Annotated in this window: 49 protein-coding genes and 7 tRNA genes (1 of these 56 only partly in view); 35 read left to right on the top strand and 21 right to left on the bottom strand. The window is 67.1% G+C overall.

What is annotated here, in order from left to right; translation table 11 throughout:
* The first annotated feature begins 155 nt into the window (after positions 1–155).
* The 6 genes from ACM6JT_RS03040 (at position 156) to cyoD (ending at position 7,684) form a co-directional block, all read left to right on the top strand.
* Positions 156–1,544: a hypothetical protein gene (locus tag ACM6JT_RS03040; protein WP_414855956.1), complete on the top strand. Its 1,389-nt coding sequence runs from the start codon at positions 156–158 to the stop codon at positions 1,542–1,544.
* A 499-nt stretch (positions 1,545–2,043) separates the two neighbouring features.
* On the top strand, positions 2,044–3,573 hold the full coding sequence (locus tag ACM6JT_RS03035) for an NADH-quinone oxidoreductase subunit M (protein WP_034184694.1): 1,530 nt from the start codon (positions 2,044–2,046) through the stop codon (positions 3,571–3,573).
* A 272-nt stretch (positions 3,574–3,845) separates the two neighbouring features.
* Positions 3,846–4,733, top strand: a complete 888-nt coding sequence (gene cyoA / locus ACM6JT_RS03030) for a ubiquinol oxidase subunit II (protein WP_034184695.1) — start codon at positions 3,846–3,848, stop codon at positions 4,731–4,733.
* A 3-nt stretch (positions 4,734–4,736) separates the two neighbouring features.
* Positions 4,737–6,743 carry a cytochrome o ubiquinol oxidase subunit I gene (cyoB, locus tag ACM6JT_RS03025; RefSeq protein WP_034184696.1) on the top strand — a complete coding sequence of 669 codons (2,007 nt, stop codon included), beginning with the start codon at positions 4,737–4,739 and terminating at the stop codon, positions 6,741–6,743.
* Positions 6,743–7,351 carry a cytochrome o ubiquinol oxidase subunit III gene (gene cyoC, locus ACM6JT_RS03020; RefSeq protein ID WP_111016682.1) on the top strand — a complete coding sequence of 203 codons (609 nt, stop codon included), beginning with the start codon at positions 6,743–6,745 and terminating at the stop codon, positions 7,349–7,351. Before cyoB ends, cyoC begins: the two co-directional genes overlap by 1 nt.
* On the top strand, positions 7,352–7,684 hold the full coding sequence (cyoD, locus tag ACM6JT_RS03015; protein ID WP_217589387.1) for a cytochrome o ubiquinol oxidase subunit IV: 333 nt from the start codon (positions 7,352–7,354) through the stop codon (positions 7,682–7,684).
* 100 nt (positions 7,685–7,784) lie between these two features.
* On the opposite strand, the gene ACM6JT_RS03010 is transcribed toward cyoD, so the two are convergent.
* The gene (locus tag ACM6JT_RS03010) at positions 7,785–8,081 is read right to left on the bottom strand and encodes a DUF4148 domain-containing protein (protein ID WP_243564691.1); all 297 of its coding nucleotides are present in this window, start codon (positions 8,079–8,081) and stop codon (positions 7,785–7,787) included.
* 218 nt (positions 8,082–8,299) lie between these two features.
* Between ACM6JT_RS03010 and ACM6JT_RS03005 the strand changes: the two genes are divergently transcribed.
* Genes ACM6JT_RS03005 through ACM6JT_RS02995 form a run of 3 tightly spaced genes read left to right on the top strand, consistent with a single transcriptional unit; the run spans position 8,300 to position 11,062 of the window.
* Entirely contained in the window at positions 8,300–8,974 is a 675-nt protein-coding gene (locus tag ACM6JT_RS03005; protein WP_006483985.1) for a response regulator transcription factor, read from the top strand.
* Between the two features lie 11 nt (positions 8,975–8,985).
* A complete protein-coding gene (locus ACM6JT_RS03000; RefSeq protein ID WP_034184700.1) occupies positions 8,986–10,377 on the top strand; it encodes a sensor histidine kinase in 1,392 nt (463 codons plus the stop codon).
* Positions 10,378–10,396: 19 nt separating this feature from the next.
* Positions 10,397–11,062, top strand: coding sequence for a response regulator transcription factor (locus ACM6JT_RS02995; RefSeq protein WP_034184701.1), 666 nt, complete (start codon positions 10,397–10,399; stop codon positions 11,060–11,062).
* A 73-nt stretch (positions 11,063–11,135) separates the two neighbouring features.
* On the opposite strand, the gene ACM6JT_RS02990 is transcribed toward ACM6JT_RS02995, so the two are convergent.
* From ACM6JT_RS02990 to ACM6JT_RS02975, 4 genes are all read right to left on the bottom strand, one after another.
* Positions 11,136–11,378: a DUF4148 domain-containing protein gene (locus ACM6JT_RS02990; RefSeq protein WP_131947375.1), complete on the bottom strand. Its 243-nt coding sequence runs from the start codon at positions 11,376–11,378 to the stop codon at positions 11,136–11,138.
* A gap of 110 nt (positions 11,379–11,488) precedes the next feature.
* Positions 11,489–12,904: an efflux transporter outer membrane subunit gene (locus tag ACM6JT_RS02985; RefSeq protein ID WP_414855954.1), complete on the bottom strand. Its 1,416-nt coding sequence runs from the start codon at positions 12,902–12,904 to the stop codon at positions 11,489–11,491.
* On the bottom strand, positions 12,897–14,072 hold the full coding sequence (locus ACM6JT_RS02980; RefSeq protein WP_414855953.1) for an efflux RND transporter periplasmic adaptor subunit: 1,176 nt from the start codon (positions 14,070–14,072) through the stop codon (positions 12,897–12,899). The genes ACM6JT_RS02985 and ACM6JT_RS02980 overlap by 8 nt, the downstream gene beginning before the upstream one ends.
* A complete protein-coding gene (locus ACM6JT_RS02975) occupies positions 14,062–17,280 on the bottom strand; it encodes an efflux RND transporter permease subunit (RefSeq protein WP_034184705.1) in 3,219 nt (1,072 codons plus the stop codon). The genes ACM6JT_RS02980 and ACM6JT_RS02975 overlap by 11 nt, the downstream gene beginning before the upstream one ends.
* A 297-nt stretch (positions 17,281–17,577) precedes the next feature.
* On the opposite strand from ACM6JT_RS02975, the gene ACM6JT_RS02970 reads away from it, so the two are divergent.
* The 6 genes from ACM6JT_RS02970 to ACM6JT_RS02945 all read left to right on the top strand — a co-directional run bounded on the left by ACM6JT_RS02970 (position 17,578) and on the right by ACM6JT_RS02945 (position 24,626).
* On the top strand, positions 17,578–17,937 hold the full coding sequence (locus ACM6JT_RS02970) for a hypothetical protein (RefSeq protein WP_034184706.1): 360 nt from the start codon (positions 17,578–17,580) through the stop codon (positions 17,935–17,937).
* A gap of 141 nt (positions 17,938–18,078) precedes the next feature.
* Positions 18,079–19,962, top strand: a complete 1,884-nt coding sequence (locus ACM6JT_RS02965) for an extracellular solute-binding protein (protein ID WP_414855952.1) — start codon at positions 18,079–18,081, stop codon at positions 19,960–19,962.
* Positions 19,963–20,014: 52 nt separating this feature from the next.
* On the top strand, positions 20,015–21,058 hold the full coding sequence (locus tag ACM6JT_RS02960) for a microcin C ABC transporter permease YejB (RefSeq protein WP_105390439.1): 1,044 nt from the start codon (positions 20,015–20,017) through the stop codon (positions 21,056–21,058).
* 48 nt (positions 21,059–21,106) lie between these two features.
* Complete coding sequence (locus tag ACM6JT_RS02955) at positions 21,107–22,204, top strand: ABC transporter permease (protein ID WP_175749911.1); 1,098 nt, start codon at positions 21,107–21,109, stop codon at positions 22,202–22,204.
* Positions 22,201–23,823, top strand: a complete 1,623-nt coding sequence (locus ACM6JT_RS02950) for an ABC transporter ATP-binding protein (protein ID WP_105390440.1) — start codon at positions 22,201–22,203, stop codon at positions 23,821–23,823. The genes ACM6JT_RS02955 and ACM6JT_RS02950 overlap by 4 nt, the downstream gene beginning before the upstream one ends.
* A 128-nt stretch (positions 23,824–23,951) precedes the next feature.
* A complete protein-coding gene (locus tag ACM6JT_RS02945) occupies positions 23,952–24,626 on the top strand; it encodes a C40 family peptidase (RefSeq protein WP_034184711.1) in 675 nt (224 codons plus the stop codon).
* 161 nt (positions 24,627–24,787) lie between these two features.
* Here the strand turns inward: ACM6JT_RS02945 and ACM6JT_RS02940 are convergent, their stop codons facing one another.
* On the bottom strand, positions 24,788–25,714 hold the full coding sequence (locus tag ACM6JT_RS02940) for a patatin-like phospholipase family protein (RefSeq protein ID WP_034184712.1): 927 nt from the start codon (positions 25,712–25,714) through the stop codon (positions 24,788–24,790).
* A gap of 280 nt (positions 25,715–25,994) precedes the next feature.
* Between ACM6JT_RS02940 and gltX the strand changes: the two genes are divergently transcribed.
* From gltX to ACM6JT_RS02895, 9 genes are all read left to right on the top strand, one after another.
* A complete protein-coding gene (gene gltX / locus ACM6JT_RS02935) occupies positions 25,995–27,404 on the top strand; it encodes a glutamate--tRNA ligase (protein ID WP_034184713.1) in 1,410 nt (469 codons plus the stop codon).
* A 128-nt stretch (positions 27,405–27,532) separates the two neighbouring features.
* Positions 27,533–27,608, top strand: a tRNA-Ala gene (locus tag ACM6JT_RS02930).
* A gap of 140 nt (positions 27,609–27,748) precedes the next feature.
* Positions 27,749–27,824 (top strand) — tRNA-Glu (locus tag ACM6JT_RS02925).
* A gap of 78 nt (positions 27,825–27,902) precedes the next feature.
* Positions 27,903–27,979, top strand: a tRNA-Asp gene (locus ACM6JT_RS02920).
* 63 nt (positions 27,980–28,042) lie between these two features.
* Positions 28,043–28,118 (top strand) — tRNA-Glu (locus ACM6JT_RS02915).
* 79 nt (positions 28,119–28,197) lie between these two features.
* Positions 28,198–28,274 (top strand) — tRNA-Asp (locus tag ACM6JT_RS02910).
* Between the two features lie 65 nt (positions 28,275–28,339).
* A tRNA-Glu gene (locus ACM6JT_RS02905) sits at positions 28,340–28,415 on the top strand.
* 73 nt (positions 28,416–28,488) lie between these two features.
* Positions 28,489–28,565: transfer RNA gene (locus tag ACM6JT_RS02900), tRNA-Asp, on the top strand.
* A 227-nt stretch (positions 28,566–28,792) separates the two neighbouring features.
* Positions 28,793–29,257 carry a GNAT family N-acetyltransferase gene (locus tag ACM6JT_RS02895; protein WP_034184714.1) on the top strand — a complete coding sequence of 155 codons (465 nt, stop codon included), beginning with the start codon at positions 28,793–28,795 and terminating at the stop codon, positions 29,255–29,257.
* Positions 29,258–29,283: 26 nt separating this feature from the next.
* Here ACM6JT_RS02895 and ACM6JT_RS02890 read toward each other — a convergent pair whose 3' ends face one another.
* Complete coding sequence (locus tag ACM6JT_RS02890) at positions 29,284–30,162, bottom strand: AraC family transcriptional regulator (RefSeq protein ID WP_034184715.1); 879 nt, start codon at positions 30,160–30,162, stop codon at positions 29,284–29,286.
* Positions 30,163–30,420: 258 nt separating this feature from the next.
* On the opposite strand from ACM6JT_RS02890, the gene ACM6JT_RS02885 reads away from it, so the two are divergent.
* Positions 30,421–30,834, top strand: coding sequence for a gamma-glutamylcyclotransferase family protein (locus tag ACM6JT_RS02885; protein WP_414855951.1), 414 nt, complete (start codon positions 30,421–30,423; stop codon positions 30,832–30,834).
* A 125-nt stretch (positions 30,835–30,959) separates the two neighbouring features.
* Here the strand turns inward: ACM6JT_RS02885 and aceB are convergent, their stop codons facing one another.
* Together aceB and ACM6JT_RS02875 are read right to left on the bottom strand one after the other, a co-directional pair.
* Positions 30,960–32,552 carry a malate synthase A gene (gene aceB / locus ACM6JT_RS02880; protein ID WP_414855950.1) on the bottom strand — a complete coding sequence of 531 codons (1,593 nt, stop codon included), beginning with the start codon at positions 32,550–32,552 and terminating at the stop codon, positions 30,960–30,962.
* A gap of 65 nt (positions 32,553–32,617) precedes the next feature.
* Entirely contained in the window at positions 32,618–33,379 is a 762-nt protein-coding gene (locus ACM6JT_RS02875) for a haloacid dehalogenase type II (protein ID WP_414855949.1), read from the bottom strand.
* A 154-nt stretch (positions 33,380–33,533) separates the two neighbouring features.
* Between ACM6JT_RS02875 and ACM6JT_RS02870 the strand changes: the two genes are divergently transcribed.
* Together ACM6JT_RS02870 and ACM6JT_RS02865 are read left to right on the top strand one after the other, a co-directional pair.
* Positions 33,534–34,439 carry a LysR family transcriptional regulator gene (locus ACM6JT_RS02870; RefSeq protein ID WP_131947369.1) on the top strand — a complete coding sequence of 302 codons (906 nt, stop codon included), beginning with the start codon at positions 33,534–33,536 and terminating at the stop codon, positions 34,437–34,439.
* Positions 34,440–34,598: 159 nt separating this feature from the next.
* A complete protein-coding gene (locus tag ACM6JT_RS02865) occupies positions 34,599–35,033 on the top strand; it encodes a universal stress protein (protein WP_034184755.1) in 435 nt (144 codons plus the stop codon).
* Positions 35,034–35,225: 192 nt separating this feature from the next.
* Here the strand turns inward: ACM6JT_RS02865 and aceA are convergent, their stop codons facing one another.
* The 3 genes from aceA to ACM6JT_RS02850 form a co-directional block, all read right to left on the bottom strand.
* On the bottom strand, positions 35,226–36,533 hold the full coding sequence (gene aceA / locus ACM6JT_RS02860; RefSeq protein WP_034184719.1) for an isocitrate lyase: 1,308 nt from the start codon (positions 36,531–36,533) through the stop codon (positions 35,226–35,228).
* A 388-nt stretch (positions 36,534–36,921) separates the two neighbouring features.
* Positions 36,922–38,463, bottom strand: a complete 1,542-nt coding sequence (locus ACM6JT_RS02855) for a DEAD/DEAH box helicase (protein ID WP_105390448.1) — start codon at positions 38,461–38,463, stop codon at positions 36,922–36,924.
* Between the two features lie 359 nt (positions 38,464–38,822).
* Positions 38,823–39,092 (bottom strand): acyl-CoA-binding protein, encoded by a 270-nt coding sequence (locus tag ACM6JT_RS02850; RefSeq protein WP_011352486.1) that lies wholly within the window; start codon positions 39,090–39,092, stop codon positions 38,823–38,825.
* 147 nt (positions 39,093–39,239) lie between these two features.
* Between ACM6JT_RS02850 and tsaB the strand changes: the two genes are divergently transcribed.
* From tsaB to ACM6JT_RS02830, 4 genes are read left to right on the top strand one after another with little or no spacing between them, the layout of a single operon-like run.
* The gene (gene tsaB, locus ACM6JT_RS02845) at positions 39,240–40,007 is read left to right on the top strand and encodes a tRNA (adenosine(37)-N6)-threonylcarbamoyltransferase complex dimerization subunit type 1 TsaB (protein ID WP_414855948.1); all 768 of its coding nucleotides are present in this window, start codon (positions 39,240–39,242) and stop codon (positions 40,005–40,007) included.
* Positions 40,004–40,504 (top strand): ribosomal protein S18-alanine N-acetyltransferase, encoded by a 501-nt coding sequence (rimI, locus tag ACM6JT_RS02840; RefSeq protein ID WP_034184722.1) that lies wholly within the window; start codon positions 40,004–40,006, stop codon positions 40,502–40,504. The genes tsaB and rimI overlap by 4 nt, the downstream gene beginning before the upstream one ends.
* The gene (locus ACM6JT_RS02835; protein WP_414855947.1) at positions 40,491–41,639 is read left to right on the top strand and encodes a uracil-DNA glycosylase family protein; all 1,149 of its coding nucleotides are present in this window, start codon (positions 40,491–40,493) and stop codon (positions 41,637–41,639) included. The genes rimI and ACM6JT_RS02835 overlap by 14 nt, the downstream gene beginning before the upstream one ends.
* On the top strand, positions 41,636–42,601 hold the full coding sequence (locus ACM6JT_RS02830) for a DUF1853 family protein (RefSeq protein WP_414855946.1): 966 nt from the start codon (positions 41,636–41,638) through the stop codon (positions 42,599–42,601). Before ACM6JT_RS02835 ends, ACM6JT_RS02830 begins: the two co-directional genes overlap by 4 nt.
* Positions 42,602–42,619: 18 nt before the next feature.
* Here ACM6JT_RS02830 and thiD read toward each other — a convergent pair whose 3' ends face one another.
* Positions 42,620–43,429 carry a bifunctional hydroxymethylpyrimidine kinase/phosphomethylpyrimidine kinase gene (gene thiD, locus ACM6JT_RS02825; protein ID WP_414855945.1) on the bottom strand — a complete coding sequence of 270 codons (810 nt, stop codon included), beginning with the start codon at positions 43,427–43,429 and terminating at the stop codon, positions 42,620–42,622.
* 58 nt (positions 43,430–43,487) lie between these two features.
* Positions 43,488–44,795, bottom strand: coding sequence for a lysophospholipid transporter LplT (gene lplT / locus ACM6JT_RS02820; RefSeq protein WP_034184726.1), 1,308 nt, complete (start codon positions 44,793–44,795; stop codon positions 43,488–43,490).
* A 218-nt stretch (positions 44,796–45,013) separates the two neighbouring features.
* Between lplT and alr the strand changes: the two genes are divergently transcribed.
* From alr to ACM6JT_RS02805, 3 genes are all read left to right on the top strand, one after another.
* Complete coding sequence (alr, locus tag ACM6JT_RS02815; RefSeq protein ID WP_105390452.1) at positions 45,014–46,084, top strand: alanine racemase; 1,071 nt, start codon at positions 45,014–45,016, stop codon at positions 46,082–46,084.
* A gap of 11 nt (positions 46,085–46,095) precedes the next feature.
* The gene (gene radA, locus ACM6JT_RS02810; RefSeq protein ID WP_072437254.1) at positions 46,096–47,472 is read left to right on the top strand and encodes a DNA repair protein RadA; all 1,377 of its coding nucleotides are present in this window, start codon (positions 46,096–46,098) and stop codon (positions 47,470–47,472) included.
* A 146-nt stretch (positions 47,473–47,618) separates the two neighbouring features.
* The gene (locus tag ACM6JT_RS02805; protein ID WP_034184728.1) at positions 47,619–47,885 is read left to right on the top strand and encodes a DUF2866 domain-containing protein; all 267 of its coding nucleotides are present in this window, start codon (positions 47,619–47,621) and stop codon (positions 47,883–47,885) included.
* 166 nt (positions 47,886–48,051) lie between these two features.
* Here the strand turns inward: ACM6JT_RS02805 and ACM6JT_RS02800 are convergent, their stop codons facing one another.
* Positions 48,052–49,983 carry an ATP-binding cassette domain-containing protein gene (locus ACM6JT_RS02800; protein WP_414855944.1) on the bottom strand — a complete coding sequence of 644 codons (1,932 nt, stop codon included), beginning with the start codon at positions 49,981–49,983 and terminating at the stop codon, positions 48,052–48,054.
* A 136-nt stretch (positions 49,984–50,119) separates the two neighbouring features.
* Between ACM6JT_RS02800 and ACM6JT_RS02795 the strand changes: the two genes are divergently transcribed.
* Positions 50,120–50,599 carry a glutathione peroxidase gene (locus tag ACM6JT_RS02795; protein ID WP_414855943.1) on the top strand — a complete coding sequence of 160 codons (480 nt, stop codon included), beginning with the start codon at positions 50,120–50,122 and terminating at the stop codon, positions 50,597–50,599.
* A 63-nt stretch (positions 50,600–50,662) separates the two neighbouring features.
* Here the strand turns inward: ACM6JT_RS02795 and cls are convergent, their stop codons facing one another.
* From cls to dapC, 6 genes are all read right to left on the bottom strand, one after another.
* Complete coding sequence (cls, locus tag ACM6JT_RS02790) at positions 50,663–52,111, bottom strand: cardiolipin synthase (RefSeq protein WP_034184730.1); 1,449 nt, start codon at positions 52,109–52,111, stop codon at positions 50,663–50,665.
* 107 nt (positions 52,112–52,218) lie between these two features.
* Positions 52,219–53,127, bottom strand: a complete 909-nt coding sequence (gene prmB, locus ACM6JT_RS02785; RefSeq protein WP_111016713.1) for a 50S ribosomal protein L3 N(5)-glutamine methyltransferase — start codon at positions 53,125–53,127, stop codon at positions 52,219–52,221.
* Positions 53,128–53,138: 11 nt separating this feature from the next.
* Positions 53,139–54,278, bottom strand: a complete 1,140-nt coding sequence (dapE, locus tag ACM6JT_RS02780; RefSeq protein ID WP_034184732.1) for a succinyl-diaminopimelate desuccinylase — start codon at positions 54,276–54,278, stop codon at positions 53,139–53,141.
* 83 nt (positions 54,279–54,361) lie between these two features.
* Positions 54,362–54,730: an ArsC family reductase gene (locus tag ACM6JT_RS02775; protein ID WP_034184733.1), complete on the bottom strand. Its 369-nt coding sequence runs from the start codon at positions 54,728–54,730 to the stop codon at positions 54,362–54,364.
* Entirely contained in the window at positions 54,730–55,557 is an 828-nt protein-coding gene (gene dapD, locus ACM6JT_RS02770) for a 2,3,4,5-tetrahydropyridine-2,6-dicarboxylate N-succinyltransferase (protein ID WP_034184734.1), read from the bottom strand. Before dapD ends, ACM6JT_RS02775 begins: the two co-directional genes overlap by 1 nt.
* 44 nt (positions 55,558–55,601) lie before the next feature.
* Positions 55,602–56,267 carry the 3' portion of a succinyldiaminopimelate transaminase gene (gene dapC / locus ACM6JT_RS02765; RefSeq protein WP_217589398.1) on the bottom strand. The gene runs 567 nt beyond the window's last position, so only the last 666 of its 1,233 coding nucleotides appear in the window; the start codon falls outside the window, past its right edge — the gene reads right to left on this strand; it ends in the stop codon at positions 55,602–55,604.

The raw sequence follows: 56,267 nt of genomic DNA, 5'->3' as shown, positions 1-56,267 counted from the left end.
TCGGCTGCATCACGCCCTCACGCACGAAACATTCGATGCAGCCGGATCTCATCCTCAGGCGGAAGTGGCCGAGGTTACCAGTCAGGCAATGAGTGCTCGACTTGAGCGGCGGTAACGCACTACATATCGTGTATCGATTGGCGCGACTCAAGGTGATGCTCTTGGCCAGCCCGCATTCCGTTCTGACTGTCCTCTCTCATCGGCCTGTCGACGGACTTGTCGACAATCACGGGCGTTACGCGCGGCTGCACGGCTACCGGCATGCGACGGTCGACGGCATGCACGTGTATGGCGAGCGCCAGCAGGTCCTGCACAAGTACCACGCGATCATCGCGCAGCTCGTCGCGATGGAGCCGGATGCATTGCTGCTCGTGCTCGATCCGTTCTCCGTCGTGTTCGACCCGCACGCGCTGCCGGATGTCGCGCACGGTTACGATGCGATCGTCACGACGCAGACGTCGAAATCGGCGCTGCCCGCCGCAAGCGGCATGATCTTCCGCAACGTGCCCGACGTGCGGGAGCGGTTGCGCAAGCTGGCGGTCGAACTGGGCAAGTGGGCGATGCATCTTCCGGAGCGGCAGCACGCGTGCGAGGCGACGCTGCTTGCGGAGACCTTTCCGCCGCTGCCGTTCGACTTGCCGCTCGCGAACGGCCATTTCGCGTCGGCCCAGACGGTCTGGAGGGACGGGGTCGCGATCGATGCGATCGCCGGCGCCCGGCCGCTCGTGGCGCACCAGGCGCCCGAGTGGCGGCAGGTGGAGGGCGTCTGGGCGCCGACCGCCGACTACGACTTCCGCTATGTGGCGGCACTCGTCGACGATGCCGAACGGGTCCAGCGTGGTGATCACCCGCACGCAATGGACGACTGGCGTGCCGCGCAGCAACGAACGCGCGCCGCGGAGCGGCATGTGAATCCGCAGGCGCGTGTTGCGTTCGTGAGCCTGCATACATCGCATATCGCGGGCTACGGCGACCTGCACGAGGAGAACTTCGTTCGCTACTGCACGCGGCACGGCTATGCGTACCATGCGTATCGCGAGGCGCCCGCATTCCTGCCGGGCGGCATCGATGCGAACTGGGCGAAGCTGCATCTGATTCGCGAACATCTGCCGCATCATGCATTCGTGTTCTGGGTCGATGCGGACATCCTGGCGATCGATCAGAGTCAGTCCGTCGACAGTACGATCGACGGCCGCGACTTCGTGATCGGTACCGATCACACGGCCTGGGCGATCAACTCGTGCATGATCGGCGTGCGCAACGTGGCGCCGATGCGCGAACTGGTCGAGCGCATCTGCGCGCGCATCGAGGGTTTCGGCGATCGTTCGTCGGTCTACGCGAGCGGCGGCGACCAGCAGGCGATCTATGTGGAACTGCTGCAGTCCGGCATGATCGATGCGCGCCATATCGTCGATGCGATGACGCTCGCGTCATCGCCGGTCTATGCCACGCGCGACAGCCGCTTCGTTCATTTTCCCGCACAACACAACCACTATCGCGCGGTGACGATGCGCGTATGGGACCGTCTGAGTCATCAGCGCTAGCGGCCGGGAACATGAACGACGCGGTGCCTGCAGCGACGCCGGACGGTGGAGCGGCCATGCGCGCCCGACCTGCATCGAGCAACGCTGAATGAAATAAAAATGAAAGCAGTGATGTAAGGCTGGGAGCACCGCGCGATCGCGCTCCGGCACGGCGTCAACCATCGCGCTCCGGCCCTCCGAAATGATGCGTTGACGTCAAAATTGCGGCGCTGCGTCGATTTCCACGACATCCCTCATCGCGCAATACAAAAAATTACTCATAAAAATCAGTCTTCTGCGCCGACGCCGAAAATCGATGCGCTGCTGCGATGCAAAAAATAATCGATCGCCTTATGCTGGTTAACCCGATTGCGCTTGAGCGACATCAAGTTTTCGTGTGATGCCGCTTTACATTTTGCCAACATTGGCGATTCACGAAATCTATCTGTCGATCTGATTTCGTTCCTTTCGTTTCGCCTGTCCCCGATGCAGTGCGCGACCTCATCAAGGCCTTGTTGACATGCATGATTTTCCCTTCCTGAGCCTGGCCATCTGGGTTCCGATCCTGTTTGGCGCGTGCGTGCTGCGCGCCGGTTCCGACCATCATCCACGCCGGACACGACTGATTGCGCTCGCCGGTGCGCTGGCGGGGCTGGTCGCCGTCGTCCCGCTGGTCGCCGGTTTCGACGCGCATTCGGCCGCGATGCAGTTCGTCGAAAGCCGCAACTGGCTGGCGGCGTTCAATTCGGGATGGCGGGTCGGCATCGACGGCGCGTCGCTGTGGCTCGTCGTGCTGACCGCATTCACGACGCTCGTGGTGGTGATCGCGTCGTGGGAGTCGGTCACGGTGCGCGTCGCGCAGTACTACGCGTCGTTCCTGATCCTGTCGGGGTTGATGGTCGGCGTGTTCGCCGCACAGGACGGGCTGCTGTTCTTCATCTTCTTCGAGGCGACGCTGATCCCGCTTTACCTGTTGATCGGCACGTGGGGGCGCGAGCGCCGCGTGTATGCCGCCGTGAAGTTCTTCTTCATCTCGTTCGCCGGCTCGCTGCTGCTGCTGATGGCGATGCTGTACCTGTACGCGCAGTCGCATACGTTCGACCTGGCCGTGTGGCGCACGCTGCAGCTCGGTTTCGCGCCGCAGTTGCTGGTATTCCTCGGCTTCTTCGCCGCGTTCGCGGTCAAGGTGCCGATGTGGCCGGTTCATACGTGGCTGAGCGACGTGTACACGGACGGCCCGACGGGCGCCGCGCTGATGCTCGCGATGCTCAAGCTCGGCGGGTACGGGTTCCTGCGCTTCGCGCTGCCGATCACGCCCGACGCGAGCCATTTCTTCGCACCGGCCGTGATCGCGCTGTCGCTGTTCGCGATCGTCTATGCAAGCCTGATCGCGCTCGCGCAGACCGATCTCGGCAAGCTGCTCGCGTACTCGACGGTCGCGCACATGGGCATCGTCACGCTCGGGCTGTTCCTGTTCAACCGGATCGGCGTCGAAGGCGCGATCGTGCAGCTCGTGTCGTACGGCTTCGTCGCGGGCGCGATGCTGCTGTGCGTGAACGTGCTCGTCGATCGCACGAAGCAGCGCGAGATCGCCGCGTACGGCGGTGTGGCGGGCGTGATGCCGCGTTTCGCGACCTTCGCGCTGCTGTTCGCGATGGCCAACGTCGGCCTGCCGGGCACGTCGGGGTTCGTCGGCGAGTTCATGGTCATCATGGGCGCGATCCGTTTCAACTTCTGGATCGGTGCGATCGCGGCGCTGACACTGATCCTCAGCGCGTCGTACACGCTGTGGATGCTCAAGCGCGTCGTGTTCGGCAAGGTCGCGAGCCAGCGGATCGCGAAGCTCGCCGACCTGAACCGTCGCGAGATCGTGATGTTCGCGTCGCTCGCGCTGGTCGTGCTGGCGGTCGGCATCGATCCGAAACCGTTTACCGACGCGATCGATCCGACCGTCGGCAAGCTGATCGACGAGGCCAGCCGTTCGAAGGTGCCGGCAGCGGACGGCCCGGTGCGGGCGCAGCCGTCGTACATGGCATCGACGCACGGCTGATCGCGGCACGCCGCGAGGGCGGGGGCGCATCGCACGGCGATGCGGTCGTTGCGCACACATCGATCGCGGTCCGGCGCATGCGGTGCCGGGCCCGCTTCCGGCTGCGTGAAATTGCCCCGCGACAATGTGTCTCACGGCAGATTTTGCAATGATGATTTGTCGCACCCACCGGTTTTTCATCGCACCCGCGCGACGTATGATTCGGCCACTTTCGTGAATCGAATGCGCATCGGGCATACGCAAAACGGATTCAATGACCCTCGGGCTGTGTGATGAAAACAAGAGCTTCAAGAGGCTGGTCGGCGCTGATGTCAATCGGCGCGGCGCTGAGCCTGTCAGGCTGTAAGTTAGATGTACTAAATCCGAAAGGAAGCGTGGGCGCTGCCGAAAAGGCGCTGATCGCGACGTCCACCTGGGCGATGCTGATCGTCGTCGTGCCGGTGATCCTGCTTACGCTGTGGTTCGCATGGCGCTACCGCGCATCGAACCGCAACGCAACGTACGCGCCGAACTGGTCGCACTCGACCGCGATCGAAGTCGTGATCTGGACGGTGCCGACGCTGATCATCCTGTTCCTCGGCGTGCTCACGTGGAAGACCACGCACGAGCTCGACCCGTACAAGCCGCTCGAGTCGTCGGTGAAGCCGATCGACGTCGAGGTCGTCGCGCTCGACTGGAAGTGGCTGTTCATCTATCCGGAACTCGGCATCGCGTCGGTGAACCAGCTCGCGATTCCGGTGGGGACGCCGGTGAACTTCCGCATCACGTCGGATTCGGTGATGAACTCGTTCTTCATTCCGCAGCTCGGCGGCCAGGTCTACGCGATGGCCGGCATGCAGACGCGCCTGCACCTGATCGCCGACGAGCCTGGCAACTACGCAGGCACGTCCGCCAACTTCAGCGGCCGCGGGTTCTCCGACATGAAATTCCGCACGCTCGCCGAGCCGCGCGAACAGTTCGATGCATGGGTGCAGAAGGTGAAGGCATCGCCGGACCGGCTCGATGCGACCGTGTACGGCACCGTCGCGCAGCCGAGCGAGAAGGCGCCCGTGCGCTACTTCTCGTCGGTCGATCCGCGGCTCTTCCACAACATCATCGCGAAATACAACGATGGCCACGTCCTTGACCTGAAGGACGCCGCCTGCGGCACGAAGGGGTAACGCATGTTCGGCAAACTCACACTATCGGCGATCCCGTTCGATCAGCCCATCATCATGGTGGCCGGCGCCTTCATGGGGCTGGCCGTGCTGGGCATTCTCGCCGCGCTGACGATCACCGGCCGGTGGAAATGGCTGTGGACGGAATGGCTGACGACAGTCGACCACAAGAAACTCGGCGTGATGTACATCATCGTCGCGCTGATCATGCTGCTGCGCGGCTTCGCCGACGCGATCATGATGCGCATGCAGCTCGCGCTCGCGTACAACGCGCCCGGCTACCTGCCGCCGCACCACTATGACCAGATCTTCACGGCACACGGCGTGATCATGATCTTCTTCATGGCGATGGTGTTCATGGTCGGCCTGATGAACCTGATCGTGCCGCTGCAGATCGGCGCGCGCGACGTCGCATTTCCGTTCATCAACTCGCTGAGCTTCTGGATGACGGCGGTCAGCGCGATCCTGATCAACATCTCGCTCGTGATCGGCGAATTCGCGCAGACGGGCTGGCTCGCGTACCCGCCGCTGTCGGAGCTGCAGTTCAGCCCGGGGGTAGGTGTCGATTACTACCTGTGGGCGCTGCAGATCTCGGGCGTCGGCACGCTGCTGACCGGCGTGAACTTCTTCGTGACGATCATCAAGATGCGCGCGCCGGGCATGACGCTGCTGAAGATGCCGGTGTTCACGTGGACCGCGCTCTGCACCAACGTGCTGATCATGGCGTCGTTCCCGATCCTGACCGCGACGCTCGCGCTGCTCGGCCTCGACCGTTACCTCGGCATGCACTTCTTCACGAACGAAGCCGGCGGCAACGCGATGCTGTACCTGAACCTGATCTGGGCGTGGGGCCATCCGGAGGTGTACATCCTGATCCTGCCGGCGTTCGGCATCTTCTCGGAGGTCATCGCGACGTTCGCGAAGAAGCCGCTGTTCGGCTACAAGACGATGGTGTACGCGACCTGCGCGATCATGGTGCTGTCGTTCCTCGTGTGGCTGCATCACTTCTTCACGATGGGCTCGGGTGCGAACGTGAACGCGTTCTTCGGCATCATGACCATGATCATCGCGATCCCGACCGGCGTGAAGGTGTTCAACTGGCTGTTTACGATGTATCGCGGCCGGATCGAATTCACGACGCCGGTGCTGTGGACGATCGGCTTCATGGTCACGTTCACGCTCGGCGGCATGACCGGCGTGATGATGGCGATCCCCGGCGCGGACTTCGTGCTGCACAACAGCCTGTTCCTGATCGCGCACTTCCATAACGTGATCATCGGCGGCGTGCTGTTCGGCTATCTCGCGGGCTTCAACTACTGGTTCCCGAAGGCGTTCGGCTTCAAGCTGAACGAGAAGCTCGGCAAGGCCGCGTTCTGGTTCTGGCAGGTCGGCTTCTACGTCGCTTTCGTGCCGCTCTACGTGCTCGGCTTCATGGGCATGACGCGTCGCCTGAACCACTACGACAACCCGGCCTGGCATCCGTGGCTGCTGGTCGCCGCGTTCGGCGCCGTGCTGATCGCGATCGGCATTGCATGCCAGCTGCTGCAACTGGTGGTCAGCATCCGCAACCGCAACCTGCCTGAGTACCGCGACACGACGGGCGACCCGTGGGGCGGCCGCACGCTGGAGTGGGCGACCTCGTCGCCGCCGGCCGACTACAACTTCGCGGTGATCCCGCAGGTGCGCACGCTCGACGCGTACGCGGACCTGAAGGCGCGCGGCGAAGGCCGGCCGAACCCGGCGTCGATCCGCGATATCCACATGCCGTCGAATACCTGCGCGGGCCTCGTGGTCGCGATTTTCAGCCTGGTGCTCGGCTTCGCGCTGGTGTGGCACATCTGGTGGCTCGCGATCGCCGGGCTCGTCGGGATCGTCGCGACGCTGGTGATCTACAGCTCGCGCGATAACGACGGTTATTACATCCCCGCGTCGACGGTGCGGAAGATCGAAGACAAGCAGCCGACCAAGCGCGTGCCTGCGCGTGTCGACGACGTGGAACTGGAGGCCAACTGATGTTGCAGAAAACCTTGAGCGCAACCCTGCTCGAGCACGACGACCATCCGCCGTCGCATTCGGTGTTCGGTTTCTGGCTGTACCTGATGACCGACTGCGTGATCTTCGCGGCGCTGTTCGCGACGTTCGCGGTGCTCGGCCAACAGTATGCGGGCGGGCCGACCGCGAAAGACCTGTTCGACATTCCGGGCGTCGCGGTGGAAACCGCCGCGCTGCTGCTGTCGAGCATCACGTACGGTTTCGCGATGCTCGCTGCCTACAAGCAGCGGCGCGGCGCGCTGCTCGCGTGGCTCGCGGTGACGTTCGTGCTCGGCGCGGCGTTTCTCGCGATGGAGCTGCGCGAGTTCTCGCACCTGATCGCGGAAGGCGCCGGCCCGCAGCGCAGCGCGTTCCTGTCGGCGTTCTTCACGCTGGTCGGCACGCACGGGCTGCACGTGACGGCCGGCCTGCTGTGGATGCTCGTGCTCGCCGGGCAGATCGTGTTCCGCGGCGGCGACCTGACCGATCGCGACCTGCGGCGCCTGACGTGCCTGAGCCTCTTCTGGCACTTCCTCGACATCGTGTGGATCTGCGTGTTTTCCTTTGTCTATCTCGCGAGCGTGATCTAAATGGCCCATTCGCATTCGTCTCAACTCGAAGAAGGGCACGGCAGTGTCGGCGGCTACGTCGCCGGCTTCATCCTGTCGGTGCTGCTCACGGCCGCGTCGTTCGGCCTCGTGATGGGCGGCGTGCTGTCGCCGCATGCGTCGCTGATCGCGTTGGCCGTGCTGGCATTCGTGCAGATCGTCGTGCACCTCGTGTACTTCCTGCACATGAACAGCTCGTCGGGCCAGCGCTGGAACGTGATGGCATTCAGCTACACGGTGCTGACCGCGGCGATCCTGATCGTCGGCACGCTGTGGGTGATGCACAACGTCAGCATGAACATGATGTCGCGCTGAGCGGCGTCGCGGCGCAGCGGTCGATGTCCATGCGCGTTCATGAAACAAAGGCGGCACGCGAGTGCCGCCTTTTTTATTCCTGCTGCGCGGTGCGAGCCGGTCAGTGCGGGCCCGCGTCCGCCGTCAGCGCATGCGTGCAGTCCGTACGGTACTCGGCGGCGAGCCGATCCTTCGCGGCGTCGAGATCGTCAGGGTAGTAGGGGCTCGCGTGCGCCGGCTCGTAGCCGACCTGTTCGAGTTCGGTCAGCTCGCGCACGAGGTCCGAGTGGGTGACTTCGTGGCCCGTGTGAACGAACGGGTAGGCGTTGCATTCCTGCGGCGTCAGGTGCGGTGCCGCGAACGCGGCGGTGCTCGCGCATGCGAGCAGCATGCAGGCGACGGTGGTCGACAGTTTCATTCGGTGGCTCCTGTGTTCGCGGCCCGATGCCGCATGACGTCAGCGTAGGCGGAGCGCACGACCGGGTGGGCGACGCATGGATGAAACATGTTTCACGCGCGTTGGCCCCGGCGCCGGATGAAGCTATTTTCATCTGGCGCCGGACGGCGATCGCGTCGTCTACGATAGTCGCGGGCGCATGGCGTGCGCCCGTCATGAAGTTCATTGCGAGGACAGGCATGCGAGTACTGACGGTCGAGGACGATGCGGTGACTGCGAACGAAATCGTCGGCGAACTGACCGCACGCGGGTTCGAGGTCGACTGGATCGACAACGGCCGCGAAGGGATGATGCGCGCGATGAGCGCATCGTACGACGCGATCACGCTCGACCGGATGCTGCCGGGCGCAGACGGCCTCGCGATCCTGACCGCGATGCGCACGGTCGGCATCGATACGCCGGTGCTGATGCTGAGCGCGCTCGGCGATGTCGACGAGCGCATCCGCGGGCTGCGCGCGGGCGGCGACGATTACCTGACGAAGCCATTCGATTCCGGCGAACTGAGCGCACGCATCGAGGTGCTGCTGCGCCGCCGGCAGGCGTCGGGTGTGCCGCAGCAGACACTGTTGAAGGTCGGTGCGCTCGAGCTCGACCTGATTTCGCGCTGCGCGCGCCGCGGCGCCGACGAGATTCCGCTGCTGCCGACCGAGTTTCGCGTGCTCGAATTCATGATGCGCAACGCGGGCCAGACGATCACGCGCACGATGCTGTTCGAGGCCGTGTGGGGCTATCACTTCGACCCCGGCACCAACCTGATCGACGTCCACATGGGCCGGCTGCGCAAGAAGATCGACCCGCCCGGCGCGAACCCGATGATCCAGACGGTGCGCGGTTCGGGCTACATGCTCGCGTAACGGAGGCACGGATGGATGCGGCCCGCGCGGCGAACTTCACACGCCGCTGGCATACGACGACGTTTCGCTGGCTGTGCGCGTATGCGGCGATCTTCTCGGTTTCGCTGCTGCTGCTCGCGGGCGTAATCAGCGTCGCCGCGACACACACGATGACGCGCGACACCGACGAGGTGCTCGCGTGGCAATTGATCTATTTCGATTCGATTCCCGATGCCCAGTTGCCGCTCGCGATCCACCGGCGACTCGAGCACGAACACTTGCATACGAGTTTCTACGGGCTGTTCGACGCGGCCGGGCGCCGCGTGGCCGGCGACATCGCGACGCTGCCCGCGCTGCGTACGGATCGCGCCGGACGCACGCTGAACCGCACGCTCGTGCTGCTCGACGGCCAGCCCGCACCGATCACGCGCGCGATGGCCGTGCGCCGCGACAACGGGATGACGCTGGTCGTCGCGCGCGACCTGTCGCATTTCATCCAGATCCGCGATGTCGCGATCCGCGGGCTCGTGATCGGCGGCGTGATGATCCTGGTCGCGGGCATCGCGGGCGGCAGCATGCTCGGCATGCGGCAGATGCGCCGCGTCGCCGCGATCCGGCGCGCCACGCGGCAGATCGCCGAGGGCGACCTCGGCAAGCGGCTGCCGGTCGGCCGCTACGACGAGCTCGACCTGCTCGCGCATCTCGTGAATCACATGCTCGACGAAGTCGAGCGACTGATGGGCGAGGTGCGTCATACCTGCGACGGCATCGCGCACGATCTGCGCACGCCGCTCGCGCGCGTGCATACGATGCTGGCGCGACTGGCCGAGCAGCCGTTTTGTGCGGACGATCCCGCGTCGGCGGCGCTGCTGGCGTCGGCGCGCGACGAGACCGACCGGCTGCTCGAGCGCTTTCGCGCGATGCTGCGCATCTCCGAGATCGGTACGCTGAGCCGGCGCGGCGGCTTTGCCGTGGTCGACGTCGCGGCATTGCTGCGCGACGTGTGCGAACTCTACGAGCCGCTCGCCGAAGCCGTCGACGTGTCGTTCGAACTCGACGCGGCACCGGTCGACGGCATTCATGGCGACCGCGCATTGCTGTTCGAGGCATTCAGCAATCTCGCGGACAACGCCATCAAGTTCACGCCGCCGGGTGGCCGCGTGCGCGCCGTACTCCGCGCGACGCCGGGCGGCCCGCTCGTCCGGTTCGAGGACACCGGGCCCGGCATCCCGCCCGGCGAGCGCGACGCGGTGCTCGAACGCTTCTATCGCGGCGAGCATACGCGTCATGTGAAAGGCTCGGGGCTCGGGTTGAGCATCGTATCGGCGGTGATGCACGTGCACGGCTTCGCGCTGCGGATCGGCGATGCGCAGCCGGCCGGTGCGGCGATTACGGTCGAATGCTGGCCGCGCTCGCTGGCATGACGGCGCCGGGGAACGGTCGATGCGCATCCTGCTGATTGCTCAGCCGCATCCGGAGGCGGCGCGGCTCGACAAGGCATTTCGCGAGAGCACACACGGCGTCGAGCGCGTCGGGGAATGGCGCGACGGCTGCTTCGCGGCGACGCAGGACCGGTTCGATGCAATCGTGATCGTTGCGCCCGACGCGGCTGACGGCCCGGCGGTCCTCGATGCATTGCCGCGACTCGCCGGATCGGCCGCAGGCGCGACGATCGCCGCGATCGTCGCCGGTGCAACACCGACACAGCGCGCACGGATGCTGCAGGCCGGCTGCGACGTGTGCCTTGCCCATCCGTGTTCGTTCGTGGAATTGCACGAGCGTTTGCGCGCGCTGTGGCGCCGCGCAGGCGTCATCGAGATGCGCGAGTCGGTCCGGCTCGACACGGCGACGCGCGCCCTCGAAGAGGGGGGCCGGAGGCTGGCGCTCAGCGCACGGGAATTCCGTCTCGTCGAATGCCTGCTGCGCGCATCGGGGCGACCGGTCGGGCGCGATGCCGTGCTGCGTTACGCATGGGGCGATGCCGACATCGAACCCGAAACGGTCAATGCGCTGGTCGTCCGGCTGCGGCGCAAGCTGGCCGCGCACGCCTTTTCCGCGCGCATCGAAACGGTTGCGCGATTCGGGTTCAGGTTCGACTCGGGCGCATGACGGTGCGGAATCGCGCCACGTTCGTGGACGGCAGGCGTGCCGCGCGTCGCGCGGCTTGCCCGGTCGCGTGCGGTCAGTGCGAATAGAGTTCGCGATTGAGTTGCGCGAGCTGGCCGTCGCGTTCGGCATGGACGAGTTCGCGATAGACCTGCGCACGCGTCAGCGGCGTTGCCTGCGGCGTATTCCATGCAGCGTATGGCGACGACGGTGCGGGCGTCTGCGGCGCGGTGGCCGCGTTGGGCTGCGTTGCGCCGGCCCGGCCGGGCAGCGCGACGCAGAGGGCGGAGAGGAGGATGGCGAACATCGATGTCTTCATGGCGTGGTCCTTTTCGTATGGCAGCGGCCGGTGCCGCGTGTGCGATGCCGGCCGGAAACACGTTATCGGGCGCGGACTTCCAGGCGCCCGGCGCGCCGATGAAGAAACGTTCATGAACGCGCGTCGCGCCAGCCGCCGCCGAGCGCGCGCACGAGCCCGACGGATGCCTGCAGGCGTCGCGCATCGGCATCGAGCGACGCGATCTGCGTATCGAGTTCGGTCGTCTGCGCGGTGACCACGTCGAGATAGCTGACGGCACCGTCGCGATAGCGCGACATCGCAAGCGCAAGCGAATGCCGGGCCGCGACGAGCGCCGCGTCGTCCTGGCCGGATTCGTCGCCAAGGCGGTGCAGCAGCGCGAGATCGTCCTCGACTTCACGAAACGCCTGCAGCACGATGGCCCGGTAGCGCGCGCCCTGTTCGGCAAACTGCGCACGGGCCTTGCGTACGCCGGCGGCGCGCAGGCCGCCGTCGAACAGCGTCATCGCGAGGCGCGGCCCGATCGACCAGATCTCGTTCGGTGCGGCGAGCCACGGCGAAAACGTGTCGCTCTGGAAGCCGGCGTCGAGGCCGAGCGACAGGTCCGGGAAATACGCGGCGCGCGCGACGCCGATCCGTGCGTTCGCGGCCGCGACGCGGCGTTCCGCGGCGGCAATGTCCGGGCGGCGTTCGAGCAGCGTCGACGCGAATCCGGTCGGAATCGACGGAACGCGCGGCAGCGCGGCGACGGGCGGCAGCGAGAACGTCGACGCGGATACGCCGACGAGCGCGGCGATCGCGTGCTCGTCGAGCGCACGGCGCGCGGCGATGTCGGACGCGCGCGCCTGTGCGAGCGCGAGCTGGGTTTGCGCACGCGAAACGTCGAGCCCCGATGCGAGGCCGCCGCGATGGCGGCTGACCGTCAGTTGCCACGCGCGGCGGTACGTGTCGATCGTTTGCGCGAGCGTATCCGCTTCGCGGTCGAGCCCCGCGAGTTCGAAATAGGTGCTGGCGACGGCGGCCTGCAGGCTGAGCCGGACGGAGGCGAGGTCGTCGCCGGCCGCCTGAGCGTCGTCGCGGCCGGCCGCGACCGTGTTGCGGACCTTGCCCCACAGATCGACGTCGTAGCCGAGCCCCGCTTCGAGCGTGTTCGACTCGTAGATGTCGGGCTGGCCGCTGCCTCGCAGCGGCCAGCGCGCGGATTGCCGGTCGCGGTCGGTCTCGGCATCGATGCCCAGGGTCGGCAGCAATGCCGCATGCGCCTCGTCGAACAGCGCGGTGGCTTCGTCGTGCCGCGCGACGGCGGCGGCGAGGTCGGGGTTCGCGCGCGCGACGAGCGGCTCGAGCCGGTCGAGCGTCGTGTCGCCGTATACGCGCCACCAGCCGTCGCGCGGCAGGCGGTCGGCCGGCGCGGCATCGACCCACGGGCCCGTTTCGCGAAAGGCGGCCGGAAGCGGAACGGCCGGCGCGCGATAGGCCGGCGCCAGCGAACAGCCGGCGAGCAGGGCGACGCTGCCCAGCAACCCGGCGAGCAGACGGTCAGCCATGCGCACGCTCCATCGTCGCGGCGCTCGCGATGCGCACGGGGTCGCCGTCCGCGAGCGAATCGGGCGGATTGTCGATCACGCGGTCGCGGGCTGCGAGCCCCGACGCGATCTCGACGCGCGTGCCGAGATCGGTCGCGATCGATACGTTGCGCAGCCGCGCGTGCCCGCTCGCGTCGAGTACGGCGACTTGCAACCCGTCGTGGCGGAAGATCAGCGCGCTTGCGGGAATCGTCAGCGCATGCGCGGCATCGGCCACTGCGATTCGCACCTGCGCATATTCGCCCGGGAACAGCGTGCCTGCGGGGTTGGCGATCGAGAACTGCGCGAGCAGCGTGCCGGAAGCCGGATCGATCGACTGCGCGGAATCCGCGAGCGTGGCGTCGAACGTCGCGCCCGGGCGTTCGGGCACGGTCAGCGCGACGTGCATGCCCGCCCGGATCGCGCCCGCATCGTCTTGCGGCACGTGCACGTAGAGCCGCAGCCGCCGTGCGTCCGAGACGGTGAACAGTTCGGCGCCGTTGCCGCTGCCCGCGTCGATCAGTGCGCCGACATCGGTCTTGCGGGCGGTCACGACGCCGTCGAACGGCGCGGTGAGCCGCTTGAACGATTCGAGCGCCTGGAGCCGCCGCACGTTGGCGGTGCTTGCGGCGACGGCCGCGCGTTTGGCGTCGAGGTCGCTGCGTTTCTCGTCGGCCTCCTGCCGCGACACGGAATCCTGTGCGAGCATCTCGGCCCAGCGCGCGGCCGTGACGGCCGCAAGCCGCTCGTTCGCGTTCGCGCTCTGCAGGTCGGCGCGTGCCTGCTGCAGCTGCTGGTCGAGATCGGGCGTGTCGATCGACGCGAGCAACTGGCCGGCCTTGACGTGCGCGCCGATGTCGGCGTACCACGCATGCAGGTAGCCGGGCACGCGCGCGTAGATCGGTGCGTCGACATACGCATCGAGGCGGCCGGGCAGCACCAGCGCATCGGCGGCGGCCGGCTGCGGCGCGACCGTCGCGACGGTCGGGATCGCCTGCTGCGCGGTCCACGCGGCGATCGCGCGCGCATCGTGCGCGCGTGCGACGAGGCCGGCTGCCGCGGCGGCGAGCGCGGCGATCACGCCCGCGATCGCGAGCGGCTTCAGGTAGCGCGGCGTACCGGGGGGACGGATTTCGAATTCAGTGGACATGTTGTTCTCCCGGAGTGAGGGACAGGGATTCGGAGCGGGGCGCGCGATCGCGCCGGTGGACGAGGCTGAACACGACGGGCACGAACACCAGCGTCGCGACGGTCGCGCACAGCAGGCCGCCGATGACCGCACGACCGAGCGGGGCGTTCTGTTCCCCGCCGTCGCCGAGACCGAGGGCCATCGGCGCCATGCCGATGATCATCGCGAGCGCCGTCATCATCACGGGCCGAAAGCGCGTGAAACCGGCCTCGAGCGCGGCGACGGCCGCGTCGGCGGTGTGTGCGAGCCGTTCGCGCGCGAAGGTCACGACGAGGATGCTGTTCGCGGTCGCGACACCCATGCACAGGATCGCGCCCGTCAACGCCGGGACCGACAGCGGCGTGCGTGTGACGAACAGCATCCAGACGATGCCGGCGAGCGCCGCGGGCAGTCCGCTCACGATCACGAACGCGTCTCGCCACGAGTGGAAGTTCACGACGATCAGCAGGTAGATCAGCAGGACCGCACCGGCGAGGCCGGCGAGCAGCCCGCCGAATGCGCTGTTCATCGTCTGCACCTGGCCGCGCACGGTCACGCGCGATCCCTTCGGCAGGTCGGCGGCGCTCGCCCGCAGCACGCGGTCGATGTCCGTGCTGACCGCGCCGAGATCGCGGCCCTGCGTCGTCGCAAAAATGTCGAACAGCGGCGCGATGTCGTAGTGCGACACGACCGCGTCGGTCTGGCCGCGCACGATCGTCGCGAGGCCGCCGAGCAGTTGCGGGGCGCCCGAGCGGCCCGTGACGGGCAGCGCGCGCAGGTCCGACAGCGACGTCATCCGGTACTGCGGCGTCTGCGCGACGATCGGATAGGACACGCCGTTGTGCGGATCGAGCCAGTAGGTCGGCGACACCTGGCTCGTGCCGGACAGGCTCGCCACCACGGCGTTGGTGACATCCTGCTCGGTGATGCCGAGCTGCGCGGCGCGTGCGCGGTCGACCGATACCGTGAACTGCGGATAGGTCGACGCCTGTTGCACGCGCGCGTCGGCGACGCCCGGCACCGTCCGGATGCGCCGCAGCAGCTCGGTCGCATAGGCGCGGTTGGCGGCACGGTCGGGGCCTGTCACCTGCACGTCGATCGGCGCGGGCGCGCCGAAGTTGAGGATCTGGCTCACGATGTCGGCGGGCAGGAACGAGAACGCCACGCCCGGAAACGCGTGCGGCAGCACGGTGCGCAACTGCTTCACGTAGTCGGCCGTCGGCGCGTGGTCGCCCGCGAGCGACACGAGGATGTCGCCGTCCTGCGGACCGATCGTGCCGCTGTTGCTGTACGTGAGGTTGATCCCGCTGTTCGGCAAACCCATGTTGTCGACGATGCTCGCGAGCGCGTGCGGCGGCACGACGCCGCGCACCGTGTGCTCGACGCGGTCGAACAGCGCGGCCGTCTCCTCGATGCGCGTGCCGATCGGTGCGCGCACGTGGATCGCGATTTCGCCCGCGTCGACCGACGGGAAGAAGTTGCGGCCGAGCCACGGCACCAGCACGAACGACAGCGCGACCGCGGCGAGGAACAGCATGACGAAGCGTGCGCGATGGGCGAGTGCGAGGCCGAGCACGACACGATAGCCTGCGCGCAGTGCCGCGAAGCGGCGCTCGAACCCCTGCTGGAACGCGACGAGCGGATTGCGTGCGCGCGATGGCGGGAACGGTGCGCCGTGCGGCGCGAGCACGGCCGCCGGATGCGCGGCATGCGGCCGCAACAGGTAACGGGCCATCATCGGCACGAACGTGCGGGACAGCACGAACGACGCGATCATCGCGAAGATCACGGCCTCGGCCATCGGCACGAACAGGAAGCGGGCCACGCCGTCGAGCAGCAGCATCGGCACGAACACGATGCAGATGCACAGCAGCGACACGAAGGCCGGCGCGACGATCTGCGACGCGCCGTCGAGGATCGCGCTGCGCACGTCCTTGCCCTGTTCGAGATGCCAGTTGACGTTCTCGATCGTGACGGTCGCATCGTCGACGAGAATGCCGACAGCGAGCGCGAGCCCGCCGAGCGTCATCACGTTGAGCGTCTCGCCCGCGGCGGCGAGTGCGGCGATCGCCGCCAGCACCGCGAGCGGAATGGATGCGGCGATGATCAGCGTCGAGCGCCAGCTGCCGAGGAACAGCAGGATCATCGCGGAGGTGAGCGCGGCGGCGATCAGGCCTTCGCGCGCCACGCCGCTCACGGCGCCCTTGACGAACACGGACTGGTCGCCCATCACGACGAGCCTGAGCGACGGCGGCAGCGTCGCCTCGACGCGCGGCAACTGCGCCTTGACGCCGGCGATGATGTCGAGCGTCGACGCCGAGCCGCTTTTCAGCACACTCATCAGCACCGCGCGGCGGCCGTCGACGCGCACGATATTGCCCTGCGGCGGAAAACCGTCGCGGACGTGCGCGACGTCGCGCATGAAGATCACTGCACCGTTCACGGTCCGGATCGGCAGCGCATTGAGCTCGTCGATCGTCAGCGGGCTGTCGTTGAGCCGGATGTTGTATTCGAAGCGGCCGATCTTCTGCGTGCCGGCCGGGATGATCTGGTTCTGCTGCGCGAGCGCGGTCGCGACGTCCTGCGCGGACAGCCCCTTCGCCTGCAGCGCCTGCGGATCGAGGTCGATCTGCACCTGGCGTATCTTGCCGCCATACGGCGACGGAATCGCGACGCCCGCGACGGACAGCAGCTGCGGCCGGATCACGTTGGTCGCGTAGTCGCCGAGCTGCTGCTCGTTGAGCGTGTCGCTCGTCAGCGCGAGCTGCAGCACGGGCACGGTCGACGCGTTGTAGTTGAGGATCTGCGGCGGCGTGGTGCCGGGCGGCATCTGCTTGAGCACGGTCTGCGAGATCGACGTGACCTGTGCCGTGGCCGTGCGGATGTCGACGCTCGGCTGGAAGAAGATCTTGACGATCCCGAAGCTGCGGAACGACTGCGACTCGATGTGCGCGACGTCGTTGACCGTGGTGCCGAGCGTGCGTTCGTAATACGTGACGATGCGCCCCGACATGTCGGCCGGCTGCAGGCCCGCGTAGTTCCACACGACGCTGATGACCGGAATCCGGATGTCGGGAAAGATGTCGGTCGGCGTGCGCAGTGCCGCGAGCGGTCCTGCGATCAGGATCAGCAGCGCGAGGACGATGAAGGTGTAGGGGCGCGCGAGCGCGAGTCGGACGAGTTTCAGCATCGGCGAGGTCTCCGCCGGCGCGGGGCGCCGGCCTGTCAGCGAGGTGCCGAAGCGTGGCGGGAACCCGGTTCGGCTCGCGCAGTGTGCGTGGCGCCGCTTAACGCCGGGCGCGGACCAGGATGAAAGATGTTTTAGGAAAGGTCGCGGTGAGGGCCGGCCGGCGCCGATTGTTACAAGACGTTAGCGCACGCTTCCCGTTGCGATGCCGCGCATCAGTTCTTACAAACTTGAAATATGCGGGGATGGTGCTTGCCGTTATAGTCGAATCACCACATGACACAATCAGAAGAGGAATCCATGAAGACCTTGCGTGTTGCCTCGCTCTTGACCGGTATGACGGCCTTGCTCGTGTCGGGTGCAGCAATGGCGGGCGTCAATGTCGGGATCAACGTCGGCGTGCCGGCACCGGTTTACGTCGCGCCCGCGCCCGTGTATGCGCCGCCGCCGCCGGTCATCTATCAGCCGGCGCCGGTGTATGCACCTGCGCCCGTGTATGCGCCGGCGCCGGCGATCATAATCGGCTGGCACGGCGACCGCTACTGGGACGGCCGCCGCTACTGGGGCCGCGACGAGTGGTATCGCCACCATGGCCGCGGCTGGGGCGGCGATCGCGATCGTGGTCACTGGGATCATGGCCGCCACAACGGCTGGCGCTGATCGACACGCCGCGCCCGCGTGACGCGGGCGCGGCGTCCGTTCGTGAAGAAACCGCCCGCGTGGCGGTTTTCTTTTGGCTCGAAGGATTGAATGGGTAGAATCGTCACACGTTACTACCCTCATTCGACCGACAGGGCCTCTATGACGAAGGGTTCGCCCCGGGCCGCCATCGCGCGCGTCCGCTTCGGCGCGCTGCATGCCGCACGGGCCGCCGGCCGCGTTGCCGCAGTGTTTGCGATGCAGGCGGCGTTTGCCGCGACGGCCGCGCACGCGGCCTACGCGATTGCGCAGTACGGCGAGCCGAAGTATCCGCCGGGCTTCAAGCATTTCGACTACGTCAACCCCGATGCGCCGAAGGGCGGCACGCTCGTGCTCGCGAACCCGAGCCGGCTGACGTCGTTCGACAAGTTCAATCCGTTCACGATGCGCGGCAACCCCGCGCCCGGCATCGACATGCTGTTCGAGAGCCTGGCGACGGGCAGCTCGGACGAACCGGCCTCCGCGTACGGGCTGCTTGCCGACGATATCGACATCGCGCCCGACCGCCGCTCCGTCACGTTCCACCTGAATCCTCGCGCGCGCTTCTCGAACGGCGACGCCGTCACGGCCGACGACGTCAAGTTTTCGTTCGACACGCTGAAGAGCAAGCTGGCCGCGCCGCAGTTCGGCGCGTATTTCGCGGAGATCGCGAAGGCCGTGGTCGTCGACCCGGCCACCGTGCGCTTCGAGTTCCGCAGCGCGAATCGCGAGCTGCCGCTGATCGCCGGCGGCGTGCCGGTGTTCTCGCGCAAGTGGGGATTGCGCGCGGACGGCTCGCGCATCCCGTTCGACCATCTCGCGTTCGAGCAGCCGATCGGCAGCGGCCCGTACCTGATCGAGCGCTACGACAACGGCCGCACGATCACCTACCGGCGCAACCCCGCATACTGGGGCGCCGACCTGCCGGTGCGGGTCGGCACCCACAACTTCGAGCGGATCGTCTACAAGCTGTACGGCGACGGCGTCGCGAGGCTCGAGGCGTTCAAGGCCGGCGAATACGATGTGCTCGTCGAGTACATCGCGCGCAACTGGGCGCGACGCGACGTCGGCAAGCGTTTCGACAGCGGCGAGCTCGTCAAGCGCGAATTCCGCCAGCACAACGGCGCGGGCATGCAGGGCTTCTTCATGAACCTGCGCCGGCCGCTGTTCCGCGACGTGCGCGTGCGCCAGGCGCTCGATCTCGCATTCGACTTCGAATGGCTGAACCGGCAACTGTTCTACAGCGCCTACACGCGTCTCGACAGCTATTTCGCCGACACCGACCTGCAGGCGACCGGCACGCCGGGCGCAGGCGAGCTGAAGCTGCTGGAGCCGCTGCGCGCGCAGCTCGACCCGGCCGTGTTCGGCCCGATGGTCACGCAGCCGGACACGAACCCGCCGGGCTCGCTGCGCGCGAACCTGCTGAAGGCGCGCGCGCTGCTCGCGCAGGCCGGCTGGACCTATCGCGACGGCGCACTGCGCAATGAGAAGGGCGAGCCGTTCACGTTCGAGATCCTCGACGATGCGGGCGGCGCGATGGAGGGTGTCGTGACCGCCTACCAGCGCAATCTGGCAAAGCTCGGCATCGACGCACGCTTTCGCACGGCCGACTACGCGCTGCTGCAAAAGCGCCTCGACGCGTTCGACTACGACATGACGACGGTCCGCCTGCCGGGCGTGCAGGTGCCGGGCGCCGAGCAGTTCTCGCGCTACGGCAGCAAGTTCGCCGACGAACCGGGCTCCGACAACATCGTCGGGCTGAAGTCGCCGGCCGTCGACGCGCTGCTGCATGCGCTCGGCACCGCGCAGTCGCGCGACGAGCTGCTCGACGCGACGCACGCGCTCGACCGCGTGCTGATGCACGGCTACTACGCGGTCCCGCAGTGGTACAGCACGACGCATCGGATTGCGTACAAGCGCACGCTCGCCTATCCGCAGACGCTGCCGCTGTACTATTCGGCCGAGGGCTGGGTCGTGTCGACCTGGTGGGCGAAGCCCGCTCACTGACCCGCGCCGGCCCTTCGTCCAACCCAGCCTACCGATCACGAGTCGACGCCCTATGTGGAGCTACATCCTCAAACGCCTGCTGCTTATGATCCCGACGCTCGTCGGCGTGCTGACCCTCACGTTCGCGGTGACCCAGTTCGTGCCGGGCGGCCCGGTCGAGCAGGCCGTGCAGGAGTTGCGCAAGGGCGCGACGGAGCAGGGCGCGGTGCCGTTCGGGATGCGTGCGCACACCGGCGTCGACGCGCAGCAGCTCGCGCAGCTCAAGGCGCTGTACGGTTTCGACAAGCCGCCGCTCGAGCGCTACTGGCTGATGCTGAAGCGCTTCGCGCGCTTCGATCTCGGCGACAGCTACTTCCGCCACCAGAGCGTGTGGTCGCTGATCGTGCAGAAGCTGCCCGTGTCGATCAGCATCGGGCTGTGGACGTTCTTCCTCACGTATCTCATATCGGTGCCGCTCGGCATCGCGAAGGCCGTGCGCAACGGTTCGCCGTTCGACGTCGCGACGAGCCTCGTCGTGCTCGTCGGCTATGCGATCCCGGGCTTCGTGCTCGGCGTGCTGCTGCTCGTGCTGTTCGGCGGCGGCTCGTTCTGGCAGCTCTTTCCGCTGCGCGGCCTCACGTCGGACAATTTCGCCGAGCTGTCGCTCGCCGGCAAGGTGCTCGACTACCTGTGGCACATCGCGCTGCCGATCACGGCGTCGGTCGTCGGCAGCTTCGCGGTCATCACGATGCTCACGAAGAATGCGTTCCTCGACCAGATCCGCCGGCAATACGTGCTGACCGCGCGCGCGAAGGGGCTCTCCGAGCGCAGCGTGCTGTGGAAGCACGTGTTCCGCAATGCGATGCTGCCGCTGATCGTCGGTTTCCCGGCCGCGTTCATCGGCGCGTTCTTCACCGGCAGCCTGCTGATCGAGACGCTGTTCTCGCTCGACGGCCTCGGGCTGCTGTCGTACGAGTCGGTGGTGCGCCGCGATTACCCGGTCGTGCTCGGCACGCTGTACCTGTTCACGCTGATCGGGCTCGCGACCAAGCTGATTTCCGACCTTTGTTATGTGTGGGTCGATCCACGCATTCAATTCGACAACCTGGAGCGCTGACATGAAACCTTCCGTCTGCATGCCCGGCGTCACCGGGCGAGGTGCGCGATGAACCGGGCCGTCGTGTCGTCCCGCATCGATGTGGCGCGCGCGCGCGTGTCGCCGTCTCCCGCGCGTCGCGTATGGCAGCGCTTCCGGCAGCAGCGCCTCGGCTACTGGAGCTTCGTGATCTTCGTCGTCGCGTTCGCCGCGAGCCTTGCGGCGCCGCTGTGGTCGAACGACAAGCCGCTCGTCGTGCGCTACGACGGCCAATACTATTTCCCGCTGTTCCATGCGTACCCGGAGACGACCTTCGGCGGCGATTTCCCGGCGCCGGCCGACTATCTCGATCCGTATGTGCGCAAGCGGCTCGAGGCGCCCGGCAACTTCGTCGTCTACCCGCCGAACCGCTATTACTACGACACGCTGAACTACTTCTCGAACGTGCCGAACCCGGCGCCGCCGTCGCGCCAGAACTGGCTCGGCACCGACGCGCAGGGGCGCGACCTGCTCGCGCGGCTCGTGTACGGGTTCCGCGTGTCGGTCGAGTTCGGGCTGATCCTGACCGTGATCGGCACGCTGCTCGGGATCGCCGCCGGCGCCGTGCAGGGCTTCTTCGGCGGACGCATCGACATCGTCGGGCAGCGGCTGATCGAGATCTGGAGTTCGCTGCCCGAGCTGTACCTGCTGATCATTTTCGCGTCGATCTTCGAGCCGAGCTTCCTGCTGCTGATCGTGCTGCTGTCGCTGTTCGGCTGGATCGGGCTGGCCGACTACGTGCGCGCGGAATTCCTGCGCAACCGCACGCAGGACTACGTGCGCGCGGCGCGCGCGATGGGGCTCACGAACTGGCAGATCATCTGGCGCCACGTGCTGCCGAACAGTCTCACGCCGGTGATCACGTTCCTGCCGTTCCGGATGAGCGGGGCGATCCTCGCGCTGACGAGCCTCGATTTCCTCGGGCTCGGCGTGCCGCCGCCGACGCCGAGCCTCGGCGAGCTGCTCGCGCAGGGCAAGGGCAACCTCGACGCATGGTGGATCTCGCTGTCGACGTTCGGCGTGCTGGTCGCGACGCTGCTGCTGCTGACCTTCATGGGCGACGCGCTGCGCAATGCGCTCGACACGCGGATCGCCGATTCGATACGCGCGGCGGGAGGCCAGCGATGAGCGAAACGGTCGTATCGAAGCACGACGAGCCGTTGCTGTCGCTCGAACGTCTGCATGTGCGCTTCGGCGACACGGTCGCGGTGGACGACGTGACGCTCGCGATCGGCCGCGGCGAGCGCGTCGCGCTGGTCGGCGAGTCGGGGTCGGGCAAGAGCGTGACCGCGCTGTCGATCCTGCGGCTGCTGAGCGACGCCGACGTGAGCGGCGCGATCCGCTTCGCGGGGCAGGATCTTGCGGCCAAGAGCGAGCGCGAGATGCGCGGGCTGCGCGGCTCGGACATCGCGATGATCTTCCAGGAGCCGATGACGGCGCTCAACCCGCTGTATACGATCGGCGTGCAGATCGGCGAGACGATCGTGCTGCACGACGGCGTATCGGCCGTCGAGGCGCGCAAGCGCGCGATCGCGCTGCTCGCGCGCACGGGCATCGCGGAACCCGACAAGCGTGTCGACAGCTACCCCCACCAGTTGTCGGGCGGCCAGCGGCAGCGCGCGATGATCGCAATGGCGCTCGCGTGCCGGCCGCGGTTGTTGCTCGCCGACGAGCCGACCACCGCGCTCGATGTGACGATCCGCGCGCAGATCGTCGACCTGCTGCTGGAACTGCAGCGCGAGGAAGCGGAAAAGCGCGGGATGGCGATCCTGCTGATCACGCACGACCTGAATCTGGTGCGGCACTTCGCCGACCGCGTCGCGGTAATGGAGCAGGGCCGGCTCGTCGAGAGCGGGCCGGTCGAGCGGATCTTCGCGGAACCCGAGCATCCGTATACGCAGCGGCTGCTGAACAGCCGGCCGCAACGCACGGTCGCGCCGGTGATGCCGATCGCGCCCGTCGTGCTCGACGCGCGCCATGTGAGCGTGCAGTTCGCACGCAAGCGGCCGGGTTTCGCGGGCTGGTTCGGCACGGTGCCCGTGACGGCCGTCGCGGACGTGTCGGTGTCGGTGCGACAGGGCGAAACGCTCGGCATCGTCGGCGAATCGGGGTCCGGGAAATCGACGCTCGCGATGGCGCTGCTCGGGCTGCAGAAGACGGCCGGCGGCGAGATCGAATTCCAGGGGCGCGCGCTGTCGACCTATCGCGGCCGCGAACAGACCGCGCTGCGCTCGAACATGCAGGTCGTCTTTCAGGATCCGTTCAGTTCGCTTTCGCCGCGTCACACGATCGAACGGATCGTCGGCGAGGGGCTCGAGCTGCATCGCCCGGAAATGACGCCCGATGCGCGCCGCGCGAAGTCGCTCGCGGTGCTGCGCGAAGTCGGCCTCGACCGCACGGTATTGCACCGCTATCCGCACGAATTCTCGGGCGGGCAGCGCCAGCGGATCGCGATCGCGCGCGCGCTGGTGCTGGAGCCGCGCATCCTGATCCTCGACGAGCCGACTTCCGCGCTCGACGTGTCGATCCAGCAGCAGGTGCTGAAACTGCTCGCGAATTTGCAACAGAAATACAACCTCGGCTATGTATTCATCAGCCACGATCTGGAGGTGATCGGCGCGATGGCGCACCGCGTCGCGGTGATGCAGGACGGCGCCGTCGTCGAGTCGGGAGACGTGGCCGACATCTTCACCAGACCGTCACATCCTTACACACAAAAGCTGTTGAAAGCGGTCTGGAAAGCGTGATAAGCGTCCAATGGTCTGATCATCTCGATTGTATTTTTTAATTTGTTTTGACAAACGATTACGCGCTGGCTAGTATCGACCGAAATTTTCCGCCAATCAGCTGATTTTTAAGCATATTCCATCGACCAATGCAGCATCGATCCCTGACCCAGGCATGCGCGCGCACCATCGCCGGGCTGTTCATCGGCGCCCTGTTCGCAGCAGCTCCCGGCGCGTTCGCCGACGAAGTCAGCAGTTTTAACCAGAATGTCACGAATTCGACTCAAATCGGGTCGGGTTCCTCCGTCCAGCAGACCAGTGCCCAGCCGTCGGGCGGCGGCGCGAAGTCGTTCCTCGCCGGCATGGCGGGCAAGGCAGGCGACGTCGTCGTCGGCGCGCTGAACATGATCGGCGTGCGTTATCGCTGGGGCGGCAACTCGCCGGATTCGGGCCTCGACTGCAGCGGCTTCGTCCGCTACGTGTTCCAGGACACGCTCGGCATGTCGCTGCCGCGTCGCGCGGAAGAGATGAGCCGGGTCGGCGAGAAGGTGAGCATGAGTAACCTCAAGCCGGGCGACCTCGTGTTCTTCAACACGATGCGCCGCACGTTCTCGCACGTCGGCATCTATATCGGCGACAACAAGTTCGTGCATTCGCCGTCGACGGGCAGCACCGTTCGCGTCGACGATCTCGATAGCGGCTACTGGGAAAAGCGTTTCACCGGCGCGCGCCGGCTCGAGTCGGAGTTCCCGATGAAGGCCGAGGATCTGCGCCAGCGCGTGCGCGCGACGATCGGCGACGATTCGGCGAGCGGCAACAACTGACGTTCGCCGGTCAGCCGGACCGGATCGAAAAAACCCTGTCACCGAAAGGCGGCAGGGTTTTTTGTTTTGGGGCCGGCGCAGGCAGCGACGCGGAAGTCGTTCCGCAGGTCGCGGGGCGGCGGCGCGCGCCGTCCCGTCCCGTCCCGCGACCGGCGTGCTTCTTACGCGGCGGCTACGCCGCGCGCCGCCGCGAGCTTGCGCTGCAGTTCCGGCATGATGCGCGCGACCGCTTCCTCGCCTGCGAGAATCGCCGCGTTGCGCTGGTTGAAGTCGCTGCCGCCCATGGCCGCAAGGTTCGGGCGGATCACGACGTCCGCGTATTTGTCGAGCTCGTAGGTCTTGATCGTCTGGCCCATGATCGTGAAGGTCTGCAGCAGCATCTCGATCGGGTTGCTGGTCGCCGCGCCGTCCGGCCGGGACGAGATGTCGACCGCGATCACGAAGCTCGCGCCCATCTTGCGCGCGTACGACGCGGGCACCGGGCTCACGAGGCCGCCGTCGACGTATTCGCGGTTGCCGATCTTCACCGGTTCGAACACCGACGGCACGCTGCACGACGCACGCACCGCGAGCCCCGTGTTGCCTTGCTGGAACAGGATCGGCTGGCCGCTCTGCAGATCCGTCGCGACGATGCCGAGCGGCTTCGCCATCTTCTCGATCGGCCGGTTGTTGAGCGACTTGTTCAGGAAGTTCTGCAGTGCGACACCCTGCAGGAGGCCGCGCGAGCGGAACGGCAGCGCCCAGTCGCTGATCGCGGCCTGGTCCATGTCGAGCGCGATCTTGTTGATCTGCAGCGCGCTCATGCCCGACGCATAGAGTGCGCCGACCACCGAGCCCGCGCTCGTGCCCGCGACGATCTCGATCGGGATGCCGCGCGCCTCGAGCGCCTTCAGCACGCCGATGTGCGAGAAGCCGCGCGCGGCGCCGCCGCCGAGCGCGATGCCGATCTTCACGGGCTTCTCGTTCGGCTGCGCGGGGTTGGAGGCGTTGTCGGGACGGGATTTGCCGCCGAACGACGTACACGCGGCGAGGCTGGCGGACGCGCACGCGATCGTGAAATGGCGGCGCGACAGGCGAGGGGACGACATCGAATGGTTCTCCGGCGGCTTGGCGGCGGGTTACACGGCCCGCGGCGGCGATAGGTTCCGAGCGGCCGCGCGGCAGGTTCCGTGCGACCGGCGCCGCGCCGGTTGGCGGCCGCGGCGCGCACATCATAAAGCAAGCGGTGCGCTTGGCGCGATGTCAGGCGCGAGTATAATTCCGGCTTCTTTCCCGTTCCGGGCGTCGCCGGCCCCGTTGCTGTCCGGGCTGCCGCCGTCGATCCCGCGTCGAATCATTCATGCGCCCCAGGCGTTCGAGTTACCGTTTATGACCCGTCCTGTCCGTACCCGCTTCGCGCCGAGTCCCACCGGCTTCATCCACCTCGGCAACATCCGCTCCGCACTCTATCCGTGGGCGTTCGCCCGCAAGATGAAGGGCACGTTCGTGCTGCGCATCGAGGATACCGACGTCGAGCGCTCGTCGCAGGAAGCGGTCGATGCGATCCTCGAAGGGATGCAGTGGCTCGGCCTGGATTTCGATGAAGGCCCGATCTACCAGATGCAGCGGATGGACCGCTATCGCGAGGTGCTCGCGCAGATGCTCGAGAAGGGCCTCGCGTACCCGTGCTACATGTCGGCCGAGGAACTCGACGCGCTGCGCGAACGCCAGCGCGAGGCCGGCCTGAAGCCGCGCTACGACGGCACGTGGCGTCCGGAGCCCGGCAAGGTGCTGCCCGAGCCGCCGGCCGGCGTGAAGCCCGTGCTGCGCTTCCGCAATCCGTTGACCGGCACGGTCGTGTGGGACGACGCCGTGAAGGGGCGCGTCGAGATCTCGAACGAGGAACTCGACGACCTCGTGATCGCGCGCCCGGACGGCACGCCGATCTACAACTTCTGCGTGGTGGTGGACGACATGGACATGGGCATCACGCACGTGATCCGTGGCGACGACCACGTGAACAACACGCCGCGCCAGATCAACATCCTGAATGCGCTCGGCGGCGAGGCGCCCGTCTATGCGCACCTGCCGACCGTGCTGAACGAGCAGGGCGAGAAGATGAGCAAGCGGCATGGCGCGATGAGCGTGATGGCGTATCGCGATGCGGGCTTCCTGCCTGAAGCGGTCGTCAACTATCTCGCGCGCCTCGGCTGGTCGCACGGCGACGCGGAGATCTTCTCGCGCGAGCAGTTCGTCGAATGGTTCGATCTCGAGCATCTCGGCAAGTCGCCCGCGCAGTACGACCACAGCAAGCTGAGCTGGCTGAACGCGCATTACATCAAGGAAGCCGACAACGCGCGCCTCGCCGCGCTCGCGAAGCCGTTCCTCGACGCGCTCGGCATCGACGACGCGGCGCTCGCGACGGGCCCGGCGCTCGACGCCGTGGTCGGCCTGATGAAGGATCGCGCGACGACGGTCAAGGAGATCGCGGAAGGCGCCGCGATGTTCTACCGCGTGCCGGCACCGGAAGCCGACGCGCTCGCGCAGCACGTGACCGATGCGGTGCGGCCGGCACTGGCCGATCTCGTCGTCGCGCTGAAGGCGGCCGACTGGACGAAGGAAGCGGTGTCCGCTGCGCTGAAGGCGACGCTCGGCACGCACAAGCTGAAGATGCCGCAACTCGCGATGCCGGTGCGCCTGCTGGTGGCCGGTACGACGCACACGCCGTCGATCGATGCGGTGCTGGTGCTGTTCGGTCGCGACGTCGTGGTGTCGCGCATCGAGGCCGCGCTGGCCTGAGGTTCGTGCGTGAGCGAAGCTGTCTGCGCGTGAGATCGCGGCAGCTTCGCAAAAAAATTCGCTCGAATCGCAAAAAGGGTATTTACAAGTTCAAAGTCGGTCCATATAATCTCATTTCTGTTCTGCAAGGGGGTATAGCTCAGCTGGGAGAGCGCTTGCATGGCATGCAAGAGGTCAGCGGTTCGATCCCGCTTACCTCCACCAACAGAACAAATTGGATTGATTTGCGAAGCAGTAGTTGTAGTAATAAATGCTTCACAGAATGATCTAAAGCAGTTAGAATTCCGGCCTTCGCTGTTGATGAGAAGTGAATAGCGAAAGTCAGACAGATCTGAAAAGATTTTGTCCCCTTCGTCTAGAGGCCTAGGACATCACCCTTTCACGGTGAGTACAGGGGTTCGAATCCCCTAGGGGACGCCAGATTCAGCGGCGTTTCGTAGAAGTGTCGCGAGGCTTGCAGGAACGTAACCGACGTCCTGCGGGTTGGGTAAGAAAGCTGGAGCGGTAGTTCAGTCGGTTAGAATACCGGCCTGTCACGCCGGGGGTCGCGGGTTCGAGTCCCGTCCGCTCCGCCAGAACGAAGCCCGTTCAAGACGTTTTTGAGCGGGCTTTTGTATTAAGGATGTAAGCAGTACGTTGTCCCCTTCGTCTAGAGGCCTAGGACATCACCCTTTCACGGTGAGTACAGGGGTTCGAATCCCCTAGGGGACGCCAGATTCAGCGGCGTTTCGTAGAAGTGCCGCAACGCTTGCAGGAACATGAACGATGTCCTGCAAGTGGGGTGAAGAAAGCTGGAGCGGTAGTTCAGTTGGTTAGAATACCGGCCTGTCACGCCGGGGGTCGCGGGTTCGAGCCCCGTCCGCTCCGCCAGAACGAAGCCCGTTCAAAGAACGTTTTTGAACGGGCTTTTGCATTAAGGATGTAAGCAGTACGTTGTCCCCTTCGTCTAGAGGCCTAGGACATCACCCTTTCACGGTGAGTACAGGGGTTCGAATCCCCTAGGGGACGCCAGATTTCGGCGTCGTTCGAACAAACGACGCGCCGGCAGGAAGCAACCGACGCCTGCCAGGCAAGCAGCAAGACTGGAGCGGTAGTTCAGTCGGTTAGAATACCGGCCTGTCACGCCGGGGGTCGCGGGTTCGAGTCCCGTCCGCTCCGCCAAACAAACGAAAGTGCCCGCCTTGTGCGGGCATTTTCGTTTGTGCGTCCAGTGTTGCGCCCGTTCTCGGGCGCGTGGCTGCGGGGCGGAGGAAGCCGCCTGCGCGGCTTTCGGCGGGACTCGAAGGGCTGCGCTTGCAAATCAGGCGCCGCGCCGCTACGAGAAATTCGCGATTGCATCCGCACGCGACTGCGCTATCGTGGCGGGATGCGTTCTTGACCCCTGCGCGATGCTCGATCCAACCGACCTGCGACTCCTGTATCAGCTCCGGCCAGCGGAGCCCGGCGATTTCCCGTTTGCCGAAGCGCTGACGCACGGCAACATGGGCGGCTACTACAAGCGCCATGGGCTCGTGTGGCGCAGCGACCTGTTCTATGCGAGCTGGCGCGAATCCGAGAACTTCATCCTCGAGGCCGACGGCGAGCGCATCGGCGTGCTGCGCGTGACCGAGGAAGGCGATTCGCTGCATATCCGCGACGTCCAGATCGCGGCCGGCCATCGCGGGCAGGGCGCCGGCACCTACATGCTCGACATGGCGCACCGCTGGGCACGTGCGCGCGGGCTGCACGAATTGCAGTTGCGCGTGTTCGTCGACAATCCCGCCGCGCGTCTCTACCTGCGCATGGGCTATCGGGTAGCCGGCCCGCGGCTCGCGCAACTCGGCTCGATCCGCCACATGGTGCGGCCGGTCTGAAGATCTGACGATCCGGAGCGCAGCGCTCAGCGGACGGCGTCGATCGCGTCGTCGTCCGGCGATTCGTCGTCCGCAATGCGGCCTTCCGCGCCGCGGTGCTCGTAGCCGCGCAGCATGAACGCGCGCGGGCTTTCGCCGAATGCACGGCGGAACATCGCCGAGAACGCGCTCTGGCTCTGGTAGCCGAGTTCGCGCGCGATATGCGACAGCGGGCGCCCCTGATTCAGCAGCGGGATCGCCCGCGCCAGCAGCGCCTGCTGGCGCCACTGCGAAAAGCTCACGCCCAGTTCCTGCTTGAAGAGCCGCGAAATCGTGCGCGTGCTCGCGCCGACCTCGCTCGCCCAGTGTTCGAGCGATTCCGCATGCGCCGGTTGCGCGAGTACCGATTCGCACAGCATGCGCAGCCGTTTCTCATCAGGCATCGGCACCGCAAGCGGCAACGGCTCGGCATGGCTCAGCTCGTCGAGCACGAGCCCGCACAGCAGGCGCTCGCGCGCGGTGCTCAGCTCGCGCGCATCGAGTGCGACGATCAGTTCGCGCAGCAATCCCGTCACTTCCACGACGCGGCACGCGTCGAGCCCGTCCGGCACGATCGATTCGTCGATATACAGCGTGCGCAAATACGCTTCCTCGACGATCACGACTTCATGCGTCACACGCGGCGGCACCCAGATCGCGCGGGACGGCGGCACCATCCACGTCGTGCCGGTCGTCGCGACGCGCAGCACGCCGCGCGATGCGTACGCGAGCTGCGCCCACGCATGCGTGTGCAGCGGGATGCGGTGGCCGGCGTCGACCTGCCGCGCGCGCACGCGCATCGGATGGACGGCGGTCGGCGCGAATTCGGGCGGGATGTCGATGACGTCGTATGGGTTCGATGCGTCGGCTTGGACGGGAGGATTCATGGACGGTTCGGGCGGCGCGGCGGCGATGCCGTTATTTTAGAAGGCGCCGCGCGAGCGCATGCGGCGGTTTTTGGGGCGATCATGCCCTGGTCAAATGAACTTTGTATGGGAGCGGGCGAAGTCGGCGCGACTGCCCGGGGCCCCGCGCGCTTGCCGGTCAGAACCATCGGGCCGATCCGGTGGTCTATCGATGGGTGCGCAATTTCGCACGAATCGCGCGCGAACACGGCAACATACGAATCGAAGAGGAGAACCACGATGCGCTACGTATTCGTCTACGGCACCCTGAGAGCCGGAGAGACCAACGACATCGGCCATGCGGCCGCACGACACGGGATCGCCGCGCCGACGCTGCTTGGCGCGGCCGCGCTGCCGGGCGAGCTGTACGATTTCGGTACGTATCCGGGGATGGTCGCCGGGCCGGCCGGCAAGTCGCTGGTCTGGGGCGACGTCTACGAGGTCGATGAACGGCTCGTTCCCGTGCTCGACGAGATCGAGCGCGTTTATCCGGGCGTCGACACGCTGTTCAAGCCGGAAGAGGTGACCGTCGAGCTCGGCGGCCGGCAGTACGCATGCCTGTATTACCCGGTCGCCGCGCATGCGGCAGCCGGGCGTCCGCGCATCGCGTCGGGAGACTGGGTCCAGCACCGGCGCGAGCGAGAGGTCGCCTGAGCGTCCGCGCGGCAGTCGGTTTCGCCGCAAAAGGAAAGCGCCCCGCGGGGCGCTTTTTTCGTGCGGTCGTCGCGTGCGACCGGCGACGGCACGTGGCCGGCCGACGGTCGCGGCGGGCCGCTTCGTCAGATTTCCTCGTACAGCGGCAGCGTCAGGAATTCGGTGAAGCCTTCCGACGTCGACATCTGCTCGAAGATCGCCGCGGCGCGCTCGTACGGCTGCGTGTTGCCGCCGACCGAACGCTTCACGTTGTCGAGTTCGACCTTTGCGTATTCGCGCACGAGGTCGGCCGTGACCTTGCGGCCGTCGTCGAGCACGCCCTTCGGCGAGCGGATCCACTGCCACACCTGCGAACGGGAAATCTCGGCGGTGGCCGCATCTTCCATCAGGTTGTGGATCGGCACGCAGCCGTTGCCGTCGAGCCACGCGCCGAGGTAGTGGATGCCGACGTTGATGTTGTTGCGCAGGCCGGCTTCGGTGATCGGCGCTTCAGGCTGGAAGTCGAGCAGGTTCTTGCCTTCGATTTGCACGTCGTCGCGCTGCTTCGCGATCTGGTTCGGCTTGTCGCCGAGCACCTTGACGAACTCTTCCATCGCGATCGGCACGAGGCCCGGGTGCGCAACCCAGCCGCCGTCGTAGCCGTCGGTCGCGTCGCGCTGCTTGTCCGAGCGCACGCCGCCCATCGCCTTGTCGTTCGCTTCCGGATCGTTCTTGATCGGGATCAGCGCGCTCATCCCGCCGATCGCCGGCGCGTTGCGCTTGTGGCAGGTCTTCAGCAGCAGCAGCGCGTACGCGCGCATGAACGGCACCGTCATCGTGATCTTCGAACGGTCGGCGAGGCAGAAATTGCGGTCGTTCTTGAACTTCTTGATCGCCGAGAAGATGTAGTCCCAGCGGCCGGCGTTCAGGCCCGAGCTGTGCTCGCGCAGTTCGTACAGGATCTCGTCCATCTCGAACGCGGCGAGGATCGTCTCGATCAGCACGGTCGCGCGGATCGTGCCGCGCGGGATGCCGACCTGTTCCTGCGCGGCGACGAAGATGTCGTTCCACAGGCGCGCCTCGAGATGGCTTTCCATCTTCGGCAGGTAGAAGTACGGGCCCGAGCCGCGCGCGATCAGCTCCTTCGCGTTGTGGAACAGGAACAGCGCGAAATCGAAGATGCCGCCGGACACGCGCTGGCCGTCGACCGTCACGTGTTTCTCGTCGAGATGCCAGCCGCGCGGACGCACGATCAGCGTCGCGACCTTGTCGTTGAGCTGGTACGACTTGCCGTTCTGCTCGAGCGAGATGGTGCGGCGGATCGCGTCCTTCAGGTTGATCTGGCCGTCGATCTGGTTCGTCCAGCTCGGCGCGTTCGAATCTTCGAAGTCCGTCATGTACGAATCGGCGCCCGAGTTCAGCGCGTTGATGATCATCTTGCGCTCGACGGGGCCCGTGATCTCGACGCGGCGGCATTGCAGGTCGGCCGGCAGCGGCGCGACCTTCCAGTCGCCCTCGCGGATCGCCCTGGTATCGGCCAGGAAGTCCGGGCGCTCGCCCGCGTCGAGGCGTTTCGTGCGCTCGGCGCGCGCCTGCAGCAGCGCCTGGCGGCGCGGTTCGAACGCGCGGTGCAGCGCTGCGACGAGTGCGAGCGCGTCGGGCGTCAGGATCGCTTCGTAACCCGGCTTGATTTCGCCGGTGATCGTCATGCCTTGCGGCAGCGTGATCGGGGTGCTCATGAGTCTCATCTCCTTGGTCGGTCAGTTGCGGTTTCGGTGAAAGGGGAAGGCGGCAGCTGCGAGCGTCATGCACCCGGGCCGGGGCGCGTGCGGTTTGCGTGTCTGCCGGATGGAGCCGGGGTGGCGAGGAATGCGAGCAGGTCGGCCATGCCGGTGCCCGTGCCGTCGGGCGGTGCGCCGAGTTCCTCGGCGGGCGCGCCCGTGCGGTTGAGCCAGAACGTCGTGTAGCCGAACCACGCGGCACCGGCGACGTCCCATGCGTTCGACGACACGAACACGATGCCGCGCGGGTTCGGCCCGAGCGCGGCGGTGCCGAGCGCGTAGACGGCCGGACTCGGCTTGTACGCGCGCACGGTGTCGGCCGACAGCACGCGATCGAACAGCCCGGACATGCCGGCGCTCTTGATCGCGATGTCGAGCATCTGCGGGTTGCCGTTCGACAGGATCGCGAGCGGCGGGCGCGGCTCGAGCGCGCGCAGCTTGCGCAGCGCGGGCACCGTATCGGGATAGGTGGACAGGCACGCGTATTCGTCCATCAGCCGCTTCTCGGCCGCGCTGTTCAGCGCGAGGCCGAGCGCGCGCGCGGCGAACCGCAGCGCATCGAGCGTGATGTCCCGGAACGGGCGATAGCGGGCGCCGGCCGGATCGGCGAGCGTGCGCAGCTGCGAGTATTCGATTTGCTTGCGTCGCCACAGCTGCGACAACCGTTCCCCGTGACCGGGAAACATCTGCTCTGCCGCGGCCACGACCGCATGCACGTCGAACAACGTGCCGAATGCGTCGAAGAGGATTGCGTCGGGAGAGGAGAGTGTCGTTGTGGCCGACATAGCCTTGCGCTCCAGTTTCAGAGGTCGGGTCGATTCTATTCGTGATCGCAGGTGCTAAAAAAGACGCTAATCATCACTTGATCTTTTACTTTCATATACATAATCTTGAGCGGCTTAAGCTATTTGAAGGGCGGCGGTGCCGTCCCCGCGAGTCATGGACCGGTTCAAACAGATCGAAACGTTCGCCGCGGTCGCGGCGAAGGGCAGCTTGTCGGCGGCTGCGCACGCGGAAGGCGTCGCGCCGGCGATCATCGGCCGCCGCCTCGACGCGCTCGAGGAGCGGCTCGGCGTCAAGCTGCTGGTGCGCACGACGCGCAAGCTTACGCTGACGTTCGAGGGGTCGGCATTCCTCGAGGATTGCCAGCGGATCATCAACGACATGCAGAACGCGGAGGCGAGTGTGTCCGCCGGCGGCGTCAAGGCGAGCGGCCACCTGCGCATTTCCGCGCCGGCCGGCTTCGGTCGGCGGCACGTCGCGCCGCTCGTGCCCGAGTTCAGCAGCGGGCATCCGGACGTGTCGGTCACGCTCGACCTGTCCGACCGGATGGTCGACCTCGTCAACGAAGGGTTCGATTGCGCGGTGCGGCTCGGCGAACTGCCGGACTCGTCGCTGGTGTCGCTGAAGCTCGGCGAGAATCGCCGCGTGTGCGTTGCGTCGCCCGCGTATCTCACGCGGCGCGGCACGCCCGCCACGCTCGCGGAACTGGCGCGGCACAACTGCCTCGCGCTCGCGGCGAACGCGAACCAGCAGCGCGGCTGGGCGTTCCAGGAGGACGACAAGGTCGTGTCGATTCGCGTGAACGGCACGATGGAATGCTCGGACGGCGCGGTGCTGCACGAGTGGTGTCTCGCCGGACACGGCCTGGCATGGCGCTCGTGGTGGGAGGTCGGCGACGACATCGCGGCCGGCCGGCTCGTCAGCGTGCTCGACGCGTTCGCCGCGCCGCCGATCGGCATCCACGCGGTGTTTCCGCAGCGCCGCCACCTGCCGCTGCGCGTGCGCCTGTTTCTCGATTACCTGAAGCACACGTACGAGCGGCCCGGTTATTGGGGCGAGTAGGCCGCGTATGCCCGCGCGTTTCCGATATGAGGGCGAACCCGCTGCCGGTGCCGGTTGCGCGGTTTCGCACACTACAATCGTAGGAGGCACGCGCGACGCATCGCGGTCGGCCCGAACGGGATCGCGGCGCGCGGAGTGCGATTGACGAAGGAGGGCGCGATGTTCCGGCACATCCTCGTTCCAACCGACGGTTCCGAACTGTCGCAAAAGGCGATTGACGGCGCGATCGACCTGGCGCGCGCGGTCGGCGCGCGCGTGACGGCCTACGCGTGCCTGCCGCAGTATCCATACTCGCCGTTTTCCGAAGTGATCATCGAGCCGCCCGCCGATTTCCGGGCGCGCAGCGAGCGCGAGGCGCGCGCGCACCTCGACGAGGTCGAATCGGCCGCGAAGGTGGCCGGCGTCGTCTGCGACACGTGGACCAGCGTGCATCCGTCGCCGTATCTCGGCATCATCGAGGCGGCCGAACGCGGCGGCTGCGACGTGATCTTCATGGCGTCCCACGGACGCCGCGGGCTCGGCAGCCTGCTGATCGGCAGCGAGACGCAGCGTGTGCTGACCCATACGAAAATTCCGGTGATTGTCTATCGGTAGCGCGGTGCCGGTTGTGGCCGCGCGGGCGGCAGCAGGACCGGCACCGTAGAAAAAGGGCGCGCCGGACCAAGCCGGCGCGCGTCGTTGCTGGCGGCCCGCGGGCCGCGCGGCCGGTCGCGCGATCTGCATCGCGCGCCTGCCGTCTCCTCCCTGATTTTTGTTCTGTTGCCGATGCCGCGCCGCTTGCGCGCGTTACGCGACCTTCTTGCCGTCGAAGAACTGTTCGTCTTCGGTCGAGCCGTGCAGCGCGGTCGTCGATGCTTCGCGTTCGACCGTCTGCGTCACCGCGTCGAAGTAGCCGGTGCCGACTTCACGCTGGTGCTTGACGGCCGTGAAACCCTTGTCGGCTGCCGCGAACTCGGCCTGCTGCAGTTCGACGAACGCGCTCATCTGCGTGCGGGCATAGCCGTGCGCGAGGTTGAACATCGAGTAGTTCAGCGCATGGAAGCCGGCCAGCGTGATGAACTGGAACTTGTAGCCCATCGCGCCGAGTTCCTTCTGGAATTTCGCGATCGTCGCGTCGTCGAGGTTCTTCTTCCAGTTGAACGACGGCGAGCAGTTGTACGACAGCAGCTTGCCCGGGAACTGCTTGTGGATCGCTTCCGCGAACTTCTTCGCGTACTCGAGATCCGGCTTGCCGGTTTCGCACCAGATCAGGTCGGCATGCGGCGCGTACGCGAGGCCGCGCGAGATCGCCTGCTCGAGGCCCGGCTTCGTGCGGAAGAAACCTTCCACCGTGCGCTCGCCCGTCAGGAACGGCTTGTCGTTGTCGTCGACGTCGGACGTGATCAGGTCGGCCGCTTCCGCGTCGGTACGTGCGACCAGCACGGTCGGCGTGCCCATCACGTCGGCCGCGAGACGCGCAGCCGACAGCTTCGCGACGGCTTCGCGCGTCGGCACGAGCACCTTGCCGCCCATGTGGCCGCACTTCTTCACCGAAGCGAGCTGGTCTTCGAAGTGAACGCCCGATGCGCCTGCCTCGATCATCGCCTTCATCAGTTCGAACGCGTTCAGCACGCCGCCGAAACCGGCTTCCGCGTCGGCCACGATCGGCGCGAAGAAGTCGACATAACCTTCGTCGCCCGGGTTCTTGCCTTCCGACCACTGGATCTGGTCGGCGCGCGTCAGCGTGTTGTTGATGCGCTTCACGACGAGCGGCACCGAGTTCGCCGGGTACAGCGACTGGTCCGGGTACATTTCGCCCGCGACGTTCGCGTCGCCGGCCACTTGCCAGCCGGACAGGTAGATGGCCTTCAGGCCGGCCTTCACCTGCTGCATCGCCTGGTTGCCGGTCAGCGCGCCGAGTGCGTTGACGAACGGTTCGTTGTTGATGAGGCCCCACAGCTTTTCCGCGCCGCGCCTGGCCAGCGTGTGCTCGATCGGGATCGAGCCGCGCAGGCGGACCACGTCCTCGGCCGAGTAGCCGCGCTTGATGCCTTTCCAGCGCGGATCGGTTTCCCATTGCTTTTGCAGTTCCTGTGCCTGTTGCTGACGCGACATGATGAGCTCCTTGATGCGGTGTGTTGCCTAATGGGTCGAATCTGACGGTGCGGATGCTGTTCTCGAAGCGGGAAGCGGCGCGTTCCGTTTCGTGAAGTCTTGTATAAGAGTCTAGGCAAATCGACGGGAGCGAAACAGCGGCTGTATCAGAAAGTGCGTAAATTTTTAGTTGTTTTAAATCAATTATTTGAATTCTTGATTTCGGGATAAGAAATGCTTTTTCCCATCCCGCAATCGTCTGGGTTGTGCCACGCAGCATGATTTTTTACGACACAAAAAAATTTTTCGTATCGTGAAATGTGCGGCGGGACGAAAAAAAACCGGCGCAGATGCGCCGGTCGGCTGGATTGGCGGGGCGGCCATCGGTGGGGCGGCCGCCCGTGCGTGCTTACGACGCGGAATTGCCGCGGCGCGGGCCGCTGCTGCGCTGGCCGTCGCGACGCGGGCCGCCGTCGCGGCTGCCGCCCGGCTTGCCGCTCCAGCCGCCGCCATTGCCGCCGCCGTAGCTGCGGCCGTTGCCGCCATGACCGCCGCCCGGCTTGCCGCCGAAACGTCGGCCGCCGCCGTTACCGCCGCCCGGACGGCCGCGGCCGCCGTTGCCGCCGCGCGGGGGCGCCGACTTGCGCGGCTCGAAACCTTCGATCACGTTGACCGGCAGCGGCGAGCGCACGAAGCGCTCGATGCGCTTGAGCGCGCCCTGTTCGGCGTGGTGCACGAGGCTCACCGCGATACCCGAGCGGCCCGCACGGCCCGTACGGCCGATACGGTGCACGTAGTCTTCCGCGAACTTCGGCAGGTCGTAGTTGAACACGTGCGTGATGCCCGGGATGTCGATGCCGCGTGCCGCGACGTCGGTCGCGACCAGCACGCGCACGCGGCGCTCGCGCAGCGCACGGATCGTGCGGTTACGCGCGCCCTGCGGCAGGTCGCCGTGCAGCGCGGCCGATTCGAAGCCTGCGTCGGCGAGACGGCCGGCGAGCTGGTCGGCGTCGATCTTGGTCGCCGTGAAGATGATCGCCTGGTCGAGCGCGTCGTCGCGCAGCAGGTGATCGAGCAGGCGATCCTTGTGGTCGCGGTCGTCGACGTAGTGCACGGTCTGCGCGATGTTCGCGCGCGACTCGAGGCGCTGCTGGATCTCGATGCGCTCGGGATCCTTCAGCAGGCGGCTCGTCAGCGAACCGATCTTGCCGTCGAGCGTGGCCGAGAACAGCATCGTCTGGCGCGACGCGGGCGTCGCGGCGACGATCGTTTCGATATCGTCGATGAAGCCCATGTCGAGCATGCGGTCGGCTTCGTCGAGCACGAGCATCTTCAGTTCGGACAGGTCGATGCGGCCGCGCTCGAGGTGGTCGAGCAGGCGGCCCGGCGTGGCGACCAGGATTTCGGGGTTCTTCGCGAGCAGCATCAGCTGCTGGCCGTAGGCGACGCCGCCGAGGATGCTGACCGTGCGCAGGCGCTTCAGGTGCTTGCCGTAGGTCGATGCGGCCGTGGTGACCTGCATCGCGAGTTCGCGGGTCGGCGTCAGCACGAGCAGGCCCGGGCGCGCGACGGGTTGCGGGCGGCGCACGCGGCGGTCGCCCTGGTTCGGTTCGCGCGGCGCGCGCGGTTGCTGCGCCAGCGTCTTCTGGAGCTGCGCGAAGCGTTCGATCGCGGGCAGCATGAATGCGGCCGTCTTGCCCGAACCGGTCGGGCTCGACACCAGCAGGTCGCGGCCGGCGATGCCGGCCGGAATCGCGCGCTGCTGGACCGGCGTCGGCTTCACATAGCCGGCGGCCTGCAGCGCGGAGACGATCTCCGGCGACAACCCGAGCGACGCGAAGCTCGGCTCGTCCGACGCCGGTTCGACCGCGGCCGGTACGGCGGCGTCGTCGAGACCGAGCGCCTGGTCGGCGATCGCGTTGAGCGGGCTGGAGTTGATGCTCGAAGTCATAACAATCCTTGAAACACAGTGGGTGAAACGTCGGCGCCAATCGCGCATACCCAAGTCGTCGGATTCAGCGAGCAAATCGGGAAACGGGTGCAATCCGCCGAACAGTCGGCGGATGAGGCATTAGAAGCTGTTTTGGGTGCGGCGCGCTTCAGGAGCGGGGCCGCCAGCCTGATAAGTGACGACCGCGAGGGTCGAAGCAGGAGGGGACAGGTTCTAAACCGGATTGGAGCTTAACGCTACGAGGCGTCGGGCCGGAACGGCAAGCGAGCCGAGCGCGGGGGTGACGCAGGCCGCATTATAAAGAGATTTGCTGCGCTGCGCCACTGATTTGATTGCCTATTGCGAACGGCGTGGTTCGGTCAGGAAGCCGTGCCGTTTTTCAGCGATTCGACGAGTTCGATGTACTGCTGCTTCGCGGCATCCTGCGACGTGCCCTTCAACGCATCCCATGCGTCGTACTTGTATTTGCCGACGATGTCGGTGAAGCCGGGCTTGTCTCCGTGCGCATCGCCGTCGGTTGCCTGCTTGAAGAGCGCGTACAGGCGCAGCAGGGTCAGGTTGCCCGGGCGTTCCGTCAGTTGCTTGACGTCGATCTGGGCCTGATCGAATTGGGCGGTGAGTTCGCTCATCGGGTGTCTCCGTAAGGGTTTCAGGTCGGGCGATCTTAACAAGCGGACCGCCGCGCGGGGTCGAGCGATCCTTCCAAACCGCCGTCGGCGCCGAACGCGCGCACAGATCGGGCCCGATCGCCCGTGGGAGCGGGGTGCCGCATTACAATGTCGGCCATGACGCAAACAGTGCTCCTCGCCATCGATACGTCGACCGAATACTGCTCGGTCGCGCTGCTGCGCTCGGCCCATGCCGATGACGCCGTTTCCACCCCGCAAACCTGGGTCCGCCACGAACAGACGGGCGCCGTGTCGAGCACGCGCGTGCTGCCGGCGATCCAGGAGCTTTTCGCCGAATCCGGGCTGACGCTCGCCGACTGCGACGCGATCGCGTTCGGCGCCGGCCCCGGCTCGTTCACCGGCCTGCGTACCGCGACCGGCATTACCCAGGGACTCGCGTTCGGGAGCGGGCTGCCGGTCGTGCCGATCGGCACGCTGCTCGCGTGCGCGGAGCACGCGCGGCTGCGCGCGCCCGGCACGACCCGCGTGCTTGCCGCGCTGGACGCGCGGATGGACGAAGCCTACTGGGCGGACTTCGCGTGGGACGACAGCGCCGGCGACTGGCGCACGCTGCATCCGGCGTCGCTCGATGTGCCGGGCGCCGTCGGCGTGCCCGACGCGCCGTTCACGCTCGCGGGCAATGCGGCTGCCGCGTTCGGCGCGCAGTTGCCGGCCGCGGCGCGCGCGGCCGTGATCGACGGCGAAGCATTGCCGCATGCGCTGGCGGTCGCGCATGCCGCGCTGCGCGCGTTCCGCGCCGGGCGCACGGTGGCGGCCGATCAGGCCGCGCCCGAATACGTGCGCGACAAGGTCGCGCAGACGACTGCCGAGCGGATCGCGGCACGGGCCGCGCAGACGGGCGGAGCGAAGGGATGACGGGTGTATTGCTGAGCGACCGCTATCTGGCGCCGATGACGGACGCGGATCTCGACGAGGTCGTTGCGATCGAGCAGGTCGCGTACGAATTCCCGTGGAGCCGCGGCAACTTCGAGGATTCGTTGCGCAACGGCTATCTGGGCGTGTGCCTGCGGCACGTGACGGGTTCGCTGATCGGCTATTGCGTGCTGATGCCCGTGATCGACGAGATGCACCTGCTGAACCTGTGCGTCGCGCCGGCCGCGCAGCGCGCGGGCGCGGGCCTCGCACTGCTGCGCGAGGCCGTGCGCATTTCGCGCGCGGAGCGGCTCGACGGCGTGCTGCTCGAGGTGCGGCCGTCCAATCCGCGCGCGATTCATCTGTACGAGCGTTTCGGCTTCGTGACGATCGGCCGGCGCAAGAACTACTATCCGGCGAAGCATCGCAGCCGGGAGGACGCGATCGTGATGCGTCTGACGCTGAACAAGGACGAGGGGGACGCGCATGGCGTGGGCTGAAGCGGTGCTCGAGGAAATGGGCCTCGCGCAGATCTGGGTGCGGCGCGGGCAGCGCGCGGACGAAGGCGCGGCAGCCGACGCGGCCCCCGTCGCGCAAACCGGGGCGGCGGACGACGTTTCCGTCGTTGCGGCCGATCGGCCGGCGCGCGCGGTGCGTGCCCCGGTGCAAGACGATGCGCCGCCGGCGGTCGTGCGAGCCGCCGAGGCCTCGCCGGCTCGCGAGCCGGGCATACCGGCATCGGGCATACCGGCATCGGGCATACCGGCATCGGGCATGCCGACATCGGGTGTACCGACATCGGGCGTACCGGCATCGGGCGTACCGGCATCGGGCGTACCGGCATCGGGCATACCGGCTCCGGATGCACCGGCGCGTCGTGTCGTCGATGGCGATCGCATGCTCGCGCCGGCGGCTTCAGCCGATGCAATGCCGCCGATGGATGACGCGCCGCCTGTCGGAGAAGACGATTTCGCGTGGTTCGACGCGGCACCGCCGGGCGAGCCCATGCCGGCAGCCGAACCGCGTCCCGCCGGAACGCCGGTCGCGATGCTCGACTGGGATGCGCTGGCCGCGCGCGTGCGCGACTGCACCCACTGCCGGCTGTGCGAGAAGCGGACCAACACCGTGTTCGGCGTCGGCGACCGTGAAGCGGACTGGATGCTGATTGGCGAAGCGCCTGGCGAGAACGAGGACAAGCAGGGCGAGCCGTTCGTCGGCCAGGCCGGCAAGCTGCTCGACAACATGCTGCAGTCGCTGGCGCTCAAGCGCGGCGACAACGTGTATATCGCGAACGTGATCAAGTGCCGGCCGCCCGGCAACCGAAATCCGGAACCGGACGAAGTTGCAAGCTGCGAGCCTTATCTGCAGCGCCAGGTCGCGCTCGTGAAGCCGAAACTGATCGTCGCGCTCGGGCGCTTCGCCGCGCAGACGTTGCTGAAGACGGACGCCAGCATCGCGTCGCTGCGCGGCCGCGTGCATGCGTACGAAGGCGTGCCGGTGATCGTCACCTACCACCCGGCGTACCTGTTGCGCAGCTTGCAGGACAAGTCGAAGGCGTGGACCGACCTGTGCCTCGCGCGCGACACGTTCCGTCGCGCAGACGGTAGCGACGCGAACGGGCCGGCCGGGCAATGACGACCGGCGCGGCGTTCGCATTCGTCGATACGCTGCGCGACGCCGCGGTTCGCGATCTGGGCTGGCTGCTCGCGAGCCCGAGCCTGCTGACCGCGGCACCCGGCGCGCCGCTCGCGCATCCGTGGCCGGATGCGGCCGGACAGTCGGCCGTCGAAGCATGGCTCGCCGCGCTCGATGCGGCGCCCGAGCCGCTGCACCTCGCGCTCGCCGGGTTGCGGCCCACCCGGCTCGGCCGCTACGCCGAATGCCTGCTCGAGTATTTCCTCACGCACGGGCCGTCGCTGCGGCTCGTCGCGGCCAATCTCCCGCTGCGCAGCAACGGCCTGACGCTCGGCGAAGTCGATTTTCTCGTCGACGCGCCGGGCGGGCAGCGCCTGCACTGGGAGCTCGCGGTGAAGTGCTATCTGTGCGCGCCGGTGCGCGCCGGCGCGTCGCTCGCCGACTTCGTCGGGCCCAATCTCGTCGACCGGTTCGACCGCAAGCGCAGCCGGCTGCTCGACCACCAGTTGCGGCTCGGCGATCGCGCCGGGTTTGCGCTGCTCGGCTACGGCGCGCCGTCCGACGCGCAGATGTTCATCAGGGGCTGGCTGTTCTATCCGCACGGCGCACCGTTGCCGCCGGTGTCCGCCGAAATCTCGCCGGATCACCCGCGCGGTTTCTGGCTGACGCATGCGCAGTGGCCGGCGTGGGCGGCCGCGCAGCGTGCAGGCGTTGCGTGGAGCGTGTTGCCGCGGCTTGCTTGGCTCGCGCCGCGGCGTGTTGCCGCCGACGCCGGCTTCGAACCCGAACCGCTCGCGGCCGCACTCGAGCTGCCGCCCGTGCTGGCGACGCGTCAGGCCCCCGACTTGATCGGCATTTATGAGCAGGGCGGCGATCGCACGTGGCGCGAGACGGCGCGCGGCTTCGTCGTGCCGGACGACTGGCCGGCGCGTGCGCAGGCGTTCGCGGCGCAGGACGACTGACGCCGCGTCAGGCGACGCTTACCACCAGCGATGGAAGTGATGAACCGGGCCGACGCCGTGGCCGACGTCGAGGCGGCCGCTCGCGGCGATTGCGCCGGTCAGGTAGGCCTTCGCTTCGCGCACCGCGCTTTCGAGGTCGGGCTGCTGCGGCAGCTGCGCGGCGATCGCCGACGACAGCGTGCAGCCCGTGCCGTGCGTGTTGCTGACCGGCACGCGCGGGCCGTCGAGCCGCACGGTGTGCGCCGCATCGACGAGCCAGTCGGGGCTCGCGGCCGCGTCGGGCAGGTGGCCGCCTTTCATCAGCACGGCGCGCGCGCCCGTCTGCAGCAACGCCTGGCCTTGTCGGACCATGTCGTCTTCGGTGGTAGCGGGAGCGTCGCCGAGCAGCGCGGCCGCTTCGGGCAGGTTCGGCGTGACGACGGTCGCCAGCGGCAGCAGCGCGTCGCGCAGCGCATCGACCGCGTCGGGTGCGAGCAGCGCGTGCGAACTCTTCGAGATCATCACCGTGTCGAGCACGACGAAGCGCGGCGCGTAACGGCGCAGCGCGTCGGCCACCGCGTGCACGATCGCCGCGTTCGCGAGCATCCCGATCTTGACCGCGTCGATGCGGATGTCGCTGAACACCGCGTCGAGCTGCGCGGTCACGAACGCGGCGTCCGGCGCGTGCACGCCCGTCACGCCGCGCGTGTTCTGCGCGGTCAGCGCGGTGATCACGCTGGCGCCGTACGCACCGAGCGCGGAAAACGTCTTCAGGTCGGCCTGGATGCCTGCGCCGCCGCCCGAATCGGAGCCGGCGATCGTCAGGATGTTGGGTATCGGGTGCGTCATGATGGCAACGCGCCGGTTCGAAGACCGGCGCCGGCGGACGGAAACGGAAAGTGTAGCGTCAGTGCCGCGCTTCGCCGATCAGCGCGACCGAGTCGAACTGACGCTGGTTCGCCTGGTGGCGGCGCATCACGAGCCACATCGTCAGGCAGACGAACGTGCCGAACAGCACGATCACGACACCGACCGGCACGTCGAGCCACACGAGCACCGCATACAGGCACAGCATCACGAGCACCGACAGGTTCTCGTTGAAGTTCTGCACCGCGATCGAATGGCCGGCCGACAGCAGCACGTGGCCGCGGTGCTGCAGCAGCGCGTTCATCGGCACGACGAAGTAGCCCGACAGCGCGCCGACGCACATCAGGAAGATGTACGCGACGATCAGGTAGACCGGCATGCGCAGGTGGCCGAAGTGCACGGCCCAGTTCGACGGGAACAGGTCGCGCGTGTAGAACGCCATCAGCATCACCGCGATGCCCATGATGATGCCGACGGGCAGCACGGTCAGCGACTTCTTCAGCGGGATCCGGGCGGCGGCGGCGATCGCGCCGGCCGCGACGCCGACCGCGACCACGGCCTGCAGGATCGCGCCTTCCGACAGCGACATGCCGAGCGACACCTCGGCCCATTTCAGCACGATGAACTGCAGCGTCGCGCCCGCGCCCCAGAACAGCGTCGTGACCGCCAGCGAGATCTGGCCGAGCTTGTCGCGCCACAGCACCATGAAGCAGTCGGCGAAATCCGTGAGGAGCTTGACCGGGCCGCGTTCCTGCTTCGGATAGCGGGCGCCCGTATCGGGAATGCGCAGGTTGAACAGCGCGGCGATCACGTAGATCGCCATGATGATGGCCATCGCCGCTTCGGCGGGCGTGCCGATCCAGCGGGGCGTGTGCGCGATCACGTGCGATGCGATGTGCGGACTGATCAGCGCGCCGCCGAGCACGGTGCCGAGGATGATCGAGCTGACGGTCGTGCCTTCGATCCAGCCGTTCGCGGCGACCAGCCGATCGGCCGGCAGCAGCTCGGTGAGAATCCCGTATTTGGCGGGCGAGTAGGCCGCCGCGCCAAATCCGACGATCCCGTACGCGATCAGCGGGTGGGCGCCGAACAGCATGATCATGCAGCCGACCACCTTGATCGAGTTGGTGATGAACATCACGCGCCCCTTGGGGCGCGAATCCGCGAAAGCACCGACATACGCCGCCAACACCACATAGGACAACACGAAGAACAGCTTCAGCAGCGGTGTCATCCAGTTGGGGGCGTGGAGGTCTTTCAGCAGGGCGATGGCGGCGATGAGAAGCGCATTGTCGGCCAGCGACGAGAAAAACTGCGCGGCCATGATGGTGTAAAAACCTTTTTTCATCTGATGCGATGCTTTCGTCGCTGCGGCAGGGCCGCGTAGGCCGCCTGATATGCGATCGGCTTATTCCGTTCGAAATGGGTTGTGCGCACGGCTTTATAACATGAAAATACGCCAATTCGGACTAGCAAGATTCCCCGATCGTTCCGCAAATTGTCGGCTTCGGTGCTCAAAAGGCGCGGTAAGCTGATGATTCGCAAGCGTCTTTACGTAAATTTCCCATGCCGCGCCCGATCTCCGCCACCATCCACACCGCCGCTCTCGCGAACAATCTCTCCGTCGTCCGCCGCTTTGCCGGCCCGTCCAAGGTCTGGGCGGTCGTCAAGGCCAACGCGTACGGCCACGGTCTCGCCCGCGTGTTTCCCGGCCTGCGCGGCACCGACGGCTTCGGCCTGCTCGACCTCGACGAGGCCGTGAAGCTGCGCGAGCTCGGCTGGGCCGGCCCGATCCTGCTGCTCGAAGGCTTCTTCCGGTCGACCGACATCGACGTGATCGACCGCTACAGCCTGACGACGACCGTCCACAACGACGAGCAGATGCGGATGCTGGAAACGGCGCGGCTGTCGAAGCCCGTCAACGTGCAGCTCAAGATGAACAGCGGGATGAACCGGCTCGGCTACCTTCCGGAAAAATACCGCGCGGCCTGGGAGCGCGCCCGCGCGTGCCCCGGTATCGGCCAGATTACGTTGATGACCCATTTTTCGGACGCGGACAACGAGCGCGGCGTCGCCGAGCAGCTCGCGACGTTCGAGCGCGGCGCGGAAAACATCGCCGGCGCGCGCAGTCTCGCGAATTCGGCCGCCGTGCTGTGGCATCCCGACACGCATTTCGACTGGGTGCGGCCGGGGATCGTGCTGTACGGCGCGTCGCCGTCCGGGCTGTCGTCCGATATCGCCGACACGGGGCTGAAACCCGCGATGACGCTCGCGTCCGAGCTGATCGCGGTGCAAACGATCGGGAAAGGCCAGGCCATCGGCTATGGCTCGACGTTCTCCGCGCAGGCGCCGATGCGGATCGGCGTCGTCGCGTGCGGCTACGCGGACGGCTATCCGCGCGTCGCGCCGGAAGGCACGCCCGTGATTGTCGACGGCATCCGCACGCGTATCGTCGGCCGCGTGTCGATGGACATGATCACCGTCGACCTGACTCCGTGCCCGCAGGCCGGCGTCGGTGCGCGCGTCGAGCTGTGGGGCAATACACTGCCGATCGACGACGTCGCCCGTCATTGCGGCACGATCGGCTACGAGCTGATGTGCGCGGTCGCCGGCCGCGTGCCCGTGCGCGCGGAATAAGGGCGTTGCGCGTGGCCAAACAGAAAACCGTCTACGTCTGCAGCGAGTGCGGCGGGCAGACCCCGAAGTGGCAGGGGCAGTGTCCGTCGTGCCAGGCCTGGAATACGCTGGTCGAATCGGTCGCCGAGTCGCCGTCGGCCCACCGTTTCCAGTCGCTCGCGAAGCGGGCGCCCGTCCAGCGCCTCGTCGACATCGAAGCGGCCGACGTGCCGCGCTTCTCGACCGGCATCGGCGAATTCGACCGCGTGCTCGGCGGCGGGCTGGTCCCCGGCGGCGTCGTGCTGATCGGCGGCGACCCGGGCATCGGCAAGTCGACGCTGCTGCTGCAGTCGCTCGCGGACATCGCGAGCGAACGGCGCGCGCTCTATATCAGCGGCGAGGAATCGGCCGCGCAGATCGCGTTGCGCGCGCAACGGCTTGCGCTGCTCGACGGCGGCACGCCGGCGGCCGAGCTGCAGCTGCTCGCCGAGATCCAGCTCGAAAAGATCCAGGCCGCGATCGACGCGGAGCGGCCCGACGTGGCCGTGATCGACTCGATCCAGACCGTCTATTCGGAAGCGCTCACGTCGGCGCCGGGCTCGGTCGCGCAGGTGCGCGAATGCGCGGCGCAGCTCACGCGCATCGCGAAACAGTCGGGCACCGCGATCATCATGGTCGGGCACGTGACGAAGGAGGGCAACCTGGCCGGCCCGCGCGTGCTCGAGCACATCGTCGACACGGTGCTGTATTTCGAGGGCGACACGCATTCGTCGTTCCGGCTCGTGCGCGCGTTCAAGAACCGCTTCGGCGCGGTCAACGAACTCGGCGTGTTCGCGATGACCGAGCGCGGGCTGCGCGGCGTCGCGAATCCGTCCGCGCTGTTCCTGTCGCAGCACGAGCAGATCGTGCCCGGCTCGTGCGTCCTCGTCACGCAGGAAGGCACGCGCCCGCTGCTCGTCGAAATCCAGGCGCTGGTCGATACCGCGCACGTGCCGAACCCGCGCCGGCTCGCGGTCGGCCTCGAACAGAACCGGCTCGCGATGCTGCTCGCGGTGCTGCACCGGCACGCGGGCATCGCGTGCTTCGACCAGGACGTGTTCCTCAATGCAGTGGGCGGCGTGAAGATCACCGAGCCGGCCGCCGACCTCGCGGTGCTGCTCGCGATCCATTCGTCGATGCGCAACAAGGCGCTGCCGAAGGGGCTGATCGTGTTCGGCGAAGTGGGGCTGGCGGGCGAGATCCGGCCGTCCCCGCGCGGGCAGGAGCGGCTGCGCGAGGCGGCGAAGCTCGGCTTCACGGCCGCGCTGATCCCGAAGGCGAATGCGCCGAAACAGCCGATCGAAGGGCTGAACGTGATGGCCGTCGAACGGATCGAGCAGGCGATCGACCGCGTGCGCGATCTCGAGTGATCGGCCCGGCCGCCGCGCGGGCTGTGGCTGCCGGCGATCTGTCGCGTAATTCTCTGTAAAGAATATGTAGGCTGATGTAACCCGCCGGACATCGCTTTTCCCTATCCTTTGCCGGATTGTCGAACCGCGCAATGCGAAGGGAACCTATGTTGAAATCGTATGGGGAAGCGCCGGGCGGACGCCTTTACAATCTGCGCGGCTGCCGCGTGTCGGAGCCGATTCGCCAGCCCTGGGGCGGCGGATGCCGGATCGTCGAATGGATCGACGAGGAAGGGCGCCTGGCGCGCAAGGTCGTGTCCGAGGACGTGACCGAAGCGGAGGTCGCCGCGGCGATCCGGCGGCCGACCGAAGGGCGCCGGTACCTGATGGGCGACGACGAGCAACTGCCACGCGATACGTTGCCGCGGCGTTGAGCCGGCAGGCGGCCTGCGAACCGACGGACAAAGGCAGTAAAAAGGCCGGGCCAGTGCGCCCGGCCTTGTCGCATGCGGGCCCGGCGCGGGCCCGATGGCTTGTCGAAGAACCGGTGCCGCCGGCGTGCCTGGCCGGCGGCGCCGGCCGGCTGCACTGCGGCCGCGTTCAGCCGATCTGTTCGAGCTCTTCGTGCGCGGCGAGCCAGTCGGCCTCGATCGTTTCGAGACGCGTGTTGACGTCCCCGAGCTTGCGGATCGCGTCGGTCAGCTCCGTCTTGCGCGCGGCCTCGTAGCTCGCCGGATCGGCGACGAACGCGTCGAGGCGCGCCTTCTCCGCGTGCAGCGTCTCCATTTCCTTTTCGAGCTTCGTGATGCGCGTCTGCAGCGGTTTTTTCAACACCGACAGGCGCTGCCGCTCCTCGGCGGCCTGACGCTTCTGGTCCTTGCGGTTCGCCGCGGCGCCCGCGCCCGACCCAGCCGCGCTGTCGGCCTTCGCGGCCGCGCGCTGCTCGGCCGCATGCTGCAGCAGCCAGTCGCGGTAATCGTCGAGGTCGCCGTCGAACGGCTGCAGCCGGTGCTTCGCGACCAGCATGAACTGGTCGGTCGTCGCGCGCAGCAGGTGGCGGTCGTGCGATACGAGGATCAGCGTGCCTTCGAACTGCGCGAGCGCCATCGTCAGCGCGTGGCGCGTTTCGAGATCGAGGTGGTTCGTCGGTTCGTCGAGCAGCAGCAGGTTCGGCTTCTGCCAGATGATCAGCGCGAGCGCGAGGCGCGCCTTTTCTCCGCCCGAGAACGGGCCGACGGCGCTGGTCGCCATGTCGCCCGAGAAATTGAAGCCGCCGAGGAAGTCGCGCAGCTCCTGCTCGCGCGTGTCGGGTGCGAGCCGCGCGAGATGCGCGAGCGGCGAATCGTCCTCGCGCAGCGTTTCGAGCTGATGCTGTGCGAAATAACCGATCGTCAGCCCCTTGCCCTCGCGGACGTCGCCCGACAGCGGCGCGAGCGTGCCGGCCAGCGTCTTGATCAGCGTCGACTTGCCCTGGCCGTTCGCGCCGAGCAGGCCGATGCGCTGCCCGTTCTGGATCGACAGCGCCACGCGTTCGACGATCGGGATGTCCGCGCCGTTGTCGGCATGGTAGCCGCAGCGGACGTCTTCCATCACCATCATCGGGTTCGGCGCGGCGTCGGGCGTGCGGAATTCGAACGTGAACGGCGACGCGATGTGCGCGGGCGCGATCAGCTCCATCTTCTCGAGCGCCTTCATCCGGCTTTGCGCCTGCTTGGCCTTGGTGGCCTTGGCCTTGAAGCGGTCGACGAAGCTCTGCAGGTGCTCGATCGTCTTCTGCTGCTTTTCGTATGCGCTTTGCTGCAGCGCCAGTTGCTGCGCGCGCAGCACTTCGAATTGCGAGTAGTTGCCGCCGTAGCGCTTCACCTGGCGGTTTTCCAGGTGCAGCGTGACGTTGCAGATCGAATCGAGGAATTCGCGGTCGTGCGAGATCACGACGAGCGTGCCGGGGTAGCGGTGCAGCCAGTCTTCGAGCCAGACGATCGCGTCGAGGTCGAGGTGGTTGGTCGGTTCGTCGAGCAGCAGCAGGTCGGAGCGGCACATCAGCGCCTGCGCGAGGTTCAGGCGCATGCGCCAGCCGCCGGAGAAGCTGGCGACGGGCTCGCGTGTCTGGGCGAGCGTGAAGCCGAGGCCGAGCAGCAGCGCTTCGGCGCGGGCGGGCGCGGTGTAGCCGTCGGCATCGGCGAAGGCTGCGTGCGCGTCGGCTTCGGCGGCGCCGTCATGCGCGGCGGACGCGGCGGCGATGCGTGCCTCGATCTCGCGCAGCGCGGCGTCGCCGTCGAGTGTGTAGTCGAGCGCCGAGCGGTCGACCGCGGGCGTTTCCTGCGACACGTGGGCGATCCGCCACGACGGCGGCATCGAGAAATCGCCGGCGTCCGAGTGCAGCTCGCCGCGCAGGACCGCGAACAGCGTCGACTTGCCGGCGCCGTTCGCGCCGATCAGGCCGGCTTTCTCGCCGGGATTGAGCACGAACGAGGTCGACTCGAACAGCGGCTTGGTGCCTCGCGCAAGGCTGAACTGATTGAAACGGATCACGGCGGAAATGACTGGCCAAAACCGCTATTCTAGACTGCGCGCCGCTCTTGCCGGGCATCGGCCGCTCGGCGGATGCCGCAACGGCGCGATTTCGCCTAGACTCCAGGTCGATCCGGTTTCGTAAAAGGAGTGCCCGATGTCCACCCTGTATTCGTTCAGCGCAGAGACGCTCGCCGGCGCGCCGGCTTCGCTCGACGCGTATCGCGGCAAGGTGCTGCTGATCGTCAACACCGCGAGCGAGTGCGGTTTCACGCCGCAATACGCGGGCCTGCAGAAACTGTACGACCAGTACGCGGCGCGCGGCTTCTTCGTGCTCGGCTTCCCGTGCAACCAGTTCGGCAAGCAGGAGCCCGGCGATGCCGCGCAGATCGGCGCGTTCTGCGAGCGCAATTACGGCGTCACGTTCCCGATGTTCGCGAAGATCGACGTGAAGGGCGACCATGCGCATCCGCTGTACCGCTACCTGACCGACGAGGCACCCGGCATTCTCGGCCTCAAGGCGATCAAGTGGAATTTCACGAAATTCCTGATCGACCGCGAAGGGCGCATCGTCAAGCGCTACGCGCCGTCGACCAAGCCCGACGAAATCGCCGCGGATATCGACAAGCTGCTGTGACGCCGTGGGGCGACGTGCGCCGTGCCGGTGCGGATCGCGCCGGCGCTGCCGTCCTTCCTGCGGCTACAGGATCGGCGCGAACAGCCGCGCGACGTGCATCGCGATCCGCCGCCATGCGGGCGACTGGCGGTATTCGTTCGCATCGACGCCGTACGCCTGCGCGAAGTCGGCATCTAGCATCGTCTCGACCTCGTCGGCGAATGCGCGGTCGACGGTCAGCACCATGATCTCGAAGTTGAGTCGGAACGAGCGGTTGTCGAGATTCGCGCTGCCGATCGCCGCCGCGATGCGGTCGATCAGCACCACCTTCTGGTGCAGGAAGCCGGGCCGGTAGCGGAACACCTTGACGCCCGCGTCGATCAGGTCGCGCGCGTACAGCTTCGACGCCTCGAACACCACGTAGTGATCGCGCCGGCTCGGGATCAGGATGCGCACGTCGACGCCGCGCATCACCGCGAGCTTCAGCGCTGAGAGCACGGCTTCGTCGGGGACGAGGTACGGCGAGGTGATCCAGATCCGCTCGCGCGCGGCATTGATCGCCTCGACGAAGAACAGCGAGCCGGTTTCCTGCTTGTCGGCCGGCCCCATCGGCACCACGAGGCAATGCATGCCGTCGCCGGGCTGTGCGGGCGGCGGCAGCGCGAGCGGCGGCAGCTTCTGCGTCGCCCAGTGCCAGTCTTCGGCGAACACGTACTGGATGCTTGCGACCACGGGGCCGCGGATCTCGATGTGCGTATCGCGCCACGGCGACAGGCGCGGCTTCGCGCCGAGATATTCGACGCCGACGTTGTGGCCGCCGACGAACGCGCGATTGCCGTCGACCACGACGATCTTGCGATGGTTGCGGAAGTTGAGCTGGAAGCGGTTGACGAACTTGCGATTGGTCGCGAACGGATGGACCTCGACGCCGCCACGGCGCAAGGTGTCGACGTAGCTGTGCGGCAGGTCGAAGCTGCCGATGCTGTCGTACAGCAGGCAGCAGCGCACGCCGGCCGCCGCACGCGCCAGCAGCGAGTCGCGCAGCATCTGGCCGAGCGCATCGTCGCGCACGATGAAGAACTGGACGACCACGTAGTCGCGCGCGCCGTCGATCGCCGACAGGATCGCCGAGAACGTCGCGTCGCCGTTCACGAGCGTGCGCACCGAATTGCCGCCGAGGAACGGCATGCCGCCGAGCCGCGTGAGCGCGAGCACGGCGGCCGGCCCGAGCGCGGCGGCGGCCGGCCCGTCGGTTGCGTCGGCCGCATCGGTGCTGAGCCACGGCGAGCGCGGTGTGTGCGTGCGCAACAGTTCCAGCTCGTGGCGCCGTGCGTCGACGTAGCCGGAGAACTTGCTGCGGCCGAGGAACAGGTATGGAACGAGCGTCAGGTACGGCATCGCGGCGAGCGAGACGGCCCAAGCGATCGCGCCTTGCGACGTGCGCGTGTTCATGATCGCGTGGCACGCCGCGACGATCCCGAGCACGTGGATGGTCAGGATCAGGGTGCCGAGATGTAGCCAGTCGAGGGTCATGGGCGCGTGACGGACTCCTGAGGTCGTGCGGCGCGGCGGCCGCTTACGCGCATCTTACCCAACCGTGCGGCGCAGTGGTGCGCCGCACGGTCGGGGAGTCGGGCGGCTCAGCCCTTGCGCGGCAGGTCCGACGCCTGGATCAGGAATACGGTGTCGTCGCCCGCGCTGGTGGGCAGCCACGTGAGTTCGAGGCCGCCGAACGCGGCTTCGACGTGCTCGCGCTCGTTGCCGATCTCGACGACGAGCACGCCGTCGTCGTGCAGCCAGCGGTGTGCTTCGGCGACGATGCGTCGCACGATGTCCATCCCGTCGTCGCCGCCCGCGAGCGCCATCTCCGGCTCGTGCCGGTATTCGGGCGGCAGCGCGGCCATCGACGCCGCGTTCACGTACGGCGGGTTCGTCAGGATCACGTCGTAGCGTGCGCCGGGGTCGGTGCGGAACGCGGGCAGCGGCGCGTAGAGGTCGCCGCGGTGCAGCGCGATGCGGTCTTCGAGGCCGTAGTCGCGCACGTTGATCTCCGCGACTTCGAGTGCCTTGTCGGACAGGTCGACCGCATCGATCTCGGCGTTCGGGAACGCGCTTGCCGCGAGGATCGCAAGGCAGCCGGAGCCCGTGCACAGTTCGAGCACCGCGCCGACCTGCTCGGGATCGGCGACGTATGGCTGCAGCCCGTCGTCGAGCAGCTCGCCGATGAACGAGCGCGGCACGATCACGCGTTCGTCGACGTAGAAGCGGTGGCCATGCATCCAGGCTTCATGCGTGAGATACGCGGCCGGCACGCGGTCGGTCGCGCGCCGTTCGATCACGGCGAGCACGGCCGCGATTTCATCGGGCAGCAGCCGCGCGTCGAGAAACGGCTCCAGCGTGTCGAGCGGCAGGTCGAGCGTGTGCAGCACGAGGTAGGCCGCTTCGTCGTACGCATTGTCGGAGCCGTGGCCGAAGGCGAGCTTCGCCTTCGAGAAGCGCGTGACCGCGTAGCGCAGCAGGTCGCGAACAGTTGCAAAAGGTGTCGTCATGCGAGGCTCCATCAGGCGATCAGTTGTTCGAGCACGCGGCGGTACACGTTCTTCAGCGGGTCGACGAAGCGCACTTCGATGTGCTCGTCGATCTTGTGGATGCTGCCGTTCGGCGGGCCGAACTCGATCACCTGCGGGCAGATGCGCGCGATGAAGCGGCCGTCCGACGTGCCGCCCGTGGTCGACAGCTCGGTCGTGATGCCGGTCTCGGTGCGGATCGCGTTTTCCAGCGCATTCGACAGCTCGCCGCGCGGCGTCAGGAACGGCAGGCCGCTCACCGACCACTTCAGCGTGTATTCGAGGCCGTGCTTGTCGAGGATCGCGTGCACGCGTGCCTGCAGGCCCTCGACGGTGCTCGCGGTCGAGAACCGGAAGTTGAACAGCAGGTCGGCGTGGCCGGGGATCACGTTGGTCGCGCCGGTGCCCGCATGCAGGTTCGACACCTGCCAGGTGGTCGGCGGGAAATATTCGTTGCCTTCGTCCCACTGCTCGGCGGCGAGCTCGGCGAGCGCCGGCGCGAGCAGGTGGATCGGGTTCTTCGCGAGGTGCGGATACGCGATATGGCCCTGCACGCCCTTGACGACCAGCTCGCCCGACATCGACCCGCGGCGGCCGTTCTTGACGACGTCGCCGAGCTCGGCGGTCGACGTCGGCTCGCCGACGATGCAGTAGTCGAGACGTTCGCCGCGCGCCTGCAGCAGCTCGACGACCTTCACGGTGCCGTCGGTGGCGGGGCCTTCCTCGTCGCTCGTGATCAGGAACGCGATCGCGCCGCGGTGGCCGGGATGGGCCGCGACGAATTCCTCGGACGCGACGACGAACGCGGCGAGCGACGTCTTCATGTCGGCCGCGCCGCGGCCGTACAGCTTGCCGTCGCGATGGGCGGGGATGAACGGCGGCGAGGTCCACTGCTCGAGCGGGCCGGTCGGCACGACGTCGGTGTGGCCCGCGAACGCGAGCAGCTTGCCGTCGCGGCCGTCGGCGCCGCGCTTGACGGCCCACAGGTTGGTCACGCCGTGCGACGCGATGGTCTCGCATTCGAAGCCGAGCGCGGCGAGGCGCTCGGTCATGATCTGCTGGCAATGCTGATCGTCGGGCGTCACGGACGCGCGGGCGATCAACTGTTCGGTAAGGGCTAGGGTGGCGGACATGGTTCGGACCACTTTCGATAAAAAATGCCGGCACGGTGGCCGGCAGCGACATGACGTCGGGCTAGGGCGCAGCGCGGGCGGCCCTATGCGGCAAACAGCGCCGCGTATTGATCGGCCGCGAAGCCGAGCGATTTCACGCGGCCGTTGACGACGAGCACGGGGCGCTTGATGACCGACGGCTTGTGGATCATCAGCGCAACCGCGCCGGTCTTCGTTTCGGCGGCCGCCTTCATCGCGTCGTCCAGGCCGCGCCACGTGGTGCCGCGCTTGTTCACGAGCGCGTCGAGCGACACGTCCTTCAGCCAGTCTTCAACCAGCGGCGCGCTGACGCCGAGCTTCTTGAAATCGTGGAACTCGAATTCGACGCCGTGATCGTCGAGCCACACGCGGGCCTTCTTCACGGTGTCGCAGTTCGGAATGCCATAGACGACCACGGTGTGCGGCTTCGCCATCAGTCGCCTCGCAGCAGCTCGTTCAGGCCGACCTTCGCGCGGGTCTTCGCGTCGACCTTCTTGACGATCACCGCGCAGTACAGGCTGTGCGAACCGTCCTTCGACGGCAGGTTGCCGGCGACCACGACCGAGCCGGCCGGGATGCGGCCGTAGCTGACTTCGCCCGTTTCGCGGTCGTAGATCTTCGTGCTCTGGCCGAGGTACACGCCCATCGAGATCACCGAGTTTTCCTCGACGATCACGCCTTCGACGACTTCCGAGCGCGCGCCGATGAAGCAGTTGTCTTCGATGATGACGGGGTTCGCCTGCAGCGGCTCGAGCACGCCGCCGATGCCGACGCCGCCCGACAGGTGCACGTTCTTGCCGATCTGCGCGCACGAACCGACCGTTGCCCACGTGTCGACCATCGTGCCTTCGTCGACGTAGGCGCCGATGTTCGTGTACGACGGCATCAGCACGACGTTCTTCGCGATGAACGAGCCGCGGCGCGCGATGGCCGGCGGGACGACGCGGAAGCCGCCCGCGGCGAAGTCTTCGGCCGTGTAGTTCGCGAACTTCGACGGTACCTTGTCGTAGAACTGCGAGTAGCCGCCGGCCGCCATCGGTGCGTTGTCCTCCAGGCGGAACGACAGCAGCACGGCCTTCTTCAGCCACTGATGCACGGTCCAGTTGCCGTCGATTTTCTCGGCGACGCGCAGCGCACCCTTGTCGAGTTGCTCGATCGCGTGCGCGACGGCCTCGCGGACGTCGGCGGGCGCGGCCTTCGGCGACAGCTCGGCGCGGTTTTCCCAGGCGGTATCGATGATTTGCTGAAGTTGTTGCGACATGTTCGTTTTCGCAGGAGATGGATGGAATTGATCGGGATGGACGATTACCGCGCGAGAGAACGGCAGAAATCGACGATGCGTTGCGCGCCCTCGACGCATTCGGGGGTGCCCGCGACGAGCGCGATCCGGATGAAATCGCGGCCCGGATTCGACCCGTGCGCATCGCGCGCCAGGTACGAGCCGGGCAGAACCGTAACATTATAGTCGGCGTACAGGCGGCGGGCGAACTCGGTGTCCGACAGCCCGGTGCGCGATACGTCGGCCCACAGGTAGAACGCGGCGTCGGGCAGTTTCACGTCGATCACGTCGGCGAGCATCGGCGTGACCGTATTGAACTTCTGCAGGTACAGCGCGCGGTTCTCGCGCACGTGCGCCTCGTCGTTCCACGCGGCGATGCTGGCGTGCTGCCAGACCGGCGACAGCGCCGCGCCGTGGTACGTGCGGTACAGCAGGAATTTCTTCAGCAGCGCTGCGTCGCCGGCGACGAAGCCCGAGCGCATGCCCGGCACGTTCGAGCGCTTCGACAGGCTCGACAGCATCACGAGCCGCTCGAAGCCGCGGCCGAGGCGGTGCGCGGCCTCGAGGCCGCCGAGCGGCGGCGCCGCTTCGTCGAAATAGATTTCCGAATAGCATTCGTCGGACGCGATCACGAAACCGTGGCGGTCGGACAGCGCGAACAGCTCGCGCCAGTCGTCGAGCGTCAGCACGGC

It is taken from the genome of Burkholderia sp. IT-111MI5 (assembly GCF_949752865.1).
Taxonomy (GTDB): domain Bacteria; phylum Pseudomonadota; class Gammaproteobacteria; order Burkholderiales; family Burkholderiaceae; genus Burkholderia; species Burkholderia pyrrocinia_C.
Note: the sequence above shows the minus strand (reverse complement) of the source record. Positions and strands in the feature narration are given on the sequence as shown.

Coding starts and splice junctions, on each gene's coding strand:
- ACM6JT_RS03000 (WP_034184700.1), top strand. CDS start 8,986: ATGGATGCGGCCCGCGCGGCGAACTTCACACGCCGCTGGCATACGACG.
- ACM6JT_RS02990 (WP_131947375.1), bottom strand. CDS start 11,378: ATGAAGACATCGATGTTCGCCATCCTCCTCTCCGCCCTCTGCGTCGCG.
- cyoB (WP_034184696.1), top strand. CDS start 4,737: ATGTTCGGCAAACTCACACTATCGGCGATCCCGTTCGATCAGCCCATC.
- ACM6JT_RS02830 (WP_414855946.1), top strand. CDS start 41,636: ATGACGACCGGCGCGGCGTTCGCATTCGTCGATACGCTGCGCGACGCC.
- ACM6JT_RS02775 (WP_034184733.1), bottom strand. CDS start 54,730: ATGGCGAAGCCGCACACCGTGGTCGTCTATGGCATTCCGAACTGCGAC.
- ACM6JT_RS02795 (WP_414855943.1), top strand. CDS start 50,120: ATGTCCACCCTGTATTCGTTCAGCGCAGAGACGCTCGCCGGCGCGCCG.
- ACM6JT_RS03005 (WP_006483985.1), top strand. CDS start 8,300: ATGCGAGTACTGACGGTCGAGGACGATGCGGTGACTGCGAACGAAATC.
- ACM6JT_RS02965 (WP_414855952.1), top strand. CDS start 18,079: ATGACGAAGGGTTCGCCCCGGGCCGCCATCGCGCGCGTCCGCTTCGGC.
- ACM6JT_RS02890 (WP_034184715.1), bottom strand. CDS start 30,162: ATGAATCCTCCCGTCCAAGCCGACGCATCGAACCCATACGACGTCATC.
- ACM6JT_RS02950 (WP_105390440.1), top strand. CDS start 22,201: ATGAGCGAAACGGTCGTATCGAAGCACGACGAGCCGTTGCTGTCGCTC.
- ACM6JT_RS02850 (WP_011352486.1), bottom strand. CDS start 39,092: ATGAGCGAACTCACCGCCCAATTCGATCAGGCCCAGATCGACGTCAAG.
- ACM6JT_RS02980 (WP_414855953.1), bottom strand. CDS start 14,072: ATGTCCACTGAATTCGAAATCCGTCCCCCCGGTACGCCGCGCTACCTG.
- ACM6JT_RS02945 (WP_034184711.1), top strand. CDS start 23,952: ATGCAGCATCGATCCCTGACCCAGGCATGCGCGCGCACCATCGCCGGG.
- ACM6JT_RS02975 (WP_034184705.1), bottom strand. CDS start 17,280: ATGCTGAAACTCGTCCGACTCGCGCTCGCGCGCCCCTACACCTTCATC.
- ACM6JT_RS02875 (WP_414855949.1), bottom strand. CDS start 33,379: ATGTCGGCCACAACGACACTCTCCTCTCCCGACGCAATCCTCTTCGAC.
- ACM6JT_RS02960 (WP_105390439.1), top strand. CDS start 20,015: ATGTGGAGCTACATCCTCAAACGCCTGCTGCTTATGATCCCGACGCTC.
- ACM6JT_RS02995 (WP_034184701.1), top strand. CDS start 10,397: ATGCGCATCCTGCTGATTGCTCAGCCGCATCCGGAGGCGGCGCGGCTC.
- ACM6JT_RS03035 (WP_034184694.1), top strand. CDS start 2,044: ATGCATGATTTTCCCTTCCTGAGCCTGGCCATCTGGGTTCCGATCCTG.
- ACM6JT_RS02835 (WP_414855947.1), top strand. CDS start 40,491: ATGGCGTGGGCTGAAGCGGTGCTCGAGGAAATGGGCCTCGCGCAGATC.
- ACM6JT_RS03010 (WP_243564691.1), bottom strand. CDS start 8,081: ATGAAACTGTCGACCACCGTCGCCTGCATGCTGCTCGCATGCGCGAGC.
- cyoA (WP_034184695.1), top strand. CDS start 3,846: ATGAAAACAAGAGCTTCAAGAGGCTGGTCGGCGCTGATGTCAATCGGC.
- ACM6JT_RS02895 (WP_034184714.1), top strand. CDS start 28,793: ATGCTCGATCCAACCGACCTGCGACTCCTGTATCAGCTCCGGCCAGCG.
- ACM6JT_RS02970 (WP_034184706.1), top strand. CDS start 17,578: ATGAAGACCTTGCGTGTTGCCTCGCTCTTGACCGGTATGACGGCCTTG.
- ACM6JT_RS02985 (WP_414855954.1), bottom strand. CDS start 12,904: ATGGCTGACCGTCTGCTCGCCGGGTTGCTGGGCAGCGTCGCCCTGCTC.
- cyoD (WP_217589387.1), top strand. CDS start 7,352: ATGGCCCATTCGCATTCGTCTCAACTCGAAGAAGGGCACGGCAGTGTC.
- ACM6JT_RS02855 (WP_105390448.1), bottom strand. CDS start 38,463: ATGACTTCGAGCATCAACTCCAGCCCGCTCAACGCGATCGCCGACCAG.
- aceA (WP_034184719.1), bottom strand. CDS start 36,533: ATGTCGCGTCAGCAACAGGCACAGGAACTGCAAAAGCAATGGGAAACC.
- cls (WP_034184730.1), bottom strand. CDS start 52,111: ATGACCCTCGACTGGCTACATCTCGGCACCCTGATCCTGACCATCCAC.
- ACM6JT_RS02870 (WP_131947369.1), top strand. CDS start 33,534: ATGGACCGGTTCAAACAGATCGAAACGTTCGCCGCGGTCGCGGCGAAG.
- ACM6JT_RS02940 (WP_034184712.1), bottom strand. CDS start 25,714: ATGTCGTCCCCTCGCCTGTCGCGCCGCCATTTCACGATCGCGTGCGCG.
- tsaB (WP_414855948.1), top strand. CDS start 39,240: ATGTCGGCCATGACGCAAACAGTGCTCCTCGCCATCGATACGTCGACC.
- dapE (WP_034184732.1), bottom strand. CDS start 54,278: ATGTCCGCCACCCTAGCCCTTACCGAACAGTTGATCGCCCGCGCGTCC.
- alr (WP_105390452.1), top strand. CDS start 45,014: ATGCCGCGCCCGATCTCCGCCACCATCCACACCGCCGCTCTCGCGAAC.
- thiD (WP_414855945.1), bottom strand. CDS start 43,429: ATGACGCACCCGATACCCAACATCCTGACGATCGCCGGCTCCGATTCG.
- ACM6JT_RS02805 (WP_034184728.1), top strand. CDS start 47,619: ATGTTGAAATCGTATGGGGAAGCGCCGGGCGGACGCCTTTACAATCTG.
- prmB (WP_111016713.1), bottom strand. CDS start 53,127: ATGACGACACCTTTTGCAACTGTTCGCGACCTGCTGCGCTACGCGGTC.
- dapD (WP_034184734.1), bottom strand. CDS start 55,557: ATGTCGCAACAACTTCAGCAAATCATCGATACCGCCTGGGAAAACCGC.
- rimI (WP_034184722.1), top strand. CDS start 40,004: ATGACGGGTGTATTGCTGAGCGACCGCTATCTGGCGCCGATGACGGAC.
- cyoC (WP_111016682.1), top strand. CDS start 6,743: ATGTTGCAGAAAACCTTGAGCGCAACCCTGCTCGAGCACGACGACCAT.
- lplT (WP_034184726.1), bottom strand. CDS start 44,795: ATGAAAAAAGGTTTTTACACCATCATGGCCGCGCAGTTTTTCTCGTCG.
- ACM6JT_RS02955 (WP_175749911.1), top strand. CDS start 21,107: ATGAACCGGGCCGTCGTGTCGTCCCGCATCGATGTGGCGCGCGCGCGC.
- gltX (WP_034184713.1), top strand. CDS start 25,995: ATGACCCGTCCTGTCCGTACCCGCTTCGCGCCGAGTCCCACCGGCTTC.
- aceB (WP_414855950.1), bottom strand. CDS start 32,552: ATGAGCACCCCGATCACGCTGCCGCAAGGCATGACGATCACCGGCGAA.
- ACM6JT_RS03040 (WP_414855956.1), top strand. CDS start 156: ATGCTCTTGGCCAGCCCGCATTCCGTTCTGACTGTCCTCTCTCATCGG.
- ACM6JT_RS02885 (WP_414855951.1), top strand. CDS start 30,421: ATGCGCTACGTATTCGTCTACGGCACCCTGAGAGCCGGAGAGACCAAC.
- ACM6JT_RS02865 (WP_034184755.1), top strand. CDS start 34,599: ATGTTCCGGCACATCCTCGTTCCAACCGACGGTTCCGAACTGTCGCAA.